This is a genomic window from Myroides odoratus, from assembly GCF_965118575.1.
GTDB lineage: Bacteria > Bacteroidota > Bacteroidia > Flavobacteriales > Flavobacteriaceae > Flavobacterium > Flavobacterium odoratum_B.
Map to the genome: position 1 here is coordinate 1 of NZ_CBCPHW010000024.1, position 57,671 is coordinate 57,671.

At 36.0% G+C, this 57,671-nt stretch carries 48 protein-coding genes and 1 tRNA gene (1 of these 49 running past the window's edge); 26 read left to right on the plus strand and 23 right to left on the minus strand.

Translation table 11 applies throughout. The features are described from left to right. Window positions 1–128 precede the first annotated feature (128 nt). The 3 genes from ACMHJ2_RS15940 to ACMHJ2_RS15950 all read right to left on the minus strand — a co-directional run bounded on the left by ACMHJ2_RS15940 (window position 129) and on the right by ACMHJ2_RS15950 (window position 1,938). Window positions 129–213, minus strand: a tRNA-Ser gene (locus tag ACMHJ2_RS15940). A gap of 241 nt (window positions 214–454) precedes the next feature. After that, a complete protein-coding gene (locus tag ACMHJ2_RS15945) occupies window positions 455–1,477 on the minus strand; it encodes a quinone-dependent dihydroorotate dehydrogenase (protein WP_413513858.1) in 1,023 nt (340 codons plus the stop codon). A gap of 98 nt (window positions 1,478–1,575) precedes the next feature. Beyond that, window positions 1,576–1,938, minus strand: a complete 363-nt coding sequence (locus ACMHJ2_RS15950; protein ID WP_413513859.1) for a DoxX family protein — start codon at window positions 1,936–1,938, stop codon at window positions 1,576–1,578. A gap of 661 nt (window positions 1,939–2,599) precedes the next feature. On the opposite strand from ACMHJ2_RS15950, the gene ACMHJ2_RS15955 reads away from it, so the two are divergent. From ACMHJ2_RS15955 to ACMHJ2_RS15990, 8 genes are all read left to right on the plus strand, one after another. Next, a complete protein-coding gene (locus ACMHJ2_RS15955) occupies window positions 2,600–2,974 on the plus strand; it encodes a winged helix-turn-helix transcriptional regulator (protein ID WP_413513860.1) in 375 nt (124 codons plus the stop codon). A gap of 104 nt (window positions 2,975–3,078) precedes the next feature. Further along, window positions 3,079–5,031 carry a threonine--tRNA ligase gene (gene thrS / locus ACMHJ2_RS15960; protein ID WP_413513861.1) on the plus strand — a complete coding sequence of 651 codons (1,953 nt, stop codon included), beginning with the start codon at window positions 3,079–3,081 and terminating at the stop codon, window positions 5,029–5,031. Between the two features lie 102 nt (window positions 5,032–5,133). Beyond that, the gene (gene infC, locus ACMHJ2_RS15965; protein WP_413513862.1) at window positions 5,134–5,640 is read left to right on the plus strand and encodes a translation initiation factor IF-3; all 507 of its coding nucleotides are present in this window, start codon (window positions 5,134–5,136) and stop codon (window positions 5,638–5,640) included. Between the two features lie 62 nt (window positions 5,641–5,702). Then, the gene (gene rpmI / locus ACMHJ2_RS15970) at window positions 5,703–5,900 is read left to right on the plus strand and encodes a 50S ribosomal protein L35 (protein WP_413513863.1); all 198 of its coding nucleotides are present in this window, start codon (window positions 5,703–5,705) and stop codon (window positions 5,898–5,900) included. Window positions 5,901–6,014: 114 nt separating this feature from the next. Further along, a complete protein-coding gene (gene rplT / locus ACMHJ2_RS15975) occupies window positions 6,015–6,359 on the plus strand; it encodes a 50S ribosomal protein L20 (RefSeq protein ID WP_413513864.1) in 345 nt (114 codons plus the stop codon). A gap of 466 nt (window positions 6,360–6,825) precedes the next feature. After that, the gene (locus ACMHJ2_RS15980) at window positions 6,826–7,923 is read left to right on the plus strand and encodes a DegT/DnrJ/EryC1/StrS family aminotransferase (protein ID WP_413513865.1); all 1,098 of its coding nucleotides are present in this window, start codon (window positions 6,826–6,828) and stop codon (window positions 7,921–7,923) included. Further along, on the plus strand, window positions 7,923–9,218 hold the full coding sequence (locus tag ACMHJ2_RS15985) for an O-antigen translocase (protein ID WP_413513866.1): 1,296 nt from the start codon (window positions 7,923–7,925) through the stop codon (window positions 9,216–9,218). Before ACMHJ2_RS15980 ends, ACMHJ2_RS15985 begins: the two co-directional genes overlap by 1 nt. Beyond that, entirely contained in the window at window positions 9,219–9,644 is a 426-nt protein-coding gene (locus tag ACMHJ2_RS15990; protein WP_413513867.1) for a sugar 3,4-ketoisomerase, read from the plus strand. Here ACMHJ2_RS15990 and ACMHJ2_RS15995 read toward each other — a convergent pair. Beyond that, window positions 9,627–10,718 (minus strand): glycosyltransferase, encoded by a 1,092-nt coding sequence (locus tag ACMHJ2_RS15995; RefSeq protein WP_413513868.1) that lies wholly within the window; start codon window positions 10,716–10,718, stop codon window positions 9,627–9,629. The two genes, ACMHJ2_RS15990 and ACMHJ2_RS15995, sit on opposite strands and share 18 nt — an antisense overlap. 41 nt (window positions 10,719–10,759) lie before the next feature. On the opposite strand from ACMHJ2_RS15995, the gene ACMHJ2_RS16000 reads away from it, so the two are divergent. Further along, complete coding sequence (locus tag ACMHJ2_RS16000) at window positions 10,760–11,911, plus strand: glycosyltransferase (RefSeq protein WP_413513869.1); 1,152 nt, start codon at window positions 10,760–10,762, stop codon at window positions 11,909–11,911. Next, window positions 11,893–12,987, plus strand: a complete 1,095-nt coding sequence (locus ACMHJ2_RS16005; protein WP_413513870.1) for a glycosyltransferase — start codon at window positions 11,893–11,895, stop codon at window positions 12,985–12,987. The genes ACMHJ2_RS16000 and ACMHJ2_RS16005 overlap by 19 nt, the downstream gene beginning before the upstream one ends. Here the strand turns inward: ACMHJ2_RS16005 and ACMHJ2_RS16010 are convergent. Both ACMHJ2_RS16010 and ACMHJ2_RS16015 read right to left on the minus strand, forming a co-directional pair. After that, complete coding sequence (locus tag ACMHJ2_RS16010; RefSeq protein WP_413513871.1) at window positions 12,962–13,825, minus strand: glycosyltransferase family 2 protein; 864 nt, start codon at window positions 13,823–13,825, stop codon at window positions 12,962–12,964. The genes ACMHJ2_RS16005 and ACMHJ2_RS16010 overlap by 26 nt on opposite strands. Before the next feature lie 6 nt (window positions 13,826–13,831). Then, on the minus strand, window positions 13,832–14,515 hold the full coding sequence (locus ACMHJ2_RS16015) for a cell division ATP-binding protein FtsE (protein ID WP_413513872.1): 684 nt from the start codon (window positions 14,513–14,515) through the stop codon (window positions 13,832–13,834). Window positions 14,516–14,776: 261 nt separating this feature from the next. Between ACMHJ2_RS16015 and ACMHJ2_RS16020 the strand changes: the two genes are divergently transcribed. Beyond that, complete coding sequence (locus tag ACMHJ2_RS16020; RefSeq protein ID WP_413513873.1) at window positions 14,777–15,559, plus strand: hypothetical protein; 783 nt, start codon at window positions 14,777–14,779, stop codon at window positions 15,557–15,559. A gap of 3 nt (window positions 15,560–15,562) precedes the next feature. Next, window positions 15,563–17,245: a metallophosphoesterase gene (locus ACMHJ2_RS16025; RefSeq protein WP_413513874.1), complete on the plus strand. Its 1,683-nt coding sequence runs from the start codon at window positions 15,563–15,565 to the stop codon at window positions 17,243–17,245. 113 nt (window positions 17,246–17,358) lie between these two features. On the opposite strand, the gene ACMHJ2_RS16030 is transcribed toward ACMHJ2_RS16025, so the two are convergent. Beyond that, window positions 17,359–18,348 carry a Ca2+-dependent phosphoinositide-specific phospholipase C gene (locus ACMHJ2_RS16030; protein ID WP_413513875.1) on the minus strand — a complete coding sequence of 330 codons (990 nt, stop codon included), beginning with the start codon at window positions 18,346–18,348 and terminating at the stop codon, window positions 17,359–17,361. Window positions 18,349–18,538: 190 nt separating this feature from the next. Between ACMHJ2_RS16030 and ACMHJ2_RS16035 the strand changes: the two genes are divergently transcribed. After that, complete coding sequence (locus ACMHJ2_RS16035; protein WP_413513876.1) at window positions 18,539–21,613, plus strand: SusC/RagA family TonB-linked outer membrane protein; 3,075 nt, start codon at window positions 18,539–18,541, stop codon at window positions 21,611–21,613. Between the two features lie 2 nt (window positions 21,614–21,615). Next, on the plus strand, window positions 21,616–23,397 hold the full coding sequence (locus ACMHJ2_RS16040) for a RagB/SusD family nutrient uptake outer membrane protein (protein ID WP_413513877.1): 1,782 nt from the start codon (window positions 21,616–21,618) through the stop codon (window positions 23,395–23,397). 77 nt (window positions 23,398–23,474) lie between these two features. On the opposite strand, the gene fahA is transcribed toward ACMHJ2_RS16040, so the two are convergent. Then, complete coding sequence (gene fahA / locus ACMHJ2_RS16045) at window positions 23,475–24,761, minus strand: fumarylacetoacetase (RefSeq protein ID WP_413513904.1); 1,287 nt, start codon at window positions 24,759–24,761, stop codon at window positions 23,475–23,477. Between the two features lie 112 nt (window positions 24,762–24,873). Here fahA and glyA point away from each other — a divergent pair, with 112 nt between their 5' ends. Together glyA and ACMHJ2_RS16055 are read left to right on the plus strand one after the other, a co-directional pair. Continuing rightward, window positions 24,874–26,148 carry a serine hydroxymethyltransferase gene (gene glyA / locus ACMHJ2_RS16050; protein WP_413513878.1) on the plus strand — a complete coding sequence of 425 codons (1,275 nt, stop codon included), beginning with the start codon at window positions 24,874–24,876 and terminating at the stop codon, window positions 26,146–26,148. Between the two features lie 176 nt (window positions 26,149–26,324). After that, complete coding sequence (locus ACMHJ2_RS16055; protein WP_413513879.1) at window positions 26,325–26,855, plus strand: YfiT family bacillithiol transferase; 531 nt, start codon at window positions 26,325–26,327, stop codon at window positions 26,853–26,855. A gap of 166 nt (window positions 26,856–27,021) precedes the next feature. On the opposite strand, the gene msrA is transcribed toward ACMHJ2_RS16055, so the two are convergent. The 8 genes from msrA to ACMHJ2_RS16095 all read right to left on the minus strand — a co-directional run bounded on the left by msrA (window position 27,022) and on the right by ACMHJ2_RS16095 (window position 34,695). After that, window positions 27,022–28,113 carry a peptide-methionine (S)-S-oxide reductase MsrA gene (msrA, locus tag ACMHJ2_RS16060; protein ID WP_413513880.1) on the minus strand — a complete coding sequence of 364 codons (1,092 nt, stop codon included), beginning with the start codon at window positions 28,111–28,113 and terminating at the stop codon, window positions 27,022–27,024. A gap of 133 nt (window positions 28,114–28,246) precedes the next feature. Continuing rightward, window positions 28,247–28,972, minus strand: a complete 726-nt coding sequence (locus ACMHJ2_RS16065; protein ID WP_413513881.1) for an ion channel — start codon at window positions 28,970–28,972, stop codon at window positions 28,247–28,249. A gap of 339 nt (window positions 28,973–29,311) precedes the next feature. After that, window positions 29,312–30,103 (minus strand): TerC family protein, encoded by a 792-nt coding sequence (locus ACMHJ2_RS16070; RefSeq protein ID WP_413513882.1) that lies wholly within the window; start codon window positions 30,101–30,103, stop codon window positions 29,312–29,314. Window positions 30,104–30,115: 12 nt separating this feature from the next. Continuing rightward, window positions 30,116–30,499, minus strand: coding sequence for a DNA topoisomerase IV (locus ACMHJ2_RS16075; RefSeq protein WP_413513883.1), 384 nt, complete (start codon window positions 30,497–30,499; stop codon window positions 30,116–30,118). 7 nt (window positions 30,500–30,506) lie between these two features. Next, window positions 30,507–30,737 carry a DUF6095 family protein gene (locus ACMHJ2_RS16080; RefSeq protein ID WP_413513884.1) on the minus strand — a complete coding sequence of 77 codons (231 nt, stop codon included), beginning with the start codon at window positions 30,735–30,737 and terminating at the stop codon, window positions 30,507–30,509. A gap of 5 nt (window positions 30,738–30,742) precedes the next feature. After that, a complete protein-coding gene (gene murQ / locus ACMHJ2_RS16085; protein ID WP_413513885.1) occupies window positions 30,743–31,555 on the minus strand; it encodes an N-acetylmuramic acid 6-phosphate etherase in 813 nt (270 codons plus the stop codon). Window positions 31,556–31,836: 281 nt separating this feature from the next. Continuing rightward, window positions 31,837–32,829 (minus strand): hypothetical protein, encoded by a 993-nt coding sequence (locus tag ACMHJ2_RS16090; RefSeq protein ID WP_413513886.1) that lies wholly within the window; start codon window positions 32,827–32,829, stop codon window positions 31,837–31,839. Window positions 32,830–33,636: 807 nt separating this feature from the next. Further along, window positions 33,637–34,695, minus strand: a complete 1,059-nt coding sequence (locus ACMHJ2_RS16095) for a 3-oxoacyl-ACP synthase III family protein (protein WP_413513887.1) — start codon at window positions 34,693–34,695, stop codon at window positions 33,637–33,639. Window positions 34,696–34,987: 292 nt separating this feature from the next. Here ACMHJ2_RS16095 and ACMHJ2_RS16100 point away from each other — a divergent pair, with 292 nt between their 5' ends. The 3 genes from ACMHJ2_RS16100 (at window position 34,988) to ACMHJ2_RS16110 (ending at window position 37,069) form a co-directional block, all read left to right on the plus strand. Continuing rightward, window positions 34,988–35,695 carry an SDR family oxidoreductase gene (locus ACMHJ2_RS16100; RefSeq protein ID WP_413513888.1) on the plus strand — a complete coding sequence of 236 codons (708 nt, stop codon included), beginning with the start codon at window positions 34,988–34,990 and terminating at the stop codon, window positions 35,693–35,695. A 17-nt stretch (window positions 35,696–35,712) separates the two neighbouring features. Next, window positions 35,713–36,114, plus strand: a complete 402-nt coding sequence (locus ACMHJ2_RS16105) for a DoxX family protein (protein WP_413513889.1) — start codon at window positions 35,713–35,715, stop codon at window positions 36,112–36,114. Between the two features lie 151 nt (window positions 36,115–36,265). Beyond that, window positions 36,266–37,069 carry a class I SAM-dependent methyltransferase gene (locus tag ACMHJ2_RS16110; protein WP_413513890.1) on the plus strand — a complete coding sequence of 268 codons (804 nt, stop codon included), beginning with the start codon at window positions 36,266–36,268 and terminating at the stop codon, window positions 37,067–37,069. A 43-nt stretch (window positions 37,070–37,112) separates the two neighbouring features. On the opposite strand, the gene ACMHJ2_RS16115 is transcribed toward ACMHJ2_RS16110, so the two are convergent. Further along, window positions 37,113–38,888 (minus strand): AMP-dependent synthetase/ligase, encoded by a 1,776-nt coding sequence (locus ACMHJ2_RS16115; protein ID WP_413513891.1) that lies wholly within the window; start codon window positions 38,886–38,888, stop codon window positions 37,113–37,115. A 216-nt stretch (window positions 38,889–39,104) separates the two neighbouring features. Next, window positions 39,105–41,381, minus strand: coding sequence for an FUSC family membrane protein (locus tag ACMHJ2_RS16120; RefSeq protein WP_413513892.1), 2,277 nt, complete (start codon window positions 41,379–41,381; stop codon window positions 39,105–39,107). Window positions 41,382–42,190: 809 nt separating this feature from the next. On the opposite strand from ACMHJ2_RS16120, the gene ACMHJ2_RS16125 reads away from it, so the two are divergent. The 6 genes from ACMHJ2_RS16125 to ACMHJ2_RS16150 all read left to right on the plus strand — a co-directional run bounded on the left by ACMHJ2_RS16125 (window position 42,191) and on the right by ACMHJ2_RS16150 (window position 51,775). Further along, the gene (locus ACMHJ2_RS16125; RefSeq protein ID WP_413513893.1) at window positions 42,191–45,358 is read left to right on the plus strand and encodes a SusC/RagA family TonB-linked outer membrane protein; all 3,168 of its coding nucleotides are present in this window, start codon (window positions 42,191–42,193) and stop codon (window positions 45,356–45,358) included. Window positions 45,359–45,369: 11 nt separating this feature from the next. Then, on the plus strand, window positions 45,370–46,842 hold the full coding sequence (locus tag ACMHJ2_RS16130) for a SusD/RagB family nutrient-binding outer membrane lipoprotein (protein WP_413513894.1): 1,473 nt from the start codon (window positions 45,370–45,372) through the stop codon (window positions 46,840–46,842). Window positions 46,843–46,848: 6 nt separating this feature from the next. After that, the gene (locus ACMHJ2_RS16135) at window positions 46,849–49,317 is read left to right on the plus strand and encodes a phosphocholine-specific phospholipase C (RefSeq protein WP_413513895.1); all 2,469 of its coding nucleotides are present in this window, start codon (window positions 46,849–46,851) and stop codon (window positions 49,315–49,317) included. Window positions 49,318–49,732: 415 nt separating this feature from the next. Beyond that, window positions 49,733–50,413 carry a hypothetical protein gene (locus ACMHJ2_RS16140; RefSeq protein ID WP_413513896.1) on the plus strand — a complete coding sequence of 227 codons (681 nt, stop codon included), beginning with the start codon at window positions 49,733–49,735 and terminating at the stop codon, window positions 50,411–50,413. Window positions 50,414–50,475: 62 nt separating this feature from the next. After that, window positions 50,476–51,291, plus strand: coding sequence for a DUF6597 domain-containing transcriptional factor (locus tag ACMHJ2_RS16145; RefSeq protein WP_413513897.1), 816 nt, complete (start codon window positions 50,476–50,478; stop codon window positions 51,289–51,291). A gap of 79 nt (window positions 51,292–51,370) precedes the next feature. After that, window positions 51,371–51,775: a RidA family protein gene (locus ACMHJ2_RS16150; protein ID WP_413513898.1), complete on the plus strand. Its 405-nt coding sequence runs from the start codon at window positions 51,371–51,373 to the stop codon at window positions 51,773–51,775. Between the two features lie 96 nt (window positions 51,776–51,871). Here ACMHJ2_RS16150 and ACMHJ2_RS16155 read toward each other — a convergent pair whose 3' ends face one another. Next, a complete protein-coding gene (locus ACMHJ2_RS16155; protein ID WP_413513899.1) occupies window positions 51,872–52,507 on the minus strand; it encodes a LysE family translocator in 636 nt (211 codons plus the stop codon). A gap of 176 nt (window positions 52,508–52,683) precedes the next feature. After that, a complete protein-coding gene (locus ACMHJ2_RS16160) occupies window positions 52,684–53,175 on the minus strand; it encodes a PaaI family thioesterase (RefSeq protein WP_413513900.1) in 492 nt (163 codons plus the stop codon). Window positions 53,176–53,294: 119 nt separating this feature from the next. On the opposite strand from ACMHJ2_RS16160, the gene ACMHJ2_RS16165 reads away from it, so the two are divergent. Beyond that, window positions 53,295–54,191: a LysR family transcriptional regulator gene (locus tag ACMHJ2_RS16165; RefSeq protein ID WP_413513901.1), complete on the plus strand. Its 897-nt coding sequence runs from the start codon at window positions 53,295–53,297 to the stop codon at window positions 54,189–54,191. A gap of 168 nt (window positions 54,192–54,359) precedes the next feature. Here the strand turns inward: ACMHJ2_RS16165 and ACMHJ2_RS16170 are convergent, their stop codons facing one another. The 3 genes from ACMHJ2_RS16170 to ACMHJ2_RS16180 all read right to left on the minus strand — a co-directional run. Continuing rightward, a complete protein-coding gene (locus tag ACMHJ2_RS16170) occupies window positions 54,360–55,466 on the minus strand; it encodes an NAD(P)H-dependent flavin oxidoreductase (RefSeq protein WP_413513905.1) in 1,107 nt (368 codons plus the stop codon). A gap of 163 nt (window positions 55,467–55,629) precedes the next feature. Further along, window positions 55,630–57,147, minus strand: a complete 1,518-nt coding sequence (locus ACMHJ2_RS16175; RefSeq protein WP_413513902.1) for a hypothetical protein — start codon at window positions 57,145–57,147, stop codon at window positions 55,630–55,632. Between the two features lie 490 nt (window positions 57,148–57,637). Then, window positions 57,638–57,671 carry the end of an NAD(P)/FAD-dependent oxidoreductase gene (locus ACMHJ2_RS16180; RefSeq protein WP_413513903.1) on the minus strand. Its footprint extends 1,526 nt past the window's final position, so only the last 34 of its 1,560 coding nucleotides appear in the window; the start codon falls outside the window, past its right edge — the gene reads right to left on this strand; it ends in the stop codon at window positions 57,638–57,640.

Here is a 57,671-nt window from a genome sequence, read left to right on the forward strand (position 1 = left end):
AATATTTTTAGGTGCACTTTTAAAAAGAATGCGATACCCGTAAAAAAAGAAAAAACCTATAACTCATTGTGAATCATAGGTTTTGTTCTTTTTTAATAACTTTTAAAAAGTTACTATTTATAATTTTGCGGAGAAAGAGGGATTCGAACCCCCGGACCTGTTACAGTCAACAGTTTTCAAGACTGCCGCAATCGACCACTCTGCCATTTCTCCAGTGGTCTGCTTTACTTCCGTATTGCGAGTGCAAATATAGCGCATTTACTGACTTTGACAAATATTTTTCACTTAAAAAGACTATTTTTTTTGAATTGTAAATCTAACTAATTTGAAGTGAGAGATTTACTTTTTGTAGAAAATAATTTTTCACTCGTTATACTTCAAATAAGTAGGTGAGGAGGGAAGAAGAGACATAAAGAACAAGCACAAAAAAATCCGCTAAGCAGCGGATTTTTTGTTAACTATAGTGTTCTAGTATTTGTTTGTTTATCGCTTTAACCAAAGCGGGTCCTTCATAAATAAACCCCGTATACAACTGAATCAGAGAAGCACCGGCTTCTAATTTTTCAATTGCATCTGCTGGCGAATGGATTCCACCCACACCGATGATAGGAAAAGCGCGATTGCTTTTATCCGCTAAAAAGCGAATTACCTCAGTACTGCGATTCGTGAGCGGTTTGCCACTTAGGCCACCTGTTTCTACTTTTTTATCCGATTGTAAACCCTCACGACTAAGCGTGGTATTCGTAGCAATAACCCCTGCAATTTTCGTATCCGACACAATATCGATAATATCCAACAATTGACTATCCGTTAAATCGGGTGCGATTTTTAAGAGAATAGGCTTGCTTTTGGGTTTGCTGCTGTTCTTGAGTTGTAGCGCATTTAATAAAGCCGTTAAAGGTTCTTTATCTTGCAATGCACGTAAATTGGGTGTATTCGGTGAACTCACATTAACAACAAAATAATCCACATAAGGAAATAGCGCTTCAAAGCAAATTGCGTAATCATCAGCTGCTTGTTCGTTCGGGGTTACCTTGTTTTTACCTATATTTCCACCAATTAATGTACCTTTATTTTTCTTTAAGCGCTCAATAGCTTGCTCAATTCCACCATTGTTGAAGCCCATGCGATTAATTAAGGCATGATCTTCGACTAAGCGAAATAAGCGCTTTTTCGGATTGCCCTCTTGGGCTTTAGGGGTAATAGTTCCAATTTCAATAAACCCAAAACCGAAGTTTTCAAGCTCCTGATACAAGTTAGCGTCTTTATCCAAACCAGCCGCTAATCCCACGGGATTCTTAAATTTTAAGCCAAATACTTCACGCTCTAATCGCTTGTCATTCACTTGAAAAGTGGAGCGAATAATGGAAGATACGCCCGGAATTTTATTGATAAACTTGAGCGTATTAAAGGTGAGGTGATGCGCCTTTTCTGGATCCAAAGAAAAGAAAAACGGTTTGAGAATACTTTTGTACATAAAATGTGTGTTGTTGCGTTGTAAAAATACACTGCGAAAGTACACTTTTTGTTATAATTTTTGAAACCTTGCCTAAAAGATTACTTTGTTGGATCTCGTTAAACTGTTTTTTTAGGTTGATAAAAGTAGGAAATTCCTACTAACAGAGCCGCTATAAAAATAAGCGTAAGTGAACTGATTCCTTCCCCTTTAGCTAAATGCGCCACGGTAGCACCTACTAAGTTAATAGTAAAACCAGCATAGGCAAATCCTTTCAGCACGCGCGGTAAAAAAGGGAAAAGTAAAACAAGAGTGCCCAATATTTTGGCAATAGCCAATTCGATGCGGAAATAATCGGGATAGCCCAAATAGGTAAAAGCTTCTTTAAAAGTCGGATCGGTAAAATAACCATAGGCGCTAAATAACATAAACGCACTAAATAATCCTGTTGATATCCAATAAACTAGTTTTGATTTATTCATTTTTAGTTATGTTTTCGTTTGTTTGGTAAAATTACACCTTCTGTGGGGGAGAAACCCTTGGAGTTACCCTGATGAAACTAGTTTCTAATGGGTAACCACTAGAGGGACTTAAAGGCAAGTGAAGGTAAGCAAGGAGAGAATTTCGTTGCGCATCCTTTACAGGATAAATGCTTTTCATTCGGTATATTTTCTCAGAAGAGTAGAAACGAAACAAGGAGTTGTTTTGGTTGAGATAAGCACGTGGGTTTTCGCTTTTTAGCCTTCAATGCGAACCGTTGCAATGGATTGATTTTAATCTTGTTTGAATCAAGTTCGAGTCAGGGTCGAGTCGGGTTCGGAAAAAGGGCTTTTACCCCATCTAGATTGGGCGTTGATTCGAGGAAGATCAAACAGAAATACACGTTGGATCAGGGGGGGTGTTCATCATTAGGTCTGGAAGGCCCAAAGTGAAATTGATAGGCGTACTGAAAGCAGAAAATAAAAGCGACTGTTAGAAGAACAGGTTCTGAAATACTTTGCGCAGTAAGTGAAAAAGAATCGCATCCGTTTTTCGGGTGCTATCCTTTAGAGAAAAGGTCATTTTTTTTGGTTTAATTAGGAAGATAAAAAAGGATACGGTTATATTGTCGTATCTTTATCTAGGGCGCAATTTTAAAAATCCATGGAAGAACAACTTGCACGATGCAAAACCAACGTAATGGGAATAAAAGACAGCATGTCTATTTTGAGTGGGAAGTGGAAACTGCATATAATAGGTACACTTTTATTACACGACAAATTGCGTTTTATGGAACTTCAAAGAGCACTAGGAGCTATTTCTGCTAAGGTGCTCAGCAAAGAATTAAAAGATTTAGAGTTCAATCAGTTGATTTATCGAACCGAGGTTGATGGCGCAATAGTTGCCGTAGAATATGGGATTTCACCATTCGGAAAAACGCTAGCTCCCGTTATTCAAGCCTTGGCTAATTGGGGAAATAGTTACCGCGGAGAAATCATTCAACAGATGGAAAAAACAAAGCGTTTAAAAACAAAGTAGGCGTAAATACATTTTTTCAGTAGAAAAGCAAGGAAAGCGAATAAAATCTATTGTTATTATGCACTAAAAACCGTATCTTTGCAACTCATTTTTTAAAAATAATTATGATAAAAATTACATTACCAGACGGTTCAGTGAAAGAGTTTGCCTCAGGGGTAACTCCTTTCGATGTTGCTAAAAGTATAAGTGAAGGTTTAGCTAGAAATATTATTTCTGCCACCTTCAATGGTACCACCATCGAAACCACCACTGCTTTGACCACAGACGGTAGTTTAGTTTTACATTCATGGAATGATGCAGAGGGGAAAAAAGCATTTTGGCATTCTTCTTCTCACGTTATGGCACAAGCCTTATTAGATTTATTCCCAGGCATTAAGTTGACTATTGGTCCAGCTATCGAAAATGGTTTTTACTATGATGTAGATTTCATGGATCACAAAGTTACAGATGCTGATTTTAAAAGAATTGAAGATAAGTTTTTAGAAATAGCAAGAGGAAAGCATGAATTTTCGATGCGTTCCGCTACTAAAGCTGAAGCTTTAGCAATGTATAAAAAAGAGGAAAATCCATACAAAGTAGAGTTGATTGAAAACCTAGAAGATGGGACAATTACATTCTGTGATCACGATACGTTTACCGATTTATGTCGCGGAGGACATATTCCAAATACAGGAATTATCAAAGCGTTCAAAATATTATCTATTGCAGGTGCGTATTGGAGAGGAAATGAGAAAAACAAACAGCTAACCCGCGTGTATGGTATTTCTTTTCCTAAACAAAAGGATTTAACCGATTACTTAACTTTATTGGAAGAAGCGAAAAAACGCGATCACCGTAAATTAGGAAAAGAGCTTGACTTATTTACTTTTTCTCAAAAAGTAGGACAAGGATTGCCATTGTGGTTGCCGAAAGGAGCTGCTTTGAGAGATCGCTTGGAGTACTTCTTGCGTAAAGCACAGAAAAAAGCAGGCTACGAACAGGTGGTAACTCCACATATCGGACAAAAAGAATTGTACGTTACGTCAGGTCACTACGCAAAATATGGAGCAGATAGTTTCCAGCCAATTAAAACACCAGTAGAAGGAGAGGAGTTCTTGTTAAAACCAATGAACTGCCCGCATCACTGTGAAATATATAATGCTAGACCTTGGTCTTACAAAGATTTGCCAAAGCGTTTTGCAGAATTTGGAACGGTTTATCGTTATGAGCAATCTGGAGAGTTACACGGATTAACCCGTGTACGTGGATTTACACAAGATGATGCTCATATTTTCTGTACACCAGACCAATTGGATGAAGAATTCAAAAAAGTAATTGATTTGGTCTTGTATGTTTTTGGATCTTTAGGATTTGAGAACTTTACTGCGCAAGTATCGGTTCGCGATTTAAGCAATCCAGATAAGTATATCGGATCCGTTGAAAACTGGGAAAAAGCAGAACAAGCGATTATAAATGCAGCAAAAGATAAAGAACTAAATTTTGTGATTGAAAGCGGGGAAGCTGCTTTCTACGGACCAAAATTAGACTTTATGGTGAAAGATGCTTTAGGTAGAAGCTGGCAGCTTGGAACAATTCAGGTGGATTACAACCTACCGGAGCGTTTTGAATTAACCTATAAAGGTTCTGATAATGAGTTGCATAGACCTGTAATGATCCACAGAGCACCTTTTGGATCGATGGAGCGTTTTATCGCCATTTTATTAGAACATACAGGAGGGAATTTCCCCCTTTGGTTGATGCCAGAACAAGCTATTATACTGTCTTTGAGTGAGAAGTATGAAAAATATGCGAAAAAAGTTTTAGATTTGCTAGAAAATGACGAAATTCGCGCGGTCGTTGATAATAGAAATGAGACGATCGGTAAGAAAATCCGTGAAGCAGAAGTACAAAAATTCCCTTATATGCTGATTGTAGGTGAGGAAGAAGAGAAAAATGGTACGGTTTCTGTTCGTAAACACGGAGATTCTGGAAAAACAAATCAAACGATGAAAATTGAAGAATTCATAGCTCTTGTTCAACAAGAAGTGAATGCCTCAATGAAACAATTCGGAGAATAAAAATAGATGTATAACGCGCTTGTAGAACCAAGCATTTAAATTTTTAAAGCCATAGCAGTAAGACAAAGAGGGGGATTTAGGCCTCGCGAAGAGAAGAAGGATTTGCACCGAGTAAACAACGCAATCCGTGTTCCTGAAGTTCGACTTGTCGGAGACAACGTCGAAACGGGTGTATATAAACTAGCAGACGCTTTGCGTTTAGCTGAAGAGCAAGAATTAGATTTAGTGGAGATCTCTCCCAATGCAGAACCGCCCGTTTGTAAAGTAATTGACTATAAAAAGTTCCTTTACGAGCAAAAGAAGCGCGAGAAGATGTTGAAAGCTAAGTCAACGCAAATTGTCGTAAAAGAAATTCGTTTTGGTCCGCAAACTGATGAGCATGACTATGAGTTTAAGAAAAAAAATGCTGAAAAGTTCTTAAAAGAAGGAGCTAAATTAAAAGCATTCGTATTCTTTAAAGGTCGTTCTATCATTTATAAAGATCAAGGACAAATTTTATTATTGAGATTAGCGCAGGACCTAGAAGAATTAGGAAAGGTTGAGTCTATGCCTATATTGGAAGGAAAGCGTATGACTATGTTTATCGCTCCTAAAAAGAAGACAAAATAATTCTTTAGTTTTAAAGAATAAAAATAGAATTAAGTAAGATAATCATAATACCTAGGAAGAAAATGCCTAAAATGAAAACTAAATCTAGTGCTAAAAAGCGTTTCAAGCTAACTGGTACTGGGAGAATCAAAAGAAAACACGCATTCAAAAGTCACATCTTGACTAAAAAATCGAAAAAGCGTAAATTAGCTTTAACTCACTCTACTTTAGTATCTAAAGCAGATGAGCACAGCATCAAAAGTCAATTAAGATTAATCTAATTCTAGGTAACTAGAAATAGATCGGTTAAATTAGTATTTAATAACCCTGGAGTGGTGCTTAGTATTTTAGAAGAACTTGAAAAAGTCGCCCACTACAAAAAACATTTGTAAAAAATGGCAAGATCAGTAAACTCAGTAGCTTCAAGAGCAAGAAGAAAAAGAATTTTGAAGCAAGCCAAAGGTTACTTTGGAAGACGTAAAAACGTTTGGACAGTAGCTAAAAACGCGGTAGAAAAAGCAATGGTTTATGCTTACCGTGACAGAAAACAAAAGAAAAGAAATTTCCGTTCTCTTTGGATTATGCGTATCAACGCTGGTGCAAGATTACACGGATTAAGCTATTCTCAATTCATCGGTAAATTAAAAGCTAGTAACATCGAATTGAACCGTAAAGTTCTTGCAGATTTAGCTACAAATCACCCTGAAGCTTTCGCAGCTATCGTTAATAGAGTAAAATAAAAACGTTTGTCAAATCAGATTATTCTTACTTAATATAGTGAAAGCCCTACTTAATTGTAGGGCTTTTTTTATGTACTTATCCGTTCATCGTTCACTGTATAGAGATCATAAAGTGAGATCATAGTGTGAGATCATGGTTTTCGAGGATCACATATAAACGTTGGGGGCTATTGCACAGAGTTGGGTTACTCTAAACAGGAAAAATCGGACAGCCGTATACACCCCCTAGGTCAGCACTAAGAAACGAAGGATCACATCCCACACCATCCTCGTAGGTAAGGGATAGAGAATCGTCTTTTACCTATTTTCCTCAACTTTTGAGATTGATTCGTTTTCGATTCAGCTTCCATTTCTCTCGTTTTCCTGTTGCTCATTTTCTCCTGTTCTCCGTTCTCTATACCGCATTGCATCTAACAATTTTTGCTGTATATTTAGAAGATAATTTAATCCATACTCTCTTAACCAAATGATAGCATTCTTAGATTTACAACAGATTAATAAATCCTATGAAGAAGCCTATTTGCTCAAAATTAAGCAAATACTTCACGATGGAATCTACATGCTTGGAAATGAAGTAGTCAGCTTTGAAGAACATTTTGCAGCCTATTGTGGAACCTCTTTCTGTGTGGGAGTTGGCAGTGGTTTAGATGCCATAAAATTGATTTTTGACGGGTATATTAAATTAGGTAAACTAAGTGTAGGAGATGATGTTTTAGTCCCTGCTAATACCTATATCGCAACGATTTTGGCTTTGTTAGACTGTGGTTTAAACCCCATTTTGGTAGAACCGAATCTAGATAACTATGCCATGGATTTAAGTGGAATTACCTATTCAATGACTTCATCCACAAAAGCAGTTTTAGTCGTTCACCTTTACGGACAAGTATATGAAATGGATAAAATAAAAATGTACTGTAAAGAGCGTGGATTACTTTTAATAGAAGATGCCGCGCAAGCGCATGGAACTTCATTTAAAGGATGTAAGGCAGGAGCTTTTGGCGATGCCGCAGCTTTTAGTTTCTATCCGAGTAAAAACTTGGGATGCCTTGGGGATGGGGGAGCTATCACAACGAATCACCTCGATTTAGTTGAAGTAATTCGCGCTACTCGCAACTATGGATCACATATCAAATACCAAAATAAATACAAAGGATTTAATTCGCGCTTAGACGAAATTCAAGCCGCTATACTCAATTTAAAATTACCCCATTTAGATGCAGATAATCAAAATCGATTAAAAGTCGCTTACCGTTATTTGCGTGAAATAAAAAATGTCAAGATTATTTTACCCCATCTTTTAGGAGATGCAGGTCATAACTTTCATCTTTTTGTTGTTCGTGTAGCAGAGCGAGAAGATTTCCAACGCTATTTATTAGCCCAAGGCATACAAACGTTAATTCATTATCCCATAGCCCCACATCAACAACCTGCATTGAGTGAATTTAGTTATTTGCAGTTGCCTGTAACTGAATTAATCCATCAAGAAGTAGTTAGTTTACCTATGTCACCCATCTTAACAGAAGAAGAGGTAACCCATATAATTCAAGCCATAAACGCCTATTAATGATAAAAAAAAGCTGGCAGAAATATAAAAACAGTGAATTCACTGCCGTTACCTTTTTAAATACAATAGGTATTATTGTGCGATTGGTCACTGCTTTGTGTTCTGCTAAGCTATTGGCGCTATTTGTAGGCACAGCTGGGATGGCTTATATGGGAAATCTCCGCAATCTCTTAGCTTCAATGGAAGCCTTTTCTTCTTTTGGATTTGCCAATGGAATTGTACAATATGTCGCTTTACATCGAGAAAATAAAGTGCTAATTGAACGATTTATCAATGTTTTATTGCGATTTATGCTTGGAGTATTGCTTGTTGTTTCACTTGGAATTATTTTCTTCAGAAAGGAACTAAATCTGTATTTATTCGAGGGAGCTCTATCGATTCCCAGTTTATTTATTGGACTTGCCTTGACTTTTCCTCTACAAGTATTAAATGGCATTTGGATTGCTTTTTTAACAGGATTAGCCCAATTTAAAAAAGTTATTTACTTGAATATCATTGGAAATATAGCCGGTTTATTGCTTACTTTTTACTTGGTCTATACGCATGGTGTAAGTGGCGCTTTATTCGCTATGATTGCAAGCCCAGTGCTTCTGTTTTTTATCTCTCTTTTTTGGGTGAAACAAGAATTGCACTTGCGCTGGTTGCCTTTTGATTTTAACTTAATCAAACCCTTGTTTTCCTATGCGGTTATGGCTCTGTTTTCAGCTGTTGTAAGCCCTTTGTGTTACTTGTGGGTGCGCAAATTGCTAATGAAAAACACAGGTGTAGAAATGGCGGGAATTTGGGAAGGTATTCAGCGGGTATCGGGTATTTATATGCTGTTCATAACCACCTTGGCGTTTACCTACTTTTTACCTCAATTAGCCCAAGTCAACCCCTACAGCGAAAAGAAAAAAATCATTCGTTTGTATGTGACAGTGGTACTCCCTTTATTTGCTTTGGGCTTAGTATTCGTGTATTTTACCCGAGGTTGGATCATCCCCCTTATATTAGACGATACCTTTAGTCCCATGGCCGATTTTATGCAATGGCAATTAGTTGGGGATTTTATCAAAGGAGCTACCTTAATCTACGGCTTGTTATTTTATACCGAGCGCTTGGTAATACCTTACTTGCTAGGTGAAACCCTCTTTTTTAGTTGTTTCTATGGATTCAGTTTCCTGTTAATACCCCATTTCGGAATCGAAGCAGCTACTTTAGGCTATACTTTTGCCTATATAATTTACAGTTGTGTTTTAGTTGTCTATTTTTCTTGGTATTTTAGCCGTTCTGAGTTTAAACACCAAAAGGAATAGATGAATAAGTATAGTATTTTTGATTGTTGTGAAATTGAAGTTCCTGAGATAAAAGATGATCGAGGTAATCTTGCTGTTGTTCAGGAGGATATAATTCCATTTGAAATAAAACGCTTCTTCTTTATTTATGGAGTACCCAATGGAAAAGCAAGAGGAGGCCATGCACACAAGGAACAAAAAACGGTCCTTTTTGCGGTTAATGGGAGCTTTGAAGTTACTCTACAGGATGGAATAAACACAAAAACAGTTCTTTTAGATCGTCCAACCAAGGGATTAATCTTACAATCGGGTATTTGGAGTGTACTTGAGAATTTTAATGTAGGATCTGTTTGTTTAGCCGTTAATTCAGGAGTTTACGATGAAAGCGATTATATTAGAGACCTTGATACTTTTCTACAATCAGTTGCTTTAACACAGCAAGTCTAACCATTTTTTTCCTATAGATGCAATGTCAAAAGACAGTGCTGTGGCTAACGTATTTGATTGCAGTCTTTGGCGTTTTTCCACATCAAAGGCTAGATATTCCATAGCAATCTTTAATTCTTCAAAATTTTGATTTTCAATTAACAATCCATTGTAATTCGATTGAATAATTTCACTTGGACCTGTTGGACAATCAAAAGCAATAACGGGGATCTCACAGGCGAATGCCTCTAGTAATACTGTGGGAAAACCTTCCAATCGACTACTGTGAACAAAAAATAAAGCCCCTTTGAAAATAGCAAATGGAGGGCTTAAAAATCCAGGTAGATGTACCTTTTTTTCTAATTGCAACTCTTTAATCTGCTTCTCTAATTGTACTTTGTACTTGCCATCTCCTAAAATAACTAAATGGATATTCGCTTGAGGCAATTGACTTTGAGCATAGGTTTCAATCAGTCGATCAAATTGTTTGATTGTAGAATCCATTCGTCCGCATGCTACGATGTATTGGTGTTGAGCAAAGGGATTCTCTAAACTCGCTTGTTGCTGAATTTCTTCGAGGTCAATGGGATTATATAAGGTTTCTACATTTTTATAGTGGTAGACGGCTTTAACTTGATCTGTAATCGCTTGACTGACGCTAACAATTGAATGTGCTTTGCGATATAAATGCTTACCTATATAGGTAGACTTGGTAAAATACCACGGTAGATTGGAACTGTGAATTGTGGGGATATACCCTTTGTCAAAAACCAAATGCTGCAGTAGAATTTCAGTCAAGGGTTTCGTTCGCGTTCTAAAATCAATCACATAATCAAAGGCATTGACTTGCATATACTTGCGAAAAAGTTGAAAGCGTTTAAACTTATTTCCAATCGAAAAATGAGGTGATTTAAAGACGCCCAAATTATATAAAACGCCCCCATAAGGATAGGTAATAACATCCAAATTAATGAGGTTGTAAACCTCAAAACCAGTGGCTTCAAAATAGAGTGACAAGGTGCTGTGAATGCGTTCTGCACCGCCATTTGCCAGTGTATCACCAAGCAGCGCTATTTTTATTTTCTTTTGAGACATAAAAAGATAAACGTACATTTGAGCAAATCACCGCTAATATAATGAGAATACTTTTAATTGGAGACTATAGTGGATTACATTCAGCCTTAAAAAAGGGACTGTTGCAACACCCTAATGTACAAGAAGTAGTTATAGTTGGCGATGGAGATAAATTTAAAGACTTCCAAGTGGATGTATCCCTTCGACCGCAATGGACGACAAGCCGTTGGGGCTTGTTTTTTCGCAAAGCGATACACAAAGTATTTCGATGGGATATAGCCGAAGTAGAAAAAGGATGTAAAGCGCAAAAATACCTGAAGCAACTGCGGGATTTTGATGTAGTACAACTGATTAATGATCGTCCGATTCAAACCCTATCTTTTTGGGAAAGGCGAATTTTGATGCGCTTATTCGCTCAAAATAAAAAGGTCTTTTTGCTGTCTTGTGGAATTGATGTATTTGGGCTTCAATACCTAATGCAGCACAAGGAGGAGTTATCTCTTATGTCTCCTTTATTTGCGAACCCACATTTAAAGAAGCAGTACGAATACGTAGAAATTTATCAGAAAAAGGGAGTTATCCGAACCCAAGAAAAAATTATAGAACATTGTTTAGGGATTATCGCCAGTGACATGGATTATGTCAACCCCAATATGCATCATCCTAAATACTTAGGATTAATTCCTCATCCCGTAATGCTTCCTTCCATCGAATCTTACCTAGAGAAAAATACCGAAAAAGTGGGTGTCTTTTTGGGGATTAATCGCGGGAATTATTACCAAAAAGGAATAAATTATTTTGAAGAAGCTTTAGTGCGAATTGAAGCAAAATATAAGCATCACATAGAGATAATTCGCGCAGAACAATTGTCCTATCAAGCCTATCAATTGGCTCAACAAAAAGCAGACATTGTATTGGATCAAGTATTTGCTAAAGATCAAGGATATAATGCTTTAGAAGCTATGGCAAGAGGGAAAGTTGTTTTTACGGGGGCTTCCTCAGCCTTTTTGGAGCACTATAAATTACAAGAAGACGAAGTGTGTATAACTGCCAAACCTGATGTAGATTATCTAGTTGATAAATTGAGTTATTTGATTGAAAATAAACCCATTATTTCAGCCATAGGTCAACGTGCTCAATCGTTTGTTCAAGAAGTTCACGCTTGCGAAAAAGTAGCCAATCAATACATAGAGGTATGGAATTCAAAAAATTAAATATACTGTATATTGCTACGAATATAACAGGTGGTGGTGGTGTTGCTCGTATTCTAAGTCAAAAAACAGCGGCATTTGTTCAAAGCGGACATTGCGTTCAAATTGTCAGTACTAATGAGCAAAAACAAACGCCTTTTTATGCTTTCGATGCGCAGGTGAATTTTGTGTTTTACACTGCATCTGTTCGAACATTCCCCAAAATGAAACGCTATTATTCTTTTATAAAAAACGAAGTGGTAGCGCAGTTTAAACCCGATGTAATTTTTGTTATTGACAATGGTATCAAAGGCTACTTTGCCTCTTATTACCTCAATAAAACAATTCCAATTTATTTTGAAGTGCATGGATCGCGTAATTTTCTGTTAACTCCAATTCAGTCCAAGTTAAAACGAAATTTAGTGAATAGGATTACGCTGTTTTTGAGTACGCGTTTTACAGGGCTTATTCTTCTCAATGAGAGCACTAAAAAAGATTGGAAACACGCAAATATTAGCGTAATTCCCAATTGGATTGAAATCGATCAAACGAAGTCAATTAGCTGTGTCAATAAAGAAAAAAAAATTATTGCAATTGGGCGTTTAGTACCTGAAAAGAATTATGAAACCCTCTTGAAAATCTGGAAGCAAATTCAGGTTGTAAATCCCGATTGGCAGTTGGTTATTTGTGGCTCAGGGGAGCCTGCCTATGTAGAAAAATTAAAAACAACAACGGATGCCTCAGTAATTTGGAAAGGAGAAGTAGAAGAGGTAAATCAAGAATTAGAAAGCAGTGTTTTTATGCTTCATACTTCTAAAATGGAAGGTATGCCGATGGCTTTTTTAGAAGCAATGGCCTTAGAGATTCCAATTCTTGCTTTTGATGTACCTTATGGGCCTTCGGATTTAATTCAGGACGGTCATACGGGGTATCTCATTCCTTTCGAAAATCAACAAAAAATGATAGCATGCAGTTTGCTGTTGATGAATCATCCAGCCCTGTGTAAATCATTAGGTCAACAAGCTAAAGAGGCAGTTCAAGCCTATGATAAATCGTTGGTTTTACAGCAGTGGATTACTTTTTTTGAATCGCTTGATTAGCCGTATGAAAAGCCATTAGTTTAAAGAGTTTGAATGCCACCATTGAAGGATTTTTACTCAATAGTTTTTTTTCAATAGCAGAACCAAAAAGTGAAGATATACAAGAGATAAAAGGAGTTAAATGCCAGCGATTGAGTCGGCTATAAAAGTGACTTAATTGAATATCTTGACTCTTTATCTTTTGTTGTTGTACTAAAACAGCAAGTTCAAAACACGCTTGTCTGCTGCGTTCAAGATACGCTTCACTCGTTTCTGTATTCAGGTGATACACCTTATTGTTGATGCGATGCACCTCAATATTTCGATCTTTTAGCTGTAAAAAGAACAAAGTATCTTCATATCCATAGGTTTTAATTGATGCGTCAAATTGGAGTTGCAATTCCCTTTGATTAAAAAAGAGATTACAGCAAGAATGAAGGTGTTTGTGTTGTTCAATTTCAATCCCATACTTTAGGCGCAGGGATATGTTTTTGGGATCAAGCGGTTCTAAATAGGTAAATCCTCCTTGAAAAAATAAACCAGAAGTAATTTGTTGCACATAGGTTTGAATGAAATTTTCTGAAACAGGAAGTGTATCTGCATCTACTAAAAGAACCCAAGGATATTGCGCTTCATACAATAATTTATTTCTCGTATAGGCAATGTGTTGATTGCTTTTGTTTTGTAAAAAACGAGTAAAAGGCAACTTTGTAATACTCGTATTGTCAACTATTTTTTCTGAAGCATCATCGCAAACCAATATTTCAAAAATTAGGTTCAAGGCAGATGCTTCTCGATGTAGCTGGGCTACTAAAGGAAAAATAGGGTAATTATATACGGGTATTGCAATAGATAACATCTCTTTTTATGAAGTACGATGTACAACTTCGAAAAGCGAACCATTATCGCATTTTAGCGTTTTAGCAGGGTATTTCAGTAATAACGCATAATCATGCGTTACCATGATAATCGTACGTCCATTTTTATTGATTTCTAACAATAATTCCATTACTTCAGAACTCGTTTGTGGATCTAAATTTCCAGTAGGTTCATCCGCTAAAATTAAATCTGGGTCATTTAATAAAGCACGGGCAATGGCAATGCGCTGTTGTTCTCCACCCGAAAGTTGATGCGGCATTTTATGCAAATGTGACAGCATACCTACCCGTTCCAATACTTCTTCAATACGTCTGTTAATCGCTTCTTGTTCGGACCATCCAGTTGCTTTTAAAGCAAAGTGTAAGTTGTTGAAAACCGAACGATCAGGTAATAATTTGAAATCTTGAAATACAATTCCCAAGGAACGACGCAAGTAAGGAATATCTTTTTCTTTTACTTTCTTCAAATCATAGTCGACAATAGTAGCTTCACCTTCGGTTAAAGCTAAATCTGCATAAAGCGTTTTCATAAAACTACTTTTTCCTGATCCTGTTTTACCAATGATATAAAGGAATTCTCCTTTTTTTACCTCTAGATTAACATTAGATAAAACTTGGTGCTTGTTTTGGTAAATGTTTACACCTTCTACGGATAAAATTACTGTTGACATACGATGGAATGAATTAAAAAGTAAAAATACAAAAAAGACCTGATTTATGGAAGGAGATAATCAGGGATTTAAGAAGACTTTGTAAAAAAGAAATAGAACGCATTTTAAATTTGCGTAAACTAAGTTTGGGTTGAGCACTTGTAGTTTTACTTTACAGTTAACGCTGTTTTAAGTTATTGGTATCTTAAGGTTTAAGGCAAGCATTCTTTATACATTTATTCCCAGGAAAACCGAATTGGGTTTAGTTATAAAAAGAAGTATATGAATAAGAATAAACGTAGAGACAGCAGAAAAATAAGTTTTGTAGTAGGATGGTTCTTTTGTTGTACCGTTTTGCAAGCACAAAACAAGGAAGTAAAGCTTCATTCACATAATGATTACGCGCAAAATGTTCCATTCTGGAATGCGTATGCACAAGAAGTAAATTCTATCGAGATTGATTTAGTTTTGGTTGATAAGGCCTTGTTTGTAGCTCATGACCTCGAAGACGTAAGTGTAGAGCGAACCTTAGAAAGGTTGTATATGAAACCACTGCAAGAAGCGGTTGAAATGAGATTTGGCAACCCTCAAGGACTTCAGTTTTTAATCGATCTAAAAGGAGATGCCATGCAATCGATGGTACTGTTACTACCTATTTTAGAAAAGTATGAAGATCTTATTACAAAAAACAAGATCACCTTTGTAATTTCAGGTAATAAACCTGTCTTGTCTTATTTTTTGAACTTACCTGCGTATGTGCAGATCGATTTACAAGTACAAGATATCTTAACCACTGAAGTGGGGATGCAAGAGAAAATAGGGCTGATAAGTTATAATTTTCAATCGATTTCTACGTGGAATGGCAACGAGAAAATGGATGAAAAGGAACAAGAAGAAATAAGAAGACTCATTGCCAAGGCACATCAAATGGATAAACCGATTCGATTTTGGGCAACGCCTGACACCGAAGAGGCTTGGAAAATGCTCTATGAGTTAAAGGTAGATTTTATAAATACGGATCAGCCAGCAGCCTTGCGAATACTAATTCAATCTTATTTTTTGTAAACGATGAAAAAATTATATGCTATTCTTTGGATTTGGGGCACTGTTTCATGGGCGCAAGAAGGAGTGAAAATAGGTGTTTTGTCCGATCCCCATTTGCATACTATTTACATCAAAGAAGAGACCCAGGCCTTAAAACCCTTTTATAATCCCCAAGTAAATAGGTATGAATTGGTCAGGTCTTTACGAGGACAAATGGCTTCTACGCGTTTGTTTAATGAAAATTACTTTGCCTTCAGACAGGCACTTATAGACTTAGTAGCACAAGGAGTGAAGCTGATTCTTATAAGTGGTGATTATACCGATGATGGGCAGGAGTTGAATATCAAAGCGACCCAAAGGCTATTAAGTGAATTTCAAACCAAATACGGGCTTCGTTTCTTCTTAACGAATGGCAATCACGAAGCAGTCAATCAAATTGATAGAGAAGGAGGAAAGCCTGATTTTGTAACCCAAGACGGACAGGTTATCGGGGGGTATTCTTCTTCAGAATTACTGCAAAAAAAAGAAGATGTCTTATATCCACCGTTGAAAGAAATCGGATATGAAACTATGTTTCCATTAATTAAAGATTTTGGATTACAACCCTATCAAACAGATTTGTTTTATAGCACACCATTTCATTCTTTGGCTTATGAATCTTATACCAGTAATCAAGATTTTAGTATGAATCGTCGAAAATATGAAAGTAACGGCATACAATATCCCGATTTTACGTATTTAGTGGAGCCTGTCGAAGGGGTGTGGATCTTAGCTATTGATGGCAATATGTACAAACAAGTGGCAACCGATACGTTTAAAAATACGAGTGACGGTTACCATTTTATTGAAGAGCGAAAATATTTACTTCAGTGGATTGAACAGGTAGTGGTAGAAGCAAAAAAACGCGGGAAGAGATTGATTGCTTTTGGACATTATCCGATTTTAGATTTTAATAATGGACAGCGTTTGACCTTAGAAAAGCTTTTGGGTAAAGATAAATTTCAATTGAGTCGCGTTCCAACAGAAGAAACCCAAGAACAATGGCTACAAACTGGTTTGACTTTGCATTTTGCAGGGCATATGCACATCAATCAACATGGATTTAAAAAACAAGGTGAGCAGCAACTTTGGAATATACAAGTTCCCTCTTTGGCAGCGTATCCTCCTGCTTATAAAATAGTGGAAATTAAGGCCAAAACCATGGCCATTAAAACCGTTGAACTTGATGAAGTAGCAGGTTATGATTCGCTGTTTGCTCTCTATCGGAAAGAGGTGGAAAAGGGTGAATTTCAAGATTTTTTTAAGGCGAAAAATTATCGTGAATTAACCAAAAGTCATTTAAAATACTTGAGTGAACATCGTTTTTACGACCATGATTTTTCAGATAAAAAGTGGGATAAATACAAACAAGGAACTAGCTTAGAGGCCTATATTGCTCCAAAGATGAAAGCAAATTGGTCGACAAAAAATAGAACAGTGGTCCAAAAATTAGATTTTAAGACCCTCCTTTTTGATTTGTATTTAGTTCGCAATGGAAATAATATAGGTATCGCTGCCATCGACCCCGACCGAAGGGAGGTATACCAAGTTTGGCATGAATGGAATTTAATGCATGGAGCCTTAACTCCTTTAGATCAACTCGTTGATTTACTTGTAGATATAATGGAGCATAGCACAACAACAAACTATCTTGAGATTGATGGGTAATTGGTATTTTGTTTTAAATTACCCGTTTAAATAAACCAAAAAAGCAGTACTAAAATTAAATAGTACTGCTTTTTTTGATTCTATATTAAAGCTTTATGTGATGCTGAGTGCAGTTAGTCTTGGATTCGCACATAGGTATGGTCTGCAAAAATAACCCTATAGGTAGAAGGAAATAATTGACTAGGTATATAATAATCCGTGGTAATAATTTGAGCTTTTGATTTTTTCGCTTGCTCAAAAGTTGAGTAATCATTGCTTCTCGCCTGTTTAGTACTATCATCGGCTCTCGTTCGAATAATAACGCCTTGATTGGCATAACGTGGAATCTGGGGGTCATAAGGGTTGTTGAGAATCATACAGCCCGCCTTTGGATGAGCAAAAGGAACATTGAGAAAAAAAGCCAAGTCTTCTAATTCAATAGTATCAAATAAAGTTAGACGGTAATCGGTATTGTCAATGATCCATACGAATTTGCCTCTTGCTTCATCGATGGTTGGCCATTGAATAAAAGTAGGAGATCGCTTTAGTTCTTTAGGAGTAATCAAGTGTTTACTCGTTAGTTCTTGTGCAAGAATCTGATTGATTTCTTGAATATCTTGTTTGGTATATTTAGAAGAAGCATCTTTTTCTTCGTCTTTTAATTCTAATGTAATAAAGATCGTTTCATGTTGCGGATTTTCCTCAGACCATTTTTTTAATGCTTGAAGTTGTTGGATGAAAAGGGGTTGATGCGTTTCAAAATCAATATTGGGCATGTGAAAAATTTTATATCCTGGTTGGGCCATTTCCTTAGTCCATTCATAGGGTTTTCCGGTTAAGGCCGCTCCAGTTGGATGTGCGTATTTGTTGCCTTCAGGATCTTTCCAAATATCAATTTCTAAGTTTCTTAACCCTAAATTCAATTGCGTCTCAATCGAAGGATGCTCATAATATAGCGTTTGAATATCTGGATTTTTTTCCAATAGATGTTGGTAGAGGTTTTTGTCTATCGCCTTTTTATAACTATTGTGAGAACCTATAACTTGTATTTTGTGTAAAGGGATGTTCTGTCCATAACTCGTTAGACAGCCCCCAAAAAGAAGAGCGAAAATTAATTGTTTCATATGGTTTTAAATTTTGGCCAAAATACAGGGTTGTAAGCAACTGGGCACTATGGGTTTTATTATGAGATTGTTATGCTTTGCTTGGGTAAAGGGGATTTGATAACGTTTTAATTATGGTATTATAAAGTTTGTATAAACCTTAGATAACATAGGATGTATTCATTTGCAGTACTGAAATTAAAACCAGATCATGAAAAGACGTTTAATTCATTTTCATTTATTTAAAACCCTTTTTAAATGGAAATTTGTAGGATCTTGTATGATTCTCTTGTGTGCAACACCTGTATTTGCCCATTCAACACCTGGAGCAGAAGTACTGACAAAAGAGGGACTAACTTTCGTACAAGAAGGAAAAATTAAAGGAAAAATTGTAGACGAACAAGGTTCGCCAATTGCCTTTGCAACTGTTTATATTAAAGGAACACAACGCGCGGTTCAATCCAATGAAAATGGGGAGTTTGAACTAAAGGCGCAACTCGGAGAAACCTTGGTTGTTGAGTTTATTGGCTATCAAACAAACGAAACTAAAATTACATCCACCACGCTACAGGTTGTAGTCAAAGAGAGTCAAGAAATGTTGGATGAGCTTGTGGTAGAAGTTGGATACGGAAATAAACACAAAAGCGATTTAACAGGTGCTATTTCACAATTGAGTGCTGCAACGTTCAAAGACGGGGTAAGTATCTCTCCCGATCAGCTTTTACAAGGAAAAGTATCGGGTGTTCGCGTGGTTCAAACTAGTGGTGAACCAGGTGCAGGAGTAGATATTTCTATTCGTGGTTTAGGGTCGATTCGAAGTGGTTCAACTCCTTTATTTGTCGTGGATGGTATGCCTTTATCTAATGAGAAGGTATCTCCAGGAGGAAGTAATGTAGGATTTGGAAGCTCAAGTGCTAAAAATCCGTTGAACTTTTTAAATGCCAGTGATATTGAATCCATGACTGTGCTAAAAGATGCTTCTGCAGCGGCTATTTATGGCGCTAGAGGATCTAATGGGGTTGTGATTATTACCACTAAAAAGGGGACTTCACAAGAACCTACTTTAACTTTTGATAGCTCGTTGGGTTTTTCTAGTGTTATCAAAAAATTAAAGGTCTTATCTGCGGATGAATACCGCAATAAAATTACTGAACCTGCCTTTGATCATGGCGGAAATACGGATTGGCAAGACGAGATTCTGCGAACAGCTATTACCCGAAATAATAGCTTGTCTTTTGGAACCCGTTCCAAATCGGGAGGAAGTTATTTTGCCTCTATCTCCAATTTGAACCAAGAGGGAATTATTAAAAATAGCGACTTCAATCGAAATAGTGCGCGTTTTAATGGGGAGGAAAAATTCTTTGATGACCGCTTGACAATTAAAGCTAATTTAACAGCAAGTGAAATAAAAGAAAACGGAGTGCCAACTTCTGATGATGGGGGATCGGATGGACAATTGATGATTCACACCTTAATGGCAAATCCAACCTGGAGTGTTTTTGATAAGCAAGGGGAATATACCAATTTCAATATGAATGCCCATTATAATCCGGCGTACTTATTGGATATTTATGAAGATGAAACCCGAACTTTACGCACCTTAGCCAACCTAGAATTAGGCTATAAGATTCTACCGAATTTAAATTATAAATTCAATTTTGGGTATGACTTGAGTAATTCTGAGCGAAATACAACCATTTATCCCAATATTACAGACCGTTCTCCGCGTGGTCAATATGCACAAGCAAATGTTGAAAGTAAATCTTATTTATTAGAACACTACCTAACCTACGATTTTTCAATTGATAAACATCAATTTAATGTTTTAGGTGGTTTTTCGTATCAATACTTCTACAATACAGGAAATACAATCAATTTTATTGAAATTGCAGATCGCAAGGATGGGGTTTCCCCGATGGATAATCCCGGATATAAAGGGAAATTTAACGGCATCTCTGGCTATAGTCAAGAAAATGAATTGCAGTCGTATTTTGGTCGTTTTAACTATTCATATGACGGAAAATACCTTTTCACAGCTTCTGTAAGAGCGGATGGTTCGACGCGATTTGGTGAAAATAACAAATATGGTTATTTCCCTTCTTTTGCCCTTGGGTGGAATGTCAATAGAGAAAACTTTTTAATGAATTCAGAGGCTGTCAATAACTTGAAACTAAGAGCAAGCTGGGGACAAACAGGAAATCAAGAGGTGAGAAATAAAATCACACAAGCGAGTTATTCTCAGTCTTATAGTGATGGTTACTACCTCAATGCTGATGGTGAATTAATACCAGGTATAACGATTTCTAGAACCCCTAATCCTAATTTGAAATGGGAGGTAGTTACCCAGTTTAATGTGGGTGTTGATTTTAGTTTATGGAATGATAAGTTGTATGGAACTTTAGATTATTTTAATAAAACAACAACAGACGCTATTTTAAATATTCCTTCAAAATCTTTAAGCCCAACGGCTGATGTTTGGGTAAATATTGATGGTGAAATTGTAAACAAAGGATTGGAATTCATGTTGGGCTCCTCGCTTATTGACAAAGGGGATTTTACTTGGAACTTAGATGTGAATGGAACGTTTTTATCCAATACGATAAAGAATTTACCCGTATCTCAAATCTTATCGGGTGCAATTTCTGGACCAGGTCAATCGGGTGTAACGGCTAATATTTACAAAAGTGGCTATGCTCTAGGAAGTTTTTATGCTTTAGACCATATTGGCTATGATGAAAAAGGAAGAGATGTTTATAGAGATGTCAATGGCGATGGAATTATCAGTATGGATGATCGCGTGATTGCTGGAAGTGCCATGCCTGATTTTACTTTTGGTGTGAATTCCTATATGAAATATAAAAACTGGGATTTTTCGTTTTCTGTTATCGGACAAACAGGTGGATACCTAGCGAATAATACCATGTTAAATGCCTTGAATATAAATAACCTAGCTTCAGATCGAAATGTAGCTACGGAATACGCTAATTCTGGAGCGAATAGTAGTAATCCGCCACAATTCTCTAATTTATATATTGAGAAATCAGATTTTATTCGCTTGAATTCTGTGCGTTTAGGTTATACCGTGCCTTTGAAAAATTTAAAATGGCTAAAAAGCATGAACTTTTATGTAAGTGGACAAAACTTACTGACGCTATCGGGCTATTCAGGATATGATCCTTTGGTTAACTCGAATAAAGCAACGGGTGGAAATCAATCGATCGGCGTTGATTATACGTCTTATCCAACATCAAAAACATTCCTATTTGGATTAACTGCGAAATTTTAATTATGAAAAATAAACTATTCAATAAAGTAAATGGATTACTGCTACTAGGAGCACTTTTGACAGCGACTTCTTGTACAGATTTGGAAGAAAAAGTTTTGGATGAAAACTTGGGATCTTCAGAAATTAATCCAATTGCAGCCTTGACCTCTGCGTATGCGCGTATGGGACAAAATTTATATGTAGGTACAGGTGGCTTATTTGCCTTGCAGGAATTAAGTAGTGATGTGGCTATTTTACCTACGAGAGGAAGTGATTGGGGAGATGCTGGAAAATGGAGAGCCATTGCTGAATTTACATGGGCTTCTGATAATGGGCTTGTACAGGGAAATTTCAATGATTTGACCAATGGTGTAACGCGTGCCTATACGGCTATTGAAGCAATTACCCTGAATGGAGAAGGGGCTTCGAAAGAATTTTATCTTGCGGAAGCCAAGGGATTATTGTACTTCTATATTGCTCAATTATTAGATTTATATGGACAAGCGCCTTATAAGGATTTGAATAACTTAAAAGGGCCGGTTCGCGTTTTAAAAGCAGATACCGATATTGATTTTGTAATTACAGAAGTAGAAGGTTTATTGGGTGCTTTACCGAATTTAGGTGAAAATCAAACGTATGCAGGACGTTTTACCAAGCAAGCCGCCTATGGATTATTAGCAGAGCTATATATGAACCGTGCGGTATACAAAGATAGATACAATGCGAGTTCAACCTTTCAATTTAATGCAAATGCAGTGGATGGTTCTACGTCAAATATGGATAAGGTAATTTATTATACTTCCTTGTTGATCGGTGAGGGGCGTTTTCAGTTGGAAAGTAATTATTTTCACAATTTTGCTATCGATAATAATACTTCTAAAGAGATGATTTTTGTTGTGGATCAACGCGTATCAAATATTAAGGGCTCTAGCAATGATTTGGCATACAATACGATGGAGCGAAATCAAAGAGTGACAGCCAAAAACAGAGGAACTAATGCGAGTGCCATTCGCCCTGAGTTTTTTTACAGTTGGAAGGATAATCAAGAGGATCCTAGATTTCAACGTCGTTACCAATATGAAGATGGAACTTGGTTTCGAAATGATGGAACGGATGTTTCTGTACCCGCAACTTCTATCGCACCAGGAACTTCTGAGCCGTGGTTTCACTTTAATAGAGGGATTCAATTTGGACTTCAACATGGACCTAAACTCGTACAAGCTACAGGGAAATTTGAAATGACTCCAGAAGGCAGAATAAAAGTAATGCCTTTAGTGATGGAAAAAAGTACAACCACACCGATGAACTTTACGCCTGAATTTAATTTTGACAATCCAGTGGAAGCGATTTTTAAGCAGGATCAAATTAATAGAGGTGCTCGTTGTTTTAAATTTGAATTTGATGCTACTAATGGCGATAATGGTTCTTCAGAAGTTGATATTCCAATTTATCGATTAGGAGGAATGTATATGCTGAGAGCAGAGGCTTATTTCAGAAAAGGAAATGTCGGTATGGCTTTGAGTGATATTAATACTGTTCGAACCAGTCGTACCCACGATGCATTCAAGGGTTCGGTAGCTGGAAAACCAATAGGTGCTTTAGATGCTGAGGTATTGTATAAAGAATTGGGCTTTGAAATGTATTGGGAAATAAAACGAAGACCTCAAATGGTTCGTTTTGGAAAATTTGATCTGCCTTTGGCACAATCAGCTAAACCACAATCTCAACCCTATCGACGAATTTTCCCTATTCCACAGACGATGATTGATATCGATGCAACATTTAAACAAAATATGGGGTATTAATTGGTGGACAGTTGACAGTTAACGGTTTACATAATAAAAAAAGGATTACTTAAACAAGTAATCCTTTTTTTAACCGATTATTTCATCGTAGCAGTAGAAGGGAGTAGCATACTGGTTACTTCTCCAAATCCAATGCGTATTTCATCATTCTCACAGAATCCTATCATGGTAATTGTATCGTAATCTTCGATAAAAGTTCGTTGACTTCCATCTGTTAGCGTCAGTGGATTTGCACCAGCCCAACTTAATTCAAGCATTGAGCCAAAACTGTTTGGTGTAGGACCAGAAATAGTTCCTGACCCCATTAAATCGCCTGCATTTATTTTACATCCATTAATGGTGTGGTGTGCTAATTGTTGGCTCATTGTCCAATATAAGTACTTGAAATTAGATTCACAAATCAGGGTCTTTTTCCCATTTTCAGGTTGTAGATATACCTCTAAGTTGATATCAAAAGTTTTATCTCCTGTTTGCTGTAAATAAGAAAGAGGAGTAGGTTCTTGTGTTGGACTTGCTGTTCGAAAAGGTTCTAAAGCATCAAGTGTAATGACCCAAGGTGAAATAGAAGTTGCAAAGTTTTTAGCTAAGAAGGGGCCTAACGGAACATATTCCCAGGTTTGAATATCACGAGCACTCCAATCATTGAGTAAAACCATACCAAAAATGTGATCTTCTGCTTCATCTACGGGAATACTCTCGCCAAATAAGTTGGCATCTGTGGTGATAAAAGCCGTTTCTAACTCGAAGTCAATGCGTTTGGATGGCCCAAAAACGGGCTGTGTCTCTCCTTTTGGTAAAGTTTGACCCTGCGGACGTTTCACGTTGATTCCCGAAGGAATAACAGTGGAACTCCTCCCGTGATAGCCTACTGGTATATGTAGCCAGTTTGGCAACAAGGCATTGGCTGGATCTCGGAACATTTTACCAACATTAGTAGCATGTTCTTTACTCGAATAAAAGTCGGTATAATCACCAATATATACAGGTAATTGCATTTCTACTTCTTCTATTTTAAAAATCACTGCCTCTTTGTGTTTGGCGTTGTTTTGTAAGCTTGGGTTTGTTTTGTCGAAAATATCAGCGATTTTATTTCGAACTGCACGCCAGGTTTTTTTACCACTCGAAATGAAGTCATTTAGATTGTCTTGTAAAAACACATCGTCCGTAAGCTCAATCCCCTTTAAATACCCCAACATTTGTAAGGCACTTAAATCGATTGCATAATTGCCAATACGCGTTCCAATTGTTACAATATCATCTTTCGTAATAAAAACCCCAAAAGGAATATTCTGGATTGGAAAGTCCGATTGTGTTTGAACTTCTAACCAAGATTCTCTTTTCGGATCATTTGCCGTAATCATCATATTTATTGCTTTATTAATTGAATTAATAGTTATATCAAATATATAATTATAGGGCAGATTAACAAACGAATTTTGTACATTTGAATTCATTTTAACGAAATATACAATTCAGATGAGAAGAGATACGGAAATTTTCGACTTAATCGTAGAAGAAGGAGAAAGACAAGTACACGGTATAGAGCTAATTGCTTCAGAAAACTTTGTAAGTGAACAAACGATGGAAGCTGCGGGTTCTTGTTTAACTAATAAATATGCAGAGGGTTATCCTAATAAACGCTATTATGGAGGTTGCGAAGTAGTAGATGTGGTGGAGCAAATTGCTATTGATCGTGCAAAAGCTCTTTTTGGTGCTGAATATGTGAATGTTCAACCCCATTCTGGATCACAAGCAAATACAGCTGTTTTCTTTGCTTGTTTAAAACCGGGAGACAAGATTTTAGGATTTGATTTATCTCATGGCGGACACTTAACTCATGGATCACCTGTAAATTTTTCTGGAAAATTGTATAACCCTGTATTTTACGGTGTAGAACAAGAAACAGGTCTATTAAATTACGATAAAATTGCTGAAATAGCAAAGAAAGAGCAACCAAAACTAATCATCGCAGGGGCTTCGGCTTATTCTCGTGATATGGATTTTGAGCGCTTTAGAGTAATTGCTGATAGCGTAGGTGCTATTTTAATGGCGGATATTTCTCACCCTGCTGGATTAATCGCCAAAGGTTTGATGAATGATCCAGTGCCTCATTGTCATATCATTACAACTACCACTCATAAAACACTTCGTGGCCCACGTGGCGGAATGATTATGATGGGTAAAGATTTTCCTAATCCATTTGGATTAACAACACCGAAAGGTGAAGTTCGCATGATGTCTGCTTTATTAGACAGTGCGGTATTCCCTGGAAATCAAGGAGGACCTTTAATGCATATTATTGCAGCAAAAGCAGTTGCATTTGGTGAAGCTTTATCGGATGAGTTCTTTACGTATATGTTGCAAGTGCAAAAAAATGCAAAAGCTATGGCAGATGCATTTGTAAAAAGAGGATATAATATCATCTCCGGTGGAACGGATAACCACATGATGTTGATTGACTTGAGAAATAAAAATATTTCAGGTAAAGATGCAGAACAAGCGTTGGTAAAAGCTGAAATTACAGTAAATAAAAACATGGTTCCCTTTGATGATAAATCTCCATTTGTAACCTCAGGAATCCGCATTGGAACTCCTGCTATTACAACTAGAGGGTTAGTAGAAGCAGATATGGAAACAATTGTTGACTTGATTGACAAAGTTATCCTAAACCATACGAATGAAGATATCCTTGATGAAGTTGCAGATCAAGTAAACGAAATGATGGCAGAGCGCCCAATGTTTATTTGGTAGTTTTTTGGTGAACGGTTAGAGGATTACTAGGATAAAACCAAAATATAAACACTATTTTTTTTTTGCCTAGTATTACTAATAATTCAAAAAAATAAGTCATAGCTATACTAGAGGATAATGAAAATTATCCTCTTTTTTTTGATAAAAATAAAACTAGGAATTAAAAGATAAATTATATGATACCCTCCCTCGAACAACTCAAATACCCAATAGGCCGATTTCAGCCAACAGCAACTAGTACCCAGGCCGATCTAGAGCGATGGATTACCGTTTTAGAAGCGTTTCCACAGCAACTCTATACCGAATTGGACAACCTAAGTGAGGCGGAGTTAGAAAAGCAATACAGACCCGATGGATGGAGCATCAAACAAGTGGTTCATCACTGTGCGGATAGTCATATGAATAGTTTTATTCGATTTAAATTAGCCTTAACCGAAGATACGCCAACCGTTAAGCCCTATGAGGAAAGTGTATGGGCGGAATTACCCGATGCAAAGACCTTTTCGGTAGCTAGCTCCTTGAGCATCTTGGCGGGGTTACACAGCCGATGGGTGTACTTGTTGAGAAACCTACAAGAAGAAGATTGGGATAAGGCATTTTTTCATCCAGAAAGTCAGGAAACGGTGTCGCTTAGAGCGAATTTGGATAAGTATGCGTGGCATTGTGAGCACCATTTGGCTCATATTATCTTAGCAAAACAACAATAGTATAGGGCATACTCGGAAAAGAAACGCGAAAATAAATAAACGAGGATGGGTGTGTTTCCACAATAGTGAAAGGACCATACTAAAATACATAGGGCTACTGCTTTTTTACTGCAGTAGCCCTATTCTTTTGTTACTCCTCCCTTAGAGGGAGTTATAGATTTAGGTTTTACTTCTTTTTGTCTAATAGCGGAAGGTATTTTTCATAGCCTTCAGCTTTCATTTCCGCTTTTGGAACAAAGCGAAGCGAAGCACCATTTATACAGTAGCGCAAGCCACCAGCTTCTTTGGGACCATCGTTAAATACGTGTCCTAAGTGGGCATCTCCGGTTGTACTACGCACCTCTGTACGCTGCATGCCATGGGTACGATCATCTATTTCTTCGATTAATTGATGGTCAATCGGCTTAGAAAAGCTTGGCCATCCACAGCCGGCATCAAATTTATCCGCAGAGATAAATAGGGGTTCCCCTGTTGTGATATCTACATAAATCCCTTCGCGAAACTCCTTCCATAAGTCATTGCTAAACGCTCTTTCAGTAGCGCTGTTTTGCGTTACGTCATACTGTATTGCAGTTAGGTTTTGTTTAAGGGTGTTTTTGTCTTGGCGTTTATACGCTTGTTTTTTTTCGGGGTTGGCATTTCGAGCAACTTCAAATAAATCTGCCCCAATATGACAATACCCCCCTGGGTTTTTATCTAAGTACTTTTGGTGATAGGTTTCTGCATCATAGAAATTGCGTAAAGGTTCTGCTTCCACTACAATTTTTTTGTCATACTGTTTGGCGAGCGCTTTTAGTTTTTCATCAATGTTTATTTTATCTTCTGGGTTTACATAGTATATTCCTGAGCGGTATTGTGTTCCGACGTCATTAGCCTGACGGTTTAGAGTTGTGGGATCGATCGTTTTAAAGAACAAATCAAGTAGTAAGTCAAAGTCTACCGTATTTGGATCATACGTTACCTTTACGGTTTCAGCAAATCCCGTATCTCCTTTAGACACTTGTTGATAGGAAGGTTTTGTCGTATTGCCGTTGGCATAGCCTACTTCTGTTGCAACAACACCTCTTACTTGTTTAAAGAAGTGTTCCGTTCCCCAAAAACATCCACCGGCAAAGTAGATCTCTTTTGTTCCTTTATCATTTGTTGTATGCATAGTCGTATTGGTTTTTGTTGTTTTCTTTTTATTACTTAGGATATTGCTATTAGCTAGTAGTAATCCGCTACAGGCGATTACTACTAAGGCGATTATTTTTTTCATGTCGTTTGTTGTTGAGTTGAAACTACTAAAGATATTCCAAAACTTAGATACATCAGTTCTTAAGAACACAAAAATTAGTTAAAAGAAGTCCTTCTGCTGTTTTCCATCTACTAGGAGTAGTGAATAAATTAAACTAATCAACTTTTGACTTTTTAGTTGTGTGTTTGCCTTGAAAAGCAAGTTTACTTTGTACGAGAGAAGTTACGTAAACCGTAAAAAAAGGAAACATGGTAATCCCAGAAATGGCGGTTACTACAGACAATATTTTACCAACTGCAGTAACTGCAATAATAGTAGAACCTGTAGTAGTAGCTCCCATACAAGCCCACCATAGCGCATCGAAATACGAAGTTACCCCTGGGTTTACTTGATGTTCAAATACATAAAAAATAAGGCTGTAAAAATAGATCAAGGAAAGTAAGATGAGGATATAAGAGAAAAACAAACCAGATATTTTCTTTCGACTTAGCATTATAATTACAAAACCAAGTGCATACCCCCCTCTAATTAAGGGAATGAATCGGAAAAAGTATTGTACTTCAGGAGTAAAGTTTATATCCCACAATTGAAATAGGTTGAGATAGGGGATGGAAATCAGAATAAAAATGAGGTTCTTTCCTAAAAATTGCCCTTTGTTTTTCGAGATTATGAATTCAATGAGTAGGCTGACTAAAAAATAGATACAAATCCATAATTGAATTTTCAAATACATAGTTCCAGTCAAATAAGAAATATTGCTGAAGGTATCAATAGAAATACTTACACCTAATGCAACTAGCATAAAGGCAGAGAGTATATGCAATACTTTAATGATCTTGCGTTCAGCGTTTTCTTTAATGCTTGAGGTTAGGTTTGCCATAGTTCTGTCGTTTATCAAAAATAGTATCCTTATTGATAGCAAATACCTCTTGTATCGGATGGTCAAGGTATAAAGCAGTTGCTTAGGTGTATCAATAAGCCGTAAAATGAAGATTCAACTCAACAATTTACGAAGAGATAACTAGCTTTCAAAATACAAAAGAATCTTAGAAATAGGATAATTTAGTAATGAAAAGTAGATATATACGCTGTTTGTCATGCTGATACTCAACCTTATTACTTGTGGTGTAGACTAATAGGATGTGACTCCTCGTACTCTCAGGACATACGATGGGTGACAAGCTAGGGTGAGTACGTTCACCCATAGCCTTCACCTTTATTATTTATTTCCCCTCTTTCTAATTCGCATATTGATAAATTCAACAATTAACGAAAAGGCAATGGCAAAATACAAATAACCTTTCGGTACAGCTCCAACTTCTTGTCCTGCTAATTTAGCTTCAGATAGGTGCATACTTTCAGTTGTAAGCATAAATCCAATTAAAATTAAGAAGGATAAAGCTAGAATTTGAATCGATGGGTTGTTGTTGACGAAAGTTCCTACAGGTACAGCGAAAATCATCATAACTGCTACCGAAACAATTACAGCTGCAATCATAATATACAAAGCCCCTTGAATCCCATTTGTCATCCCTACAGCAGTTAGAATACTATCAACAGAAAAAATCAAGTCAATCAATAAAATCTGAACAATAATATTGCCAAAGGATTTTACAGCAATCTTTTTGGCATTGGGTGTAGAACTAATATCTTCCGCTACTTGTACATGGGCTACTTTTTCGTGTATTTCTTTGGTGGATTTGTAAATCAAAAAGATACCTCCTGCTAATAAAATAAGAGCTTGTCCATTAAAATGGGCGCTAAACCAACCCCAGTCAATAGTAAATAAGGTGGCTTTCATTTTGATTAACCAAGTGATGGCAAATAGCAGTCCTATTCGCATAAACATTGCTAAGAATAAGCCTATTTTAGTTGCTTTTTTTCTCTGTTCTTCAGGTAATTTACCTGTTACAATCGAAATAAAAATAACATTGTCTATTCCTAAGACAATTTCTAAGAAGGTCAGGGTAATAAACGCTACTATAGCGTCTGCAGTTAAAAAAATTTCCATGGGAATTGAAGATTATAGGTTGCCAATTTTTTTAAGATTTCCGCGTTCTTTTCGGGCATCGCCTACTAAACCATACTCAAACACACAAGTATCACCGTCTGTAGTAACGATTTTAATACTTACTGCTTTTTTTTCTGCCATGTTTTTAGGATTCTTTTTTTGTAAAACAAATTCACAATCATTAATCCATCGAATGCTTGAAGTATCTACTTTACCTTCAAATTCTTCTATTTCATACTCATCTGTGCGAATAAAAGTTGATCTTTTTTCAACACCGTCAATTTCGGTAATAAATTCAAATTTTCCAGTGCGAAAATTAGAGCAGTTGCGTTCCTGCTGGTAGCAAGAAGCAAATAAGGCAAAGCAGGGTAAAAGATAAAAAAGTTTAGTTTTCATAGAATAATTATTTCCCAAATAGTGATTTCATAATAGTATTAATGCCTTTAAAAAGTAAAAACATCGAAGATAAACAGACGATACATCCTACCCCAAAAACAGGAATAAAAAAGGGATTAGCCTGATTTTTTAATGCGCTGTGAATGACGATAGGACCCAAAAACAATAAAGGAAGTGCAATAGCAAGATAAGTAACTCCTTTTTGTAATAGTTTTCGATTTGTACCCTGTGGTTCCATAAAGTTTATAATTTATAGTTATCAAGTGCTGAACGCACACTTTTATATTGATTTAATAGTTGACTTGCTTCTTCTTGACTTATCTTGAGTTCTTCTTGTAAGATAGTCACGCCCCGTTGGACCAATTTGGCATTCGTCATTTTCATATCTACCATGCGATTGCCTTTTACGCGTCCTAGTTGAATCATTACAGCAGTCGAAATCATGTTGAGTACAAGTTTTTGAGCGGTTCCTGCTTTCATACGAGAACTACCCGTTACAAACTCGGGGCCAACGACTATTTCAATAGGGTAAAGGGCTATTTGACTTAAAGGACTGTTTGGGTTACAGGTAATACAAGCGGTTGGAATATGGTGTTCGTTGCATGATTCTAAGGCTTTGATTACATAAGGGGTAGTGCCTGAGGCAGCAATTCCTATAACCAGGTCATTAGTATTAATTTGAAAAGCTGTTAAATCAAGCCAACCTTGATTGGGATTGTCTTCTGCATTTTCAACTGCATTGCGGATGGCTTGATCTCCGCCTGCAATTAAACCAATCACTAAATCTGGAGAGACACCATAAGTAGGTGGACATTCAGAGGCATCTAAGATACCTAATCTTCCAGAGGTTCCTGCTCCCATATAAAATAAGCGCCCTCCTTTTTTGAGTTGTTCAACGGCTTTTTGTACTACAGTTTCAATAGATGGAATCGCCTTTTTTACAGCTAAAGGAACTGTTTGATCTTCTTTATTGATAGTCGTCAATACTTCCTGAACAGACATTTGTTCTAAATGATCATAGGAAGAAGGTTGTTCCGTAATCTTGATGAAATCCACTTTAAGTAGTTTTTTGATTTAGACAAAAATAATCAAAATAGTTCAGTTTTGATAGCGTGTTAGATAGATTTAAATAAGGCGGTCTTACAAGCCGTTTATGGTAAAAATTGCGTGGCATTCCCTAGATTTGAATCACAAAGAAAACGCCAGTAAAAACAGTATAATTTTTTACCGGCGTTTTTCAAAATTAATGACAAAAAGATGTAAAACTCAATGACCTAAAGACACCTATAAATAATGAAAAATAGACGTAAGTTTTGGTCTTGAGTTTTGGGTATTATCTATTCTTTATAAACTAATTCTTCTTTTAGGTTGAAACTGTTCAGGGTTCTAGTGATTTCTGGATTTTCCACAATAGAAGAAAATTGACCATTAACAATGGAGAAAGCGCCAATTAATACATATTGACTTGGATCGTTTCTACTTCCAAGGTTGTTATCAGTAAATTTACCCATCATATGATCCGATAAATGAAGGCTAACGCCATTGTGCATTACATTCACAATGTATTTACTTCCTGATGAATTGGTACATTTTTTATATAAATCTACATATACTTTATAGGTACCATCTTTTAAATTTTTATAGTAAATATTCTCGTTTTTAATACCGTCAATATTACAACCTGGGTTAGAGTCAATATCTAGTTCAGCTATTTTTTCATTTTCAGTACTATAAAGTACTCTACTTCCATAATAAATGTGATTGTTATCTGCGTCAAATAAGTGTAAATCTACATCATCTTCTTTGTCCCAAGATAGATTGATTTGTAATTCACCTACACCTGCTGTTACTAATTGAACGAGTCTATAATAACGAATAGTTCTTTTTCCATCCGTGATAACACCTACGAATTGGAGTTCGAAATTTTCTAAATTTAGATTTTGAGAGAAACCTAGAACTACATCATAGGTATATTCACCACTTCTCGTTTGAACTCCGTTTGATGTTTTATAAGCATAAAAACCATCATGTCCTTTTAATGCAACTAAAATTGATTCTAAAGGTTCACTACTTGTAATCGTTGCAACGGTTTTTCCACCATTGATTACAAATTTATTTATACTGATTTCTGTAATTGCATCACTTTCTCCTTCTAATACTTCACCTTCATTAAAAACAGCTCCTTCTATATCGAAGTAATCGTCTTTAAGGGTGTTTGGAATTTCTACTTCTTTCTCATTATCAGAGCCTTTGTTGTCATCACTGCTACATGCGATAGTACTTAACATTAAAAAAGCAGTTAGAGCAAAGAATAAAATTTTCTTTTTCATAATTTTAATTTATTTGTTATTAAATGTGGATACTTATTTTATTTCCTTTTCGAGGACAAAGATAAATATTATTTAATGTATTATATAAATTAAATTAGTACTTTTTAGTATTGTATGTTTTGATTTGTTGTGTATTTATTGATAATAATTTATATTTATTGCTTGTATTTTGTATGTTTATTAAAAAAAAGATTGATGTTTTTAACAATACATAGTTTTTAAAGTTAAAAAGAGCGTATTTTTTGAATTGACTGATTTTGAGTTTAATAGCTGTAAATGCGTAAAAAATACAAGTATTAATTAATCGCATTTTGTGTAAAACCGGGAAACCCTAGGTTCAGATGTAGAGCTCGAAAAGTAATTTAACAACTGCTATAGGGGTGTCTGGGAATTTGTATGAAAAAAAGAGTAAATCGCAATTTGTATAAAGTACAGCGGAAGAGCTGCAATAGGGCCTGTAATAAAATTAAATTTTACTTGTGGAATATTTTTTTATTATTTCATAAGTAAACCAAATAAAGTGGGTAAAACCTTAAGAAAGATACGTAACTGTCTTAGTAGAAAAATAATCACTTAAAATAAAAATGATATTTGCTCGTTTAGCTTCTACTAATCCCCCTTTATTCTTTTGATTAATTAGGGTATTTAAGATTGAATGAAGTATTGATTATCAAGGTTAGCAGTAGGCGTGTGAATGCATTGGCTGGAGGGGAGGTTATGATGTATCATCTAGAAAAGATGTACTGGGCTTAAGAAGCATACTTACTAAATAAGGGTGTCCTTTTGGGACACCCTTTTCTATATTGATTATACTTGATAAACGAAAGCATTGATATTCATACCTGCACCGACGGAGGCAAAGAGCAAATAATCCCCTTTTTCGAAACTGTGATTGTCCAATTGTTTATTGATAATCATATCGTATAAGGTTGGAAGAGTAGCTACACTGCTGTTTCCTAGTTTTTGAATATTCATCGGCATAATGTGTTCAGGCATGGTTCTATCGTATAACTCGTAGAAGCGTTTTACGATGGCTTCATCCATTTTTTCATTCGCTTGGTGGATGATTATTTTTTTGATTTCATCAATTTTAACCCCACTTTCATCTAGACATGCCTTCATGGCTAAAGGAACTTCCGTTAAGGCAAACTCATAAATTTTACGCCCTAACATTTTGATGTAACGTGTATCCTCTTGAGGTTCTTTTTTATAGGATTTACCAAAGTAGATATAATAGGCCTCATCCGCGGTGAAACTACAACTTTTAGTTGCGATAACTCCTCCAGGTTCACTTGTTACTTCTAACACGGTTGCACCTGCACCATCTGCATATATCATGGAATCTCTATCGTGTAAATCAACCACACGAGATAAGGTTTCAGCGCCTATTACTAAACAATACTTAGCAATGCCCAAAGACATAAAAGCATAGGCTTGAATTACACCCTGTAACCAACCTGGACATCCAAAGAGGATATCATAAGCCACACAGTTGGGATTTTGTATCTTAAGGTTGTGTTTTACTCGAGACGCCAAACTTGGGACAAGATCCGATTGATCTGTTCCGTATTTCATATCCCCAAAGTTATGTGCGAAAATGATGTAATCTAATTGTTCACCGTCTATTTTTGCATTTTCAATAGCCCGTTGAGCAGCAATTGTTCCAATATCTGTAGTTGTTAAATCCTTGGATATATAGCGTCTTTCTTGAATTCCCGTAATTTGTTCAAGTTTTTTAGCAACTCTTTCATTAGAATCTTTCAAAGGTTGTCCATTTTCATCTCGAAAATCGAATTTATGGAAATCATTATTTGTTATTACCTGTGTTGGAATATAACTTCCTGAACCTTTTATTTTAACTGCCATGGTTTTTGATGATTTTTTAAGTAATTAAGAATATGGCTATAATTACTTATGGATTAGATGAATTAGTTTTGGTAATTTATAATACTAAGGTAAATAAACTCCTCGATTTTATCACCTAAATAAAAGTGAAATTATACGTCGAGTAGCATAAATTTAGTTAATACATACGATGGTTCGAATTATAACGTTAAAAAAGTATATTGTATTGCAATAGTATGCTATTTATTAAGTATGAAATAAGCCAAAAGTGTTTTTAATTCTTTAATTTAGTGAATCTAAAGTAACAAATATAATGATAAAAGTAGAAAGTAAAGTAGTTTATATCACAGGGGGTACCAAAGGAATAGGAAAAGGGATAGCAGAAGCCTTGTTAAAGGTAGGTTATAAAGTTGCTATTTCAGGACGTTCACTGGAAGATGCCCAGCAGGTAGCTCGCGAATTAGGAACATCAAATCAGATTATAGGAGTCGCTTCGAATGTAACTCAATATACAGATGAAGTAGATGCTGTAGCCAATATTGTGGCTCATTTTGGACGATTAGATGTCGTGATTGCCAATGCGGGTGTAGGGATTTTTGCTTCTATAGAAGATTTATCCTTAGAAGATTGGAATGCTATGATTGATACGAACTTAACAGGTGCTTTTCATACTTTAAAGGCGAGTATACCACAATTAAAGCAAAACAAAGGTTATTATATCAGTGTGGCGAGTTTGGCTGGAATTAATTTTTTTGCCACAGCTAGCGGATACAACGCCAGTAAATTTGGTGTGGTCGGTTTTACGCAAGCGGCAATGCTTGATTTGCGTGAGTACGATATAAAAGTAACGACTATATTACCTGGTTCAGTCGCTAGTAATTTTAATAACCATACGCCGAGTGAAAAAGACAGTTGGAAAATTCAACCCGAAGATATTGGTGAATTAGTAGTAGATCTATTAAAAATGAACCCAAGAAGTTTACCGAGTAAAATAGAAATTAGACCTTCAAAAACAAGTTAACTTTTCAAAAAAATAGAATGCAAGATTTAGGAAAATTTATTTTACGATTAGGCGTAGGTGGATTGATGCTTTTTCACGGAATTCACAAGATTATCCACGGACATGATGGAATTATTGAACAATTAGCGGCAAAAGGACTGCCAACTTGGTTGTGGCTTGGGGTTCCAGTAGGAGAGATTATCGCACCAATTTTATTAGTTCTGGGGGCTTTTACGCGTTTGTCAGGGGTATTAATTGCTTTTACGATGGTTATGTCCCTGGTATTAGTAAAAGGAAGCGGCTCTTTTGCGTTAAGTGAAACAACAGGAGGAATAGGCGCAGAGCTGAATGTATTGTATTTGGCAGGAGCTTTAGCCATAGCGATGATCGGTCCTGGCTCTTTCCGCTTGTATAAAGGGAAAAAAGGATGGTTTATCTAAATGCGTAAACGCAATAAATAAGGATAAGGCATGGAATTTTCTATGCCTTTTTTGTTTTAATTTAGAAAAGGAAATTAGCTACTAAGGAATAAAAGGAATTTTATTAATTACTTTATCTTTGAATTGCATAAACAACTTCATACCAACGAAAATGAAACCAGAAGTAAACTATATAGAGATCAACAGAAACTCGTGGAACAACCGTACAGAAACCCATCTGAAGTCGGATTTTTACGATGTAGAGGGTTTTCTAAAGGGCAAGAGCTCCCTGAATGAAATCGAACTTAATTTACTCGGAGAGGTCAAAGGCAAAAATATTTTGCATTTACAGTGCCACTTCGGACAAGATACCATTTCGTTGAGTCGATTGGGCGCTGAGGTAACGGGGATTGATTTGTCAGATGAAGCGATAAAATCTGCTATTGAACTCGCTGAAAAAGCAGGATCTTCAGCCCAGTTTGTTTGTTGTGATATCTATGATTTACCCAATCATTTGCAGGAGAAATTCGATATAGTCTATACGAGCTATGGCGTAATTGGATGGTTACCAGATATGAATAAATGGGCACAAGTAGTTGCTGCTTTTTTAAAGCCAGGAGGGAAATTTGTATTTGTAGAATTTCATCCTGTCCTTTGGATGTTTGATGACAACTTTGAAAAAATAGCCTATAATTATTTCAATACACAAGCTATTGTTGAAACAGAAAGTGGTACCTACGCAAATAAAGAAGCGAAAATTACCCAATCTTATGTCTGTTGGAACCACGGGTTAAGCGAAGTAATGACGAGTTTATTGCAAAATGGATTGACTATAAAGATTTTTGAGGAGTTTGACTATTCCCCTTATGCTTGTTTTCAACATACTGTAGAATTTGAACCGAATAAATATCGCATACAACATTTGGATAATAAAATACCTATGGTATATTCTATTGTTGCGACGGTTAACGGCTGACAGTTCGGAGAATAAAAAAACGGAAGCTAAGGCTTCCGTTTTTTTATTCTCTATAAATTTTATTATATAAATCTTTGTAGATTTCTAAAATAACTCTTCTTTTCAATTTTAAAGTAGGCGTTAGGTGATTACTGTCAATACTCCAAACATCTGGAGTTAATTCGAATTTCTTCACTTGTTCCCATTTCCCGAATTTGCGGTTGACGTATTCTACTTCTTTTTCGATACGTTGACGTACTTGTTCGTTCTGGATTAGTGCCTCATTGGAGTCTCCTAATTCAATATTTTTGCGCTTGGCCCATTCTCTCACAAAATCAAAGTTAGGTTGAATAAAAGCAGCAGGCATTTTTTCTCCTTCTCCAATTACCATGACTTGTTCAATAAAACGGGATTGTTTTAAAGTGTTTTCGATGATTTGAGGTGCGACGTATTTACCCCCAGAGGTTTTGAACATTTCCTTTTTGCGATCCGTGATTTTTAAAAATCCTTCAGCATCAATAGTTCCAATATCACCGGTATGGAAATAACCGTCTTTTAGTTCTTCTTTGGTGCGTTCTTCATCTTTGTAGTACCCCAACATTACATTAGGTCCTTTGCATAGAATCTCACCATCTTCTGCAATTTTTACGATTACATTGCTCAAAGGTTTTCCAACGGTTCCAATTTTTAGAGATCGGTTTCGGGCATCATTTACGGCAATTACTGGAGAAGTTTCTGTTAAACCATAGCCTTCCATTACCGGAATCCCCGCTGCATTAAATACTTGGGAGAGACGCGGTTGTAAAGCAGCACTTCCAGAAACGATAATTTTCATTTCACCCCCTAGGGCCTCTTGCCATTTTTTGAATACCAATTTTCGAGCAATCCCCAATTGGAAATTATAAAAGAATCCCCTGTCATAAGGTTGATATTTAAACCCAAGATCCAAAGCCCAGAAAAAGATGCTTTTTTTAATTCCTGTTAAAGCAGAACCTGTGGCAAAAATTTTGTCGTATACTTTTTCCAATAAACGTGGAACAACCGTCATAACATTCGGTTTTACCTCTTTCATATTCTCACCCATTTTGTCAATGGATTCCGCATAGTAAATTCCCACACCACTATATTGGTATAAGTAAATTAACATACGCTCAAAAACGTGACATAAAGGTAAGAAACTTAACGCTTTAAAATGCTGTTCTCTTGTAAAAGGAACGCGCTCACTACTTCCCAATACATTGGATAGGATATTGTTATGTGAAAGCATAACGCCTTTGGGTCTTCCTGTAGTTCCCGAGGTATAAATAAGCGTTGCTAAGTCATCGGGTGTTACCGCTGCTTTGCATTGTTCTACTTGTTCTTGGTTCGATTCATCCGCACCTAATACCAATAGCTCATCTAAATTTTTACAGCCTTCAATAACATCAAAAGAATAGACCGCTTTGATCAACGGTAATTGATCTATAACAGCCATTAACTTCGTGTAAATCTCTTGATCTGAAACCACACAATAGCTCGCTTCAGAGTGACTTAATATAAAGTGATAATCTTCAGCAGCAATAGTCGGATAAATAGGAATATTTTGTGCGCCAATTTGCAAGATACCAATATCTAGTATATTCCATTTGGTTTGGTTGTTACTAGAAATCACCGCTATTTTATCATTCGGTTGAACCCCTAATCTCAAAAGGGCTCTTGATAGACAGTTCGCTTTTTGAAGATAGCTCGCAGATGATGTTTTTTCCCAGACACCATTAACTTTAGTTACCAAAGCATCTTCTAATGGAAAATGCTCGTTTTGAAAATAGGGTATATCGAAAAGTCTTGTAGGATTCATCATCGTCATAATTGATTAGTTCTTGCAAAATACGAAAAAAAAGGCAAATTTTCACAACTTACCGCAAACTTGTTAACTTTTAAAAAAAAAGAAGTATTTCTACTGATTTAAGTAGGTGTTTTGTTGCTTTTTCGTAAATAAACACCTTGTTTCTTTGGTTGAAATTTATTTTAAAGCTCAGGTAAACTTCTCGTATTGCAGAAGTAATAAAAAAATTAACTATGCCTTTCTAAACAAAGCAGTCGGGTTTAAAACAAGTTTTTTCTGCTGTACTTCTTCGCGTTTATCTCGAATGACCTTACTTATTTTTAATATTTTTTCAGATAAATGTGCCAACCAAGTTAACTGCTGAATAACCATCGTTGATTCTTCCATTAAATTCTTAATTTCTGTATCATCAGAATAGGACTTCTTCAATTCGTATTCTCTAATATTTTGTAAGTAACTCATACTTACGCGAAAACTTTCTTTGTCTTCCGCCGTTATTAAATCTTCTTCTGTGGGGGTATTGTTGATTAAGTTACTCGTCAATTGTAAGTTTTTATCGATGTAATTCATGACCATATTAAATGATTCTGACGCTTTGGTGGTATGACGTGATTGTACATATATCCCAATGGAGGCTGCGGTTGATAAAAAGGTGTGATTTAATACCGCAAGCTCATAAATCTCTGAGCGAAAACGTTGTTTGGATTTAGGTTCTTGAATCATACGTTGAAAAGAAGCCATCACGTTACCCACTTCAATAAAAGCATATTTACGAGCCAATTTATAAGCTAAGGTAGGATCGTTTTTTTGATTGTAGATCTCCTTAATCTCTTTGACATACACTTGATTGGCTTTAATGGATTTGGATAAGTGAACATTGATATTTAAAAACTCCCAGGACGGCCATAAAAAATAATTCGCTCCTAAGGCTAAAAGTGCTCCAATCATCGTATCAATCACGCGATAGACTAATAGATCCATAAAATTTGGCGTTAGAATGGCATAAATTAAGACCACATACATAGTGATAAAAGTAACGCCAACTTTATAATCCGTATGCGAAAACCAATACCCTAAAATCATGGTTAAAATCGTCAAATAGGCAATGATTGTATTGTTATCCTGTATGATGAATAAGAGTCCGAAAGCAATTAAACCTCCTAATACTGTGCCAATTACACGTTCAAAAGAGCGTTGTTTTGTCAAGCCATACCCCGGACGCATAATCACGACAATCGTTAATAAAATCCAATACCCATTGAGGAGATTGAATATAGTACTGATCATCAATCCGATTAAAATAGTCAGTGTTAAACGCGTGGCATGTCTAAATATTGTCGAAGTAAACGTTAGGTTTTCTATCAACGTTTTCCAACGATAATGAACAGGGGTTAAGAATTTTTCTAATTCTTTGAATCGTTCTTCCACATTATCGCTGAAGGTCTTTTCTGTTAAAATGCGTTCTAAAATATGGATTTTATCAATCTGACTTTGGGCATAGTGCAATACATTCGAAAAAGAAAGAACCGCTTCTACCTTATTTGGAGATTTGCTATGTTCAATAAATTCAGAGAGTTTGGTTTGCAAGGCCAAAAGCTTACGGTCAAAATCGTATTTAGGCTTATAATTCAACCCCATATTGAGGGAGTCACTAATGGTTTTAATCGTGGTTGAAAAATCCTGAGCTAGTTCTTGATAATCGCGGATAATGGTAGGATCATCATCGAGTAATTCATGTAATTCTTTGTGGTCAAAAGAAGTAGAAACAGCAATCTCTAGAATTTCAACTAACGTAGAGAAAGCGACAAGTAGGCGTCGGTTATTGGAGGAGTTACCTGTATTGGCTTTATTGAGAACCAAAAACTCTCGCAAATTTTCGTGTACTTCATTGAGTTTAATTTGAATCTTAAGTTGTTCTTCAACAATTTTATCCGCATCAGCGCCTTTAGTCCATAATTGTGCGCGGTATTTTAAATATTCTGCCGTTAAGTCCATACATTCTGAGGTTTGTAAAACACCATATCGACGGGGTCTTACAAAGTAAAAGGTAAGGGAAACCAGCAAATACAATAAACCTCCTAAGAGCAAGAACAAACCATGCATCCATAGATCAACCCCTTTATAGCTATGAGCTAGACCCAAACTCGCAGCTAATAAGCCACTAAAAGAGAGCATGTTGGCACGGTGTCCATAGACCGAAATCATACTTAATCCAAAAATAATAAAGAGGAAAACGGGATAGAAATACCAATGGCTCTGGGTTAAGGATAAGAGTAGTGTTACAAAAGGAACAACTAAGGCACCTACTAAAATACCGTTTATTTTGTCTTTTAAGTTACTGGGAATATCGACAGGAGCAGTTAGTAAAGCCCCCACAGCCATAGCAAAGGCCCAATCAAACTGTTGGGTTGGCATGAATATTAGAAAAGGGATGACTCCCGAAATAGTAATTTTTAATGAATCTCCTAAATGGGTATTGTCGGTATATTTTCTTGCTTTTTGAAGCATATTTTCAGTGGCTTAGATTTAAAACGTTATTTTTTTTCTGCGATTTTGTTTTTTTAGCGTGATACTATCTAAAAAATAAGAATATACTAGTCAATTCAAAGTATTATCTTTTTTATAGTAGTATTATTTTCTGTAAAAGTACTCAAAAAGCGTTAGTATATGGGATATTATGTTTTCAATTTAATGATAATTTAAAACATAAACAAATTAGAAAGTAAAGCTAGTCCAAGTACGTGAATCCTAAGAACTAAAAATACCCGCTTCTATGCTAGTAAAAACTAAGACCATACTTATAAGCATTTAGTTTATTGTGTAATTTATTCGTCTTTTTCATTCCCAGAGGAAGAGGAGATATTCTCAACGTTATTCCTTGAAGGTTGGATTCGAGATTCGCATGACTCATGCAATATTTAAAACCAATCCTACTGCAAGTCCTAGCTTGTTCCTTACTTAGTTTGCGTTTATTTTTTGACGCTATTTTCAAGTAAATTTACTAAAAATTGTGGGGTATAAACCTTTAAAAAAGTAAAAATTAATAACGAGGAATGTTAAATTTTTCAGGAATAAAAGAAAGAGAAACGACAGTGTTACAGGCCCAAAAAAAATGGGGTATATAGCTCAATTTTATATCCCGGGGACAAAATATATTGCATTGAAATAGAGCAAAATAAAAAACGGTGTTATCATATTGTTTTATCTGAGATGAATTCTTAATAGTAAGTTAAAGTAAATGTGGAAATTCTTGTTTTTTTCGTAATACGTTAGAAAGGCGAAAACGCAATATTTGTCTCAACTAATTTAAAATAATCATGAGACAGAAATTACTATTTTGGAATACCGTATTTCTACTATGTGTTACGCTAACGTATGCCCAGCAAAAGCGCAATATAACAGGGGCAGTAAAAGATGAAATGGGATTAGAATTGCCAGGAGCCTCTGTTGTTATTAAAGGTACAAATGCCGGTACAACAACAGATTTGGATGGGAAATTCACGCTAGAAGTAGGAGATAAAGATAGTGTAGTTGTTTCTTTTATCGGCTATAAAAACAGTGAAATCAGCGTACAAAAAACAACGGATTTCACTTTTGTATTAGTACCCGAACAAGCTTCTTTAGATGAAGTGGTAATTACTGCTTTAGGTATAACAAAAGCAGAGAAAAAGATTGGATATGCCACGCAAAGTATAGATGTTAAAAAAGTACAAGAAATAGCTACACCTAATATGGGAAGCTTGTTGAGCGGTCAAGTGGCGGGCTTACAAGTTTCCAATCCTCCAGGTATGTTACAGTCACCTAAATTTTCTTTAAGAGGAAAAGATCCGCTAATTGTAATAGATGGAATTCCAGTTACAACGGATTTCTATGATGTTTCACCCGAAGATATCGCTAATATTAATGTATTAAAAGGAACTAGTGCCTCGGTACTATATGGATCCTTAGGGCGCAATGGAGCCATTATGATTACTACTAAAAATGCGAAAGCAGAAGGTGTAGTCGTTGAAGTTTCACAAAACACAATGATTAGTGCGGGTTATACTTTATTTCCTAAAACACAGAATGAGTATGGAAGTGGATCGAATGGCAAGTATGAATTTTGGGATGGAAAAGACGGTGGAATCAGCGATGGGGATATGATTTGGGGACCTAAATTTGAATCTGGAGTAAAAATTGCCCAATGGAATAGTCCTATTAGAGATAGACAAACCGGAAGTGTAATGCCTTGGTATGGAAACGTAGAAGGAACACAATACGATGATAAGTCCCGATATGAAAGAGTGCCTATTGATTGGGAATATCACGATAATTTAAAAGAATTCTTAGAAACGGGAATTATTTCACGTACCAATTTTGCTGTTTCTAGTAAATCAGAAAAGGGGTCTTATCGCATTGGCGGAGATTTTTCTTACAATAAGGATAGAGTGCCTAACACCAGCATGTATAGAGGGAGTTTGAATTTTAAATCTACCACCCACCTTACTGATAAGTTAACCTTAAATAGCAAGCTTTCGTACACGAGAGTACACGCACCGAATGTACCTAACTATGATTACAACCCGAGTGGGCATATGTATACCATCTTAATTTGGATGGGGGATGATGTTAATGGACGCGATTTAAAGAACAATCTATGGGTGCCTGGGATGGAAGGATATAAACAAGCGAGTTATAACTATGCTTGGTATAACAATCCGTGGTTTGGTTCAGAATACTTTAAGCGAATCTGGAATAAAGATGTAACCAATGCACAATTGAGTTTAAGCTATCAAGTATCGGAAGATTTAATGTTACAAGGACGAGCTTCGATGATTTCTACCAATAACAATACTGAACTACAAAGTCCGAAATCCTATTTTAATTACAGTACTTCCCGAGAAGGAGGCTATAGCTTAGAAAAAAATGATCGCTTAGATATTGACTATGATTTCTTAGCCATGTATACGAAGGGTATTACCGATAATTTTAGTATTAATGTCAATGCAGGAGCTGCTTCTCGATACTATCGTTTGACTAACTCTTTGGCAGCAGCAGATGGTTTAACGGCACCTGGTGTACACAATTTAGGAAATTCAAAAGGGCCTGTTACGGCTACAAATTACTTAGAAAAAAAAGCGGTAAATAGTGTGTATGGAACGGTAGAGTTTGATTTGTACAATGCTTTCTTTTTGAGTTTTGCTGCCCGAAATGACTGGTCATCTGCCTTGGCAAAAAGCCAACGCTCTTATTTTTACCCTTCTACTTCATTGAGTGTAGTGTTGTCTAATTTAATCGAGATGCCGAAACAAGTTGATTATTTGAAATTCTATACCTCATGGGCGAATGTATCGAGTGATTTAACTCCTTATCAATTGCAATCGACTTATTCACCTGTAACTCCTGCTTTCAATGGAAATCAAATGGTGGAATACCCCAATGCTATTTTAGACCCGTATTTGTTACCTGAAAAATCAAAAACCTATGAAGTTGGTTTGTCTAGTGCTTTTTATAATAAAAGAATAAGCTTAGACATGACGTATTATAGAGTATTGGATTCAAACTTTATTATTGATTATCCCGTTTCAGAGGCTTCTGGATTTAATAACATGAAAGTCAATGGAAATGAATATACAACCAATGGTTGGGAGGTTTCTTTAACAGGATCGATTGTGAAAAACGATAATTTTCAATGGAATTCAACCCTTAATTGGAGTACAAGAACAAGACGCTTAACCAAAATTCACGAAGATGCAGAAAAGTTTGGCGATTTGAGATTGAATGACCGCGTAGATGCATACTACGGTACAGAATGGATGAAATCGCCTGATGGACAAGTTATTTTGGATGAAAAAACAGGAATGCCAACAGCGAATAAGCAAGCTACCTATCTAGGACATAAAGATCCAAAGTGGTCGCTGGGATGGAATAATAGTTTTAAATATAAAAACTGGGGCTTAAATATTGGAATCGACGGTATTTGGGGCGGTATTATGCGTTCTGAAGTAGTGGAGAAAATGTGGTGGGGTGGTAAACATCCCGAATCCGTACGCTATAGAGACGAAGAATATTCAACGGGTAATGCAGTATTTGTACCTCAGGGTGTAAACCTTGTTTCGGGTGAATTAATAACTGATGTTCAAGGAAATGTAGTTTCTGATACGCGCGTGTTTAAAGAACATACGGGTGCCGTAAACTGGCAAAGTTGGGCACAAAATTACCCGTATCGTGCACGAGTAACTGAAAAAGAAAGCAAGTTATTTGCGAACGTATTTGACAGAACGTATTTCAAACTTAGAACGATAAGTTTATCCTATGACTTTACACCGATGATTAAGTCAAAAAAAATCAGTCAGTTATCTGCTTCTTTAACAGGATATAACTTGTTGATGTGGAAAAAATCCAAAGGTTTATATTCTGATCCAGATTATGATACAGCGAATAAAAATGATATTCAGGATCCTTCTACCCGTTGGATAGGATTGGGATTAAATATTAAATTTTAATAGAGATAGTCATGAAAAAATACCTTAAAACACTATATGCAATTACCTTGGCTTTAACTGTAATCGGATGCCATGATTTAGATCAATTGAATGAAGATCCAAATAAAATCAAAGAATCGGATCCGTATTTATTGCTTACAAAAGTAGAAAAGAACGCTTTTTCTTTGCAAAATATCGACAAAGAATATGCTGCACGTATGATTATACAAACGGATGGAGAAAGTACGTATCAGTACTTTAAATGGGGAAGTAAAGGATTTGATCGCTATAAAGATTTGTTGCAAATTCAAAAGATGATGGACGAAGCAACGCGAACAGGAAAAGTAGAATATTTAGCGGTGGGGCACTTTCTAAAAGCGCATTTGTTTTATGAGTTGACGATGAGTTTTGGGGATATTCCATTTTCAGAAGCTTTGCAAGGAGAGGGAACGATACAATTTCCGCAGTATGATGAGCAACAAGCTGTATTTTCCGGTATTTTAGAAGAGTTGGATAAAGCTACTCAAACCTTAAAAAAAGAAGGGACGCTTCAAGGAGATATCATTTATGGTGGCAATTTAAATCGTTGGGAGCGATTGATTGAATCCTATAAATTAAAAGTATTGATAACCCTTTCTAAAAAGCAAAAAGTAGGCGCTATTGAGGTGGCAAAACGCTTTAATGAAATCTATCAAAAAGGCATTTTGTTGCTGGATAATACAGATAATGGGCAGTTAGCCTTTTTTGATCAAGCAGGAAGTAGATATCCGCAATTCAACTCGAGCTCCTATGGTTCAGGTATGTATATGTCGGGTACTTTTATTGACCTCTTAAAAGGGTTAAAAGATCCAAGGTTATTTGCCTTTGCCCAACGTACAGCCTCTGCCTTAGAAAAAGGATTAGCAGAAGATAATTTCGAGGGATACAATGGTGGAGACCCTACCGTTCCCTATGCTGAAAATGAAAAATTAGTTCAAAGTAAAAATATTTCAAAAGTAAGAAATCGCTATTATCAAGATCCTACCAATGAAACAAATGTAATTTTAAGTTATGCTGAGCTGCAATTTATTTTGGCTGAAGCCGCCGCGAGAGGATGGATTGCAGGCAGTGCAGAAGCATTTTACTTAAAGGGAATTAGAGGAAATTTTGATTATTATGCGCAATATGCCAAAGGATTGACCCAGTACTATGCTGCCGATAAATATGAAGCTTACGTTCAACAAGCAACGGTGAGCTATAAAGGCGGAGATCTCAATACGCAATTGAAACAAATTTTAACCCAAAAGTATTTGATTATGTTTCATCAAGCGGGAATGACGGCATATTTTGATTATTTGCGTACAGGCTATCCAGAATTAAAAGTACAACAAGGCGTAACAGCGCCAACCCGATGGCAATACCCAAGTTCAGAATACAACCGAAATCAAGCGAATTTACAAAAAGCGCTAGATCGCCAATTTAGTGGTTCGGATAATATTAGAGGGATTAGTTGGTGGTTAAAGTAAGAAAATATGAGTACAACTAGAAGAGATTTTATTAAAACGTCATCCCTTTTTATGGGAGGGATGACGGTCTTAAATGCTATGCCCTCGTCAATTCAACGGGCATTAAGTATAGAAGCAGATCCAGGAACAACTTTTTTGGACGCGGAACACATTGTTTTTTTAATGCAGGAAAACCGCTCTTTCGATCATTGTTATGGAACTTTAAGCGGTGTTCGAGGTTTCAATGATCCTCGAGTAATTCGTCAACCCAATCAGTTACCGGTTTGGTTTCAAGCAGAAAAAGACCAGTCTATTTATGGACCTTTTCGATTGGATATCGAAAACACGAAAATTACGTGGATGGGAAGCTTACCCCACAGCTGGAAAGATATGGTGGGGGCGAGAAATGACGGTAAAATGGACCAATGGCTGATTGCCAAACGACCAGGGAACGCAGCATATGCCCATATGCCCCTGACAATGGGGTATTTTACGCGTGAAGATATTCCATTTTATTATGCTTTTGCAGATGCTTTTACCGTATGTGATCAGCATTTTTGTTCTTCTTTGACTGGAACAAGTGCCAATCGATCCTATTTTTGGGCAGGATCGATTCGCGAAAACCCGCGGGATCCCAATTCGGTAGCTCATGTAAATAACGGGCAAATTAATTACCAAGATGTAAGCTGGAAAACGTACCCTGAACGACTAGAAAAGAATAATATTTCATGGAAAGTATATCAAAATGAATTGAGTTTACCTGTAGGGTTTTCTGATTTAGAAGAGTCGTGGTTAGCTAATTTTACAGATAATAATTTAGAGTTTTACAAGCAGTATAACGTGCGTTTTCACAAAGCGCATATCCAATTTAAAGCGTTGGAATTAAAACGAGTAAAACAAAAATTGGCTGAAGAAGTATGGGGAGAAAAGGAAAAACAAAAGTTGCAAGAAGAGGTAGTGGCTTTAGAGGCGTATCTCCAACAGTATTCAGAAGAAGCTTTTAGTAAATTATCGACGCATGAACAAAATATCCACAAAAAAGCTTTTGCTACCAATACAGAAGATCCTGCTTATCATACAATAGAAGAAATTGATTATCAGGAGAATGGAGAAATTAAAAAAGTAGAAGTACCCAAAGGAGATATTTTATATCAATTTAGAAAAGAGGTTGAACAAGATAAATTGCCGATGGTCAGTTGGCTAGTTGCCCCATGTAATTTCTCGGATCACCCAGGAGCTCCTTGGTTTGGCGCTTGGTATGTATCCGAAGTATTGGATATTCTTACGAAAAATCCCAACGTTTGGAAAAAGACCATCTTTATTTTGACTTATGATGAAAATGATGGCTATTTTGATCATGTAGCTCCTTTTGTACCACCGTTAAGCACCGATCCGAAACAAGGTCAAGTTTCCAGTAGAATAGATACCCAAGATGAATGGGTTACCCTAGAACAAGACAAAGCTAGAGATAGTAAGAGTTCGATTGCAAGTCCTATCGGATTGGGATTTCGCGTACCTATGGTTGTTGCTTCTCCTTGGACAAGAGGGGGATGGGTGAACTCAGAAGTATGCGATTTGACTTCAACCCTGCAGTTTTTGGAGTATTTCATAGAGAAAAAAACAGGAAAAAAAGTAATTGAAGAAAATATTTCTTCTTGGCGTAGAGGAACTTGTGGTAATATGACTTCCATTTTTCAACCCGCCAATGACTTGAAAAAACTTGACTTGGATTTTGTCGATCGAAACAAATACGTTGAACGCATTTTAAGTGCTCGAGATAAAAATCTTCCCCATGGTTTTAATCAATTTGAACCAAGAGAACTGAATCAAAATAAAGTTTGGAATGATTTAGAGCATTTTCCCAAACAAGAAAGTGGTGTGAAAAAAGCATGTGGATTACCTTATAATGTTCAAGTCAATGCTGAGGTAACTAAAGAAGGCGTACGAATGAATTTGGGTATTGAAGCAAATAAATTGAAAAACAAGGACTATTTAGCCCCTATACAGGTTTATTCTCATCAAAAATTCCAAAAGGAAACAGGGCGAAATTGGAATTTTAGTGTGGATGAAAAGGATCCCTTGTCGTATCAATGGGCGAAACAAGATTTAGATCAAGGGTTGTACAATTTTAGTGTACACAGTTTCAATGGATTTTATAGAAATTTTAGAGGGAATTTAAATGATCCGTTGGTAGAAATTGATTGCAAGGTTAATCAAGATCAAACCCTAACAATTGTAATCAAAAACAAAGCAAAACAAGCGTTAGTTTTGTATGTTCAGGATGTTGTTTACAGCAAAAAAACGGACAAAATAGCACTAACCGCTCAGGCTGAACATACTTTAAAGTTAGACTATACAGCCTATAAAGGATGGTATGATGTAGTGATCTCGATGGATAACTATGCTAATTTTATCTATCACTATGCAGGACATATTGAAAATGGAAACAGTAGTATTTCAGATCCCTACATGGCGAGTTTTTCCAAGTGGAAATAGCCTTTTGAAAATCAATAATTTACAGTCTGTATTGCACAAATAGCTACCAATAAACAGCAATTGCAGGCCTTTTGTTGGAGTGTTCTCGATGGATTTTTAAAGAAGAGTTGTATAATTATTCTATAACCCTTCTATAATCCTTCGAGAATTCTTCGATAAACCCTTGTATAAAGGCCTTTTTATTGAAGAAACCTTGAATAAACCTTCCTGAAATCCCATAGAAAACACATGGAGATGGCATAGTGAAGACGAATATATAACACGGTATTTTCGTTAAGAGCTAGCCTTTATGTAAAAAACCTTATTTCTTTTATTAGTAAATGAAATAAGAGTTAATTACTTGATTGTGTTATTTTAAGTTTCTTTTTGTTGGTGTAGTTTTATAAAAGTTTATAACCAATAAAAATGTAAAACAATGAAAAAATTAGTCGTATTATTTTTAGCAATGGGAGCAGTATTGATTACAGGCTGTAGTAAAGAGGACGATCAAATCAGGAATCGTCAAGAATTCAAACTTACGGATCAGGAATATCAATCAAAAGTAAATAAGATGAATGCTATTTTTGATCAATATGGAGCATACGATGATGGAACTAATTCTTATGATTACAATACTAAGGAACATCGATTATCTATCGAAAAATTGAATTTAAAAGATTTGGAAGATTTTTTGAAGGAACTTCATTCAGAAGAAGGTTTAAAGAATGTAGATGAAAAGTTTAGTATTCAAAAAAAAGAAAAGAATGATGCAAGGCCAGAAACAAGGGCAACAACTAAATATCAAGTCGTAGGAAATCACAGCAATGCTATTATTGGAAAATCAAATTCCTTCGTTGATTTCAGTATCACCGATTATGAAAGAATTGCTTTTGTAAATGCCGGAGCAACCTATGACAATGATAATGTAAGATATGATCGTACGAATGGAACAAATGTTGTCGATTTTTTTCCCGATGCAAGTCAAGACTACTACAGCCACAAAGGAGGAATAAATGTATCTTGTAAAGTTGTGGCCTTTGGAAGATCTATAATAGCAGAAATGCAAGCGAGATTTAATCGAAATGGAGTTGGCAGTGTGGTTAGTTTTAGAGCGTAGCGCAAGTAACATTTCGAAAGGCGGAAGAAATTTTTATCTTTGAATGGACTAAAGTAAATGCCATGCACTATCAAGAGATTCTTCCCATTCCAGCTTTACAGCCTTTTATTCGTTACTTTTGGGTATTGGAGAGCGGGGAAGACCAAAGTACAAGCAAACAGTTTAAAATACTACCCGATGGGATTCCAGCCTTGATTTATCAAGATACGCCTAGTCTCTTTCGAGATGAACAAGAACAAGTTACTCCTCAGTTGTATGTATATGGCGCTTTTACAACCTATACGAACCAATTGGTTGATGGCGCTTTTCGAATTATAGGGGCATATCTTGAACCTACTTCCTTAAAATCGATATTCAAGGTAGATACTGCTGATTTAGCTAATCAGAATATAGCTTTGCATGATTTAGTTTCTACTTCTTTATTGGATCAATTACAAAATGCTCGAACAACACAAGAAAAGATTGGTTTACTTTCTGATTTTGTTTTGCAACAAATTCAAACGTTGCGTTATGAAAATCAAAAAGCTAAATTTGCGTCAACCTTGTTGCAAAGCGGAAAATCCATACAGGAAATCCAAGCGGAAATGAATATGTCCGAACGCACTTTGGAACGATTAATGAAACAAAATATAGGAATGTCTCCTAAACTTTTTTCGAGAATTATGCGTTTTCAATCGAGCTTGGAGCTAGTGAAAACTACAGACTTTGAAAATTTCACTTCGTTGGTTTATACCCAGGATTACTTCGATCAATCGCACTATATTCGAGAATTTAAAGCCTTTACTGGAACAAACCCAATGCATTTTTTACGGCATTCGAATGAAAAGTTAGCTAATTTTCCCGAGTGGAAAAAAGAAACGAAAGATAATAAAGAATAAATTTTAGTCTTGTCGGTTTTATCCAATTTTAAGTAATTATCCGGTTTTAGTTTTGCAGCTGAATTTAAAAGAAAAGAAAATGCAAAACGCAAAACAAAACAAAATCATTCGATTTAATCCAACTACCGTGCCCCATCCAGTCGGTAACTATTCACATGTTACAATCCTTCCTAAAGAAGCAAGTTTGTATACTTTTTCAGGACAAATAGGAGTTCAGGCAGACGGAACTATTCCCTCAGATTTTAAGGAACAGGTAAACCATACTTTTTCCAATATACAAGCCCTTTTAACAAGCCAAGCGCTAACCGAAGCTGAAGTAATTAAAGTGAATATTTGGGCTACAAAGGAGATTGATTGGTTGCATTTTAATTCCATCTGGGAAGATTTCTTTGGTGAGGCTTACCCATCGATGACCGTCGCTTATATTTCTGCATTAGGATTACCCGAAATTGATATAGAAATCGAAATATGGGCAGCCAAGTAAAAAAGACATCCCCCTTTTTATACGTATAAAAAGGGGGATTACTTTCTTACAATAGTTTTTTAGATTTTGCAGTAACTAAACGATTGTCTCATGCCTCTATTTTGCTTTTGATAAAGCCATTTTAGCTGCTAAAAACAACAAAACACTTCCCATAAACCACTTTTGTATTTTCACCCAAAAAGGTTTTTTTTGAAAGAATGAAGCTAACTTAGCAGCAAATAAAATAATAAGCAAATTGTTTAAAAAACTGACAAGTAGTTGTGTACTTCCCAGGGTCAAGCTTTGAAGCACAATCGAACCCTGTGCGGGTTTTATAAATTGAGGAAATAGCGATAAGTAAAAAACGGCAACTTTGGGATTGAGTACGTTTGTTAAAAAACCAATAGTAAATAGTTTATGTGGAGCATCCTTTTTTAGGGTTTGCTCTACCTCAAATATGTTTTTCCCATTGGGTTTGAACGCCTGAAAAGCTAAGTATACTAAATATAAAGCCCCCGTCAATTTTAAAATTGTATAGGCATAAGGAATCGCAAATAACACAGCGGTTAATCCAAAGGAAACTAGGATAATATGGAATAAAAAACCAAAAATAACGCCTACTAGCGAAATGAGTCCTGCTTTTTTACCCTGTGACAAGGTTCTTGAAATCAAGTAAATCATATTTGGACCTGGTGTAATGGCCAAAACGATAGAGGCTATAACAAATAAAAGTAATTCCTGAATCGGTATCATAATGTGAAATTTAAAGGGGATAAAAGAAAGGTTATTCGTTTCATGGTTACTCCGAAATATCCTCCTTTTTTCCGTTTTGAAAGGTATTTTTAGCGTTGGTTTGAACCAAATTTTTCTGACTTTAAAAAGGAATAAAATCCCTTTTAAGCTAGATTTTATTTTCTAATTTTCCTTTTTTAGGATCGAATTATCAAACAGGTTGAAACCGCATGTGCATATAATTTACCTTCCTTATCGCGTAATTCGGATTCTAAATACGCAGTTGTTTTTCCCTGGTGAATGAGTGTGGTTTTAGTATGTAGAACAGGGGTATCGCTTGTTATTTTTTTTAGAAAGTTTACTTTCAAGTCTAAAGAGGTAAATGCTTCCCCAATTTCTAAGGTACTGAGTAAAGAACAACCAATAGCCGAATCTAGAACAGTACTGATTATACCTCCGTGTACACAACCAACGGGGTTGTATAAGAAGTCCGCGCCTTTAAATTCAAAGACAACGTGCCCTTTTTTAACCCAAATAGGCTGGCAACCAATAGTTTCAAGACTTGGAGCCAAGGGTAAAGTACCTTCAAGTACACGGAGTAGAAAATCATATCCGCTTAGATTTTTAGCTTCTTTTAAAACGGTTATGGGATCTTCCCAAGTGTACGTACGCGTGTTTTTACTAGACATAGTATTTTGTTTCTTGTAGTTTATTTAAAAAGAAGGGTTCTTTTTTTGCCAAATTTAAGAGGATAAATACTTCAAAACAATTGAAATTATTTGTAGATTTACTTTAGTATTTTAGAAGTATGGATGTACATCAATTAAAAAGTTTTAAGACGATTGTTGAAAAAGAAAATTTTCAGGATGCAGCTAAAGAATTAAATTATTCATTGTCCGCTATCAGTTATCAAATGCAACAATTGGAGTTTGAATTAAAGTTTCCGTTATTTGAAAAAATAGGAAGGCGTATGCATCCCACGGAACAAGCGTTAAAATTAATTCCTCATATTAAGCGAATCGAAGAAGAAATAGAACAGATCAAATTAATTAATGCAGGGAGTTCTAAAATAGAGGGGAGTTTAACTATTTCTATTTCAGATAGTTTAATTACGTATATTTTACAGGCTGTATTAAAAGAATTTGTCGAAAAGGCTCCTTGTGTATTGCTAAAATTAAAAGTCAAAAACTGTTATGAAATACAAAAAGACGTTATTAAAAATGAAATTGATTTAGGGGTTCACTATCAGGTAAATGGATATGGGACGCAAATTAAAACCGTAGCTATTAAAGATTTCAAAGTAGGTTTAATGGCCTCTGCACAGTTTCCAAAAGAGGAGATGGACTTCAATCAGAAAAATCAAGTTAAATCCTGTGCGCTGATTACCAATGACCCGAATGGCGTATATCAAAAGTTTTTCAGAGAAGAGATGAAAAATAAAAATATTGATATAAGTCAAAATATAGAACTTTGGAGTATAGAAGCCACAAAACGCAGTATTATCAGTCAGATCGGAATTGCATATCTGCCTCATTTTGTGGTTAAGGATGAATTGGAATCAGGGAAGATGATTGAGATTCCTATCCAAGGATTTACGCCTAAGATTACCATGATTGCTGCATATCATCATCAGAAGTGGATTAGTCCCGCCATGCACTTGTTTTTAGCTATTTTACAAAGGCGAATGAAAGAAGATGTGCTGTGAACTTCAAACTCCAAAAAAAACGTAAAAAAAGTAATTTTTCTAGTGCATGTATTGGCATGTAATGAAAAGTAGTAAATACAGAAAACGCTCACCTTTTAAAAGTGAACGTTCTCCTTTTGTATAACCTAAAAAAATAACTGATTCGATTTATAAAATAAGAATTGTGTTTTATTTGGTCTGTGTCTCCACCTTCTGAATGAGATTAGTTAGTATCTCTTTGACGGATTGACTGCTATATGGACCCAAAGATTGTCCGGTCCACAAGCTGGAGAATTCGGGATTTTCTTTTGCTTTGGCAGCGATCCTTAAGCCTACAGTCAGTTTATTTTGAAACGGATAGGGTAAAATATAGTCTGAATGATCGAGTTGTTGGGTAAATGTATTGCTTAGTCCTCTAGCATAGCGACCAGAGAAACTTTTCGTTAAGACAAGATCTTCTTCTTTTGCCTGACGCAAGGCCTCTTTTTCAAATTCTGCTAGATTGCTTTCTTCAGATCCCATCAGTAAACTACCGATGGCAAAACCTTGGGCACCAAGCGTTTTAACGGCTAAGATAGTAGAAGCATTATAGAGTCCCCCTGCGTAAATAAGAGGCGTTTTTACCGCATCATATACTTTGGCTAATAAGGATAATCCCCCAATTTCAGGAAGCGTTTCACTTAAAAAGGTTCCCTGATGTCCACCAGCTTCAATTCCTTGTACACAAATGAGATCAATATCTTTTTGTTCCAATACCCTAGCTTCTGCTACCGATGTACAGGTTCCGATAAGTAGGATACCTTGTTGCTTCATCTTCGTGATAGTGGCATCATCAAATACGCCAAAAGTAAAACTCACAATCTTACAACCCTCCGCAATAATAGCATCAACTTGATCGCGGTAATCCGTATAAACAACTTGTTCGTATTCCGCCAAGTTGACGTCTAAATTAGCTTGTTGGGCAAGATTCTCAATGTAGTGTTTCGTACGCGTATATTGATTTTTTAATGCTTCGGTTCGTTCAGGTAAGGGGTTTAGAAATACATTGACTGCAAAAGGACCATTCGTTAGCTGTTTGGTTGCGCGAATAAGCTCTAAACATTTAGTTACAGGTAAATCCCCTAAAGGCAAGGTTCCTAAAACGCCAATTTCACCTACTGCTGCAACCATTTTCGGGGTAGTTACTCCAAACATAGGGGCTTGAATAATAGGATATTTAAGATTTAAAAGTTGTGTTATTTTATTCTCCCAGGTGAAATTTTCGGTATGCATTTTCTTTTTTTTCTTGGTTAATATTCAAAAATACAAGTTATTTAAAGACAAAAAGATGATAAATAACAGTCTTTGTAAGTCTGAATTTGAATCACAGGGGAGAGAAAATTAGTTTAGCAAGAGGTAAAACCAATAAAAAAGCCCAATTGCAACTGCAATTGGGCTTTCTTTTACTGTTTAAAAAAAATTATTTTCTACTGTTTTTAGCAGCATCGAATTTCTTTCCTTTATTGTATGATTTTTTAACCGATTTAGCGGCTGTATTAGCTGTTCTACTAGCATTGTTTACGAATGCCAACGCTCCAGTATAAGAAGCTTTAATTTTGTTTTCTCTGTCATCTATAGCGTTTAAAGAAACAGTATATTGATCTCCTGTTTTTTCTATTTTAACAGTTCCAGTACGTGTAGGTGCATAGCTAGTTGTTTCATCATTATTGATTGAGAAGTACCATGTACCCCAATCTAATCCTGGTTCTGTACCACCACCTGAACCTGCATTACCTGCCATTTCTTCTCCAATTGGGAATTCTCCAACAGGGATATCTGTTGTAGCATTTACATCAGAGTAAATGGTTACACGCATCCACTCACCAGAACCTTCAGCCCGAAAGTACTCTTCAGGATGAAGGGTTACTGTTTCTGCGTATAAATAGATATTCCAGCGGTTGTTTTGTTTTTCTGTAATAGGTGATTTTCCTTTGTATTCAAGGAATCCTTGGGTTAAAGTTTCAACTTTTTTATCTGCTCTAAGTGTAGAAATGGTATATTGGTCGCCTTGTTTTACTTTTCCTACATATTTACCTAAATGTCTTTTGCCATTTTGTAGTAAAATATTAAAGCGAACTTCTTGTCCTTCTTTGTTTTCCATTACTTTGATTGATCCATCAAGAATGTATAGTTCTTCTTTAATTCCTGCTGCTTTGTCATTGTGTTGAAACGTAGCAAAAGAATAATCAATCTCTCCACTTTCAATCGCTTCTTTTGACCCCACTTTAAAACTACCTACTTTAAATTCAGTAGAAGCTTTATACGTTTTGTTAGGGATTTTTGCTTCCCAAGCTTTGGGTGCCATAGCATCAAACATAGAAAGGGAAATATGATGTCCATCGCCTTCTAATTGTCCGTATTTATCCGCTTCACCTTGTGTGAAAAACGTCATGTATTCCGCTACATTTGGATGCTCAAATACATCGTCACCCCAATACCAACCATTTTGAATTTCATAGGTCGTATCGTATATTGGTTCAATGTCTAACGCATCAGTATAGTTGAAATCATAAGTTAAACCTTGTTCGTCTTTTACTTGCCCTTTAAACGTATAGAGCGCATTATTTTTAGTAACAGTAATTTCTCCTCCAACTAGTTTGAATTGAGCATCTCCCTGTTTTAAAAAACTCTTTTCAGTGAATGTGTATAAAAGAGCAGCCCCTTCAGAAAAAAGATACGTTTCTGATTTTAGGGTAGCTTCTAGTAAATTTTCATCTGCTACAAGATTAGAGATGAAATCCAGATGAAAGTCTCCTTTATTTGTATTTAAAACGATTTTGAAACTCCCTTTGCTATCTACATTCCCAAGATATGTACCTGTTGATTTTTCAATGGCAATTGGCGTCAGTTGAATAGAATTGTTATCATCACTGCTGCATGATGTTAGCGTTAAATTGCCAAGCAAAATAAAGCTTAGTAAACCAGTTAGTCTTTTCATAAGTAAATTGAATTAGTCTGAGAGGTGCAGAACAACCTCTTGTTTATTTTTGTTCGTTGAGCTGTATTTGATGTTGGAATATTATATTTTTTTGGCTTTTTTAAGTTGAATAACACAAAACAGATCGAGTCGCAAGTTAGATTTTATTTCTAATCATTCCATAAAGTCTAAATAAATTAACATAACGAAAGGGAGTGATTTCGCAATATGTGAATAACAATAATGTTATAGTTTATTAATTAGCTGTATTAAGTTTATATTATTTAATCTTAATGCTTAATTTATTAAATATGGGTTGTAAATTTTTTGGGAGAAAGATTAAAATCATAAATTTTCACTGGTTGGGGAAATAAAAACACAGGAAGAAGGATTGAATAAACTTTTTGAGCAGTTATGGGGTTGTTTAATTCACATTTAGTGTGTTGGATTTAAAAAAAAAGTCTAACTACGGCAGTAGTTAGACTATATAAGGAATAAGAAATGAAAGGACTTAGGACATACTTTCTACACATAAGATGGCGCAT

Bases quoted from the DNA above. Each gene is read 5' to 3' on its own strand.
- ACMHJ2_RS16080 (WP_413513884.1), bottom strand. From the start codon at position 30,737: ATGGAACCACAGGGTACAAATCGAAAACTATTACAAAAAGGAGTTACT.
- ACMHJ2_RS15980 (WP_413513865.1), top strand. From the start codon at position 6,826: ATGATAGCATTCTTAGATTTACAACAGATTAATAAATCCTATGAAGAA.
- ACMHJ2_RS15990 (WP_413513867.1), top strand. From the start codon at position 9,219: ATGAATAAGTATAGTATTTTTGATTGTTGTGAAATTGAAGTTCCTGAG.
- ACMHJ2_RS16030 (WP_413513875.1), bottom strand. From the start codon at position 18,348: ATGAAACAATTAATTTTCGCTCTTCTTTTTGGGGGCTGTCTAACGAGT.
- ACMHJ2_RS16105 (WP_413513889.1), top strand. From the start codon at position 35,713: ATGCAAGATTTAGGAAAATTTATTTTACGATTAGGCGTAGGTGGATTG.
- ACMHJ2_RS15985 (WP_413513866.1), top strand. From the start codon at position 7,923: ATGATAAAAAAAAGCTGGCAGAAATATAAAAACAGTGAATTCACTGCC.
- ACMHJ2_RS15945 (WP_413513858.1), bottom strand. From the start codon at position 1,477: ATGTACAAAAGTATTCTCAAACCGTTTTTCTTTTCTTTGGATCCAGAA.
- ACMHJ2_RS16155 (WP_413513899.1), bottom strand. From the start codon at position 52,507: ATGATACCGATTCAGGAATTACTTTTATTTGTTATAGCCTCTATCGTT.
- ACMHJ2_RS16125 (WP_413513893.1), top strand. From the start codon at position 42,191: ATGAGACAGAAATTACTATTTTGGAATACCGTATTTCTACTATGTGTT.
- ACMHJ2_RS16070 (WP_413513882.1), bottom strand. From the start codon at position 30,103: ATGGAAATTTTTTTAACTGCAGACGCTATAGTAGCGTTTATTACCCTG.
- fahA (WP_413513904.1), bottom strand. From the start codon at position 24,761: ATGATGATTACGGCAAATGATCCGAAAAGAGAATCTTGGTTAGAAGTT.
- ACMHJ2_RS16110 (WP_413513890.1), top strand. From the start codon at position 36,266: ATGAAACCAGAAGTAAACTATATAGAGATCAACAGAAACTCGTGGAAC.
- rpmI (WP_413513863.1), top strand. From the start codon at position 5,703: ATGCCTAAAATGAAAACTAAATCTAGTGCTAAAAAGCGTTTCAAGCTA.
- ACMHJ2_RS16015 (WP_413513872.1), bottom strand. From the start codon at position 14,515: ATGTCAACAGTAATTTTATCCGTAGAAGGTGTAAACATTTACCAAAAC.
- msrA (WP_413513880.1), bottom strand. From the start codon at position 28,113: ATGAAAAAAATAATCGCCTTAGTAGTAATCGCCTGTAGCGGATTACTA.
- ACMHJ2_RS16160 (WP_413513900.1), bottom strand. From the start codon at position 53,175: ATGTCTAGTAAAAACACGCGTACGTACACTTGGGAAGATCCCATAACC.
- ACMHJ2_RS16090 (WP_413513886.1), bottom strand. From the start codon at position 32,829: ATGAAAAAGAAAATTTTATTCTTTGCTCTAACTGCTTTTTTAATGTTA.
- thrS (WP_413513861.1), top strand. From the start codon at position 3,079: ATGATAAAAATTACATTACCAGACGGTTCAGTGAAAGAGTTTGCCTCA.
- ACMHJ2_RS16140 (WP_413513896.1), top strand. From the start codon at position 49,733: ATGAAAAAATTAGTCGTATTATTTTTAGCAATGGGAGCAGTATTGATT.
- ACMHJ2_RS16075 (WP_413513883.1), bottom strand. From the start codon at position 30,499: ATGAAAACTAAACTTTTTTATCTTTTACCCTGCTTTGCCTTATTTGCT.
- ACMHJ2_RS16175 (WP_413513902.1), bottom strand. From the start codon at position 57,147: ATGAAAAGACTAACTGGTTTACTAAGCTTTATTTTGCTTGGCAATTTA.
- glyA (WP_413513878.1), top strand. From the start codon at position 24,874: ATGAGAAGAGATACGGAAATTTTCGACTTAATCGTAGAAGAAGGAGAA.
- ACMHJ2_RS16095 (WP_413513887.1), bottom strand. From the start codon at position 34,695: ATGGCAGTTAAAATAAAAGGTTCAGGAAGTTATATTCCAACACAGGTA.
- ACMHJ2_RS16000 (WP_413513869.1), top strand. From the start codon at position 10,760: ATGAGAATACTTTTAATTGGAGACTATAGTGGATTACATTCAGCCTTA.
- ACMHJ2_RS16120 (WP_413513892.1), bottom strand. From the start codon at position 41,381: ATGCTTCAAAAAGCAAGAAAATATACCGACAATACCCATTTAGGAGAT.
- ACMHJ2_RS16040 (WP_413513877.1), top strand. From the start codon at position 21,616: ATGAAAAATAAACTATTCAATAAAGTAAATGGATTACTGCTACTAGGA.
- ACMHJ2_RS16005 (WP_413513870.1), top strand. From the start codon at position 11,893: ATGGAATTCAAAAAATTAAATATACTGTATATTGCTACGAATATAACA.
- ACMHJ2_RS16135 (WP_413513895.1), top strand. From the start codon at position 46,849: ATGAGTACAACTAGAAGAGATTTTATTAAAACGTCATCCCTTTTTATG.
- ACMHJ2_RS15955 (WP_413513860.1), top strand. From the start codon at position 2,600: ATGGAAGAACAACTTGCACGATGCAAAACCAACGTAATGGGAATAAAA.
- ACMHJ2_RS16100 (WP_413513888.1), top strand. From the start codon at position 34,988: ATGATAAAAGTAGAAAGTAAAGTAGTTTATATCACAGGGGGTACCAAA.
- ACMHJ2_RS16115 (WP_413513891.1), bottom strand. From the start codon at position 38,888: ATGATGAATCCTACAAGACTTTTCGATATACCCTATTTTCAAAACGAG.
- ACMHJ2_RS16020 (WP_413513873.1), top strand. From the start codon at position 14,777: ATGAATAAGAATAAACGTAGAGACAGCAGAAAAATAAGTTTTGTAGTA.
- ACMHJ2_RS16010 (WP_413513871.1), bottom strand. From the start codon at position 13,825: ATGTTATCTATTGCAATACCCGTATATAATTACCCTATTTTTCCTTTA.
- ACMHJ2_RS15995 (WP_413513868.1), bottom strand. From the start codon at position 10,718: ATGTCTCAAAAGAAAATAAAAATAGCGCTGCTTGGTGATACACTGGCA.
- ACMHJ2_RS16025 (WP_413513874.1), top strand. From the start codon at position 15,563: ATGAAAAAATTATATGCTATTCTTTGGATTTGGGGCACTGTTTCATGG.
- ACMHJ2_RS16035 (WP_413513876.1), top strand. From the start codon at position 18,539: ATGAAAAGACGTTTAATTCATTTTCATTTATTTAAAACCCTTTTTAAA.
- ACMHJ2_RS16150 (WP_413513898.1), top strand. From the start codon at position 51,371: ATGCAAAACGCAAAACAAAACAAAATCATTCGATTTAATCCAACTACC.
- ACMHJ2_RS15950 (WP_413513859.1), bottom strand. From the start codon at position 1,938: ATGAATAAATCAAAACTAGTTTATTGGATATCAACAGGATTATTTAGT.
- ACMHJ2_RS16145 (WP_413513897.1), top strand. From the start codon at position 50,476: ATGCACTATCAAGAGATTCTTCCCATTCCAGCTTTACAGCCTTTTATT.
- ACMHJ2_RS16130 (WP_413513894.1), top strand. From the start codon at position 45,370: ATGAAAAAATACCTTAAAACACTATATGCAATTACCTTGGCTTTAACT.
- ACMHJ2_RS16055 (WP_413513879.1), top strand. From the start codon at position 26,325: ATGATACCCTCCCTCGAACAACTCAAATACCCAATAGGCCGATTTCAG.
- ACMHJ2_RS16165 (WP_413513901.1), top strand. From the start codon at position 53,295: ATGGATGTACATCAATTAAAAAGTTTTAAGACGATTGTTGAAAAAGAA.
- rplT (WP_413513864.1), top strand. From the start codon at position 6,015: ATGGCAAGATCAGTAAACTCAGTAGCTTCAAGAGCAAGAAGAAAAAGA.
- ACMHJ2_RS16065 (WP_413513881.1), bottom strand. From the start codon at position 28,972: ATGGCAAACCTAACCTCAAGCATTAAAGAAAACGCTGAACGCAAGATC.